The 57,671-nt window shown below is 55.1% G+C and carries 52 protein-coding genes, 1 tRNA gene, 1 rRNA gene and 1 pseudogene (1 of these 55 running past the window's edge); 25 read left to right on the forward strand and 30 right to left on the reverse strand.

The window, feature by feature from the left end; genetic code table 11:
• Positions 1-58: 58 nt before the first annotated feature.
• Together RTU33_RS03380 and rrf are read left to right on the forward strand one after the other, a co-directional pair.
• Positions 59-134 (forward strand) — tRNA-Thr (locus RTU33_RS03380).
• A 36-nt stretch (positions 135-170) separates the two neighbouring features.
• Positions 171-286 (forward strand): 5S ribosomal RNA (gene rrf, locus RTU33_RS03385).
• A 125-nt stretch (positions 287-411) separates the two neighbouring features.
• Here rrf and RTU33_RS03390 read toward each other — a convergent pair.
• From RTU33_RS03390 to RTU33_RS03480, 19 genes and pseudogenes are all read right to left on the reverse strand, one after another.
• Positions 412-1,170: an amino acid ABC transporter ATP-binding protein gene (locus tag RTU33_RS03390; RefSeq protein ID WP_312625294.1), complete on the reverse strand. Its 759-nt coding sequence runs from the start codon at positions 1,168-1,170 to the stop codon at positions 412-414.
• A gap of 7 nt (positions 1,171-1,177) precedes the next feature.
• Positions 1,178-2,281, reverse strand: coding sequence for an amino acid ABC transporter permease (locus tag RTU33_RS03395; protein WP_312625688.1), 1,104 nt, complete (start codon positions 2,279-2,281; stop codon positions 1,178-1,180).
• A 9-nt stretch (positions 2,282-2,290) separates the two neighbouring features.
• Positions 2,291-3,472, reverse strand: a complete 1,182-nt coding sequence (locus RTU33_RS03400; RefSeq protein ID WP_312625295.1) for an amino acid ABC transporter permease — start codon at positions 3,470-3,472, stop codon at positions 2,291-2,293.
• A 69-nt stretch (positions 3,473-3,541) separates the two neighbouring features.
• Positions 3,542-4,567, reverse strand: a complete 1,026-nt coding sequence (locus tag RTU33_RS03405) for an amino acid ABC transporter substrate-binding protein (protein WP_312625296.1) — start codon at positions 4,565-4,567, stop codon at positions 3,542-3,544.
• A 471-nt stretch (positions 4,568-5,038) separates the two neighbouring features.
• Positions 5,039-5,260, reverse strand: coding sequence for a lipoprotein (locus RTU33_RS03410; RefSeq protein WP_038256116.1), 222 nt, complete (start codon positions 5,258-5,260; stop codon positions 5,039-5,041).
• A gap of 321 nt (positions 5,261-5,581) precedes the next feature.
• Positions 5,582-6,214, reverse strand: a pseudogene (locus tag RTU33_RS03415) (MHYT domain-containing protein); the annotation flags it as partial.
• A gap of 131 nt (positions 6,215-6,345) precedes the next feature.
• Complete coding sequence (locus RTU33_RS03420) at positions 6,346-6,510, reverse strand: DUF2556 family protein (RefSeq protein WP_312625300.1); 165 nt, start codon at positions 6,508-6,510, stop codon at positions 6,346-6,348.
• Between the two features lie 154 nt (positions 6,511-6,664).
• A complete protein-coding gene (gene fis / locus RTU33_RS03425) occupies positions 6,665-6,961 on the reverse strand; it encodes a DNA-binding transcriptional regulator Fis (protein ID WP_000462905.1) in 297 nt (98 codons plus the stop codon).
• A 23-nt stretch (positions 6,962-6,984) separates the two neighbouring features.
• Positions 6,985-7,950: a tRNA dihydrouridine synthase DusB gene (gene dusB, locus RTU33_RS03430; protein WP_312625302.1), complete on the reverse strand. Its 966-nt coding sequence runs from the start codon at positions 7,948-7,950 to the stop codon at positions 6,985-6,987.
• A 329-nt stretch (positions 7,951-8,279) separates the two neighbouring features.
• Positions 8,280-9,020, reverse strand: a complete 741-nt coding sequence (locus RTU33_RS03435; RefSeq protein WP_312625304.1) for a carbonic anhydrase family protein — start codon at positions 9,018-9,020, stop codon at positions 8,280-8,282.
• A gap of 131 nt (positions 9,021-9,151) precedes the next feature.
• A complete protein-coding gene (gene prmA, locus RTU33_RS03440; RefSeq protein ID WP_312625306.1) occupies positions 9,152-10,033 on the reverse strand; it encodes a 50S ribosomal protein L11 methyltransferase in 882 nt (293 codons plus the stop codon).
• 11 nt (positions 10,034-10,044) lie between these two features.
• Positions 10,045-11,496, reverse strand: coding sequence for a sodium/pantothenate symporter (gene panF, locus RTU33_RS03445; protein ID WP_312625308.1), 1,452 nt, complete (start codon positions 11,494-11,496; stop codon positions 10,045-10,047).
• Complete coding sequence (locus RTU33_RS03450; protein ID WP_312625310.1) at positions 11,486-11,728, reverse strand: YhdT family protein; 243 nt, start codon at positions 11,726-11,728, stop codon at positions 11,486-11,488. Before RTU33_RS03450 ends, panF begins: the two co-directional genes overlap by 11 nt.
• Before the next feature lie 107 nt (positions 11,729-11,835).
• Positions 11,836-13,185, reverse strand: a complete 1,350-nt coding sequence (accC, locus tag RTU33_RS03455) for an acetyl-CoA carboxylase biotin carboxylase subunit (RefSeq protein WP_312625312.1) — start codon at positions 13,183-13,185, stop codon at positions 11,836-11,838.
• 10 nt (positions 13,186-13,195) lie between these two features.
• Positions 13,196-13,663, reverse strand: a complete 468-nt coding sequence (gene accB, locus RTU33_RS03460; protein ID WP_312625314.1) for an acetyl-CoA carboxylase biotin carboxyl carrier protein — start codon at positions 13,661-13,663, stop codon at positions 13,196-13,198.
• 22 nt (positions 13,664-13,685) lie between these two features.
• Positions 13,686-14,138 carry a type II 3-dehydroquinate dehydratase gene (gene aroQ, locus RTU33_RS03465; protein ID WP_312625315.1) on the reverse strand — a complete coding sequence of 151 codons (453 nt, stop codon included), beginning with the start codon at positions 14,136-14,138 and terminating at the stop codon, positions 13,686-13,688.
• 235 nt (positions 14,139-14,373) lie between these two features.
• Positions 14,374-14,973 (reverse strand): protein-methionine-sulfoxide reductase heme-binding subunit MsrQ, encoded by a 600-nt coding sequence (msrQ, locus tag RTU33_RS03470; protein ID WP_312625317.1) that lies wholly within the window; start codon positions 14,971-14,973, stop codon positions 14,374-14,376.
• Positions 14,974-15,975 (reverse strand): protein-methionine-sulfoxide reductase catalytic subunit MsrP, encoded by a 1,002-nt coding sequence (gene msrP / locus RTU33_RS03475; RefSeq protein WP_312625318.1) that lies wholly within the window; start codon positions 15,973-15,975, stop codon positions 14,974-14,976. It lies immediately after the preceding gene.
• A 77-nt stretch (positions 15,976-16,052) separates the two neighbouring features.
• Positions 16,053-17,027, reverse strand: a complete 975-nt coding sequence (locus RTU33_RS03480; protein ID WP_312625320.1) for an MDR family oxidoreductase — start codon at positions 17,025-17,027, stop codon at positions 16,053-16,055.
• A gap of 221 nt (positions 17,028-17,248) precedes the next feature.
• On the opposite strand from RTU33_RS03480, the gene csrD reads away from it, so the two are divergent.
• The 9 genes from csrD (at position 17,249) to fucR (ending at position 30,333) form a co-directional block, all read left to right on the forward strand.
• Positions 17,249-19,189 carry an RNase E specificity factor CsrD gene (gene csrD, locus RTU33_RS03485; RefSeq protein ID WP_312625322.1) on the forward strand — a complete coding sequence of 647 codons (1,941 nt, stop codon included), beginning with the start codon at positions 17,249-17,251 and terminating at the stop codon, positions 19,187-19,189.
• 294 nt (positions 19,190-19,483) lie between these two features.
• On the forward strand, positions 19,484-20,527 hold the full coding sequence (mreB, locus tag RTU33_RS03490) for a rod shape-determining protein MreB (protein WP_006818047.1): 1,044 nt from the start codon (positions 19,484-19,486) through the stop codon (positions 20,525-20,527).
• 68 nt (positions 20,528-20,595) lie between these two features.
• Positions 20,596-21,609 (forward strand): rod shape-determining protein MreC, encoded by a 1,014-nt coding sequence (mreC, locus tag RTU33_RS03495; RefSeq protein WP_312625323.1) that lies wholly within the window; start codon positions 20,596-20,598, stop codon positions 21,607-21,609.
• Positions 21,609-22,097, forward strand: a complete 489-nt coding sequence (mreD, locus tag RTU33_RS03500) for a rod shape-determining protein MreD (protein WP_312625324.1) — start codon at positions 21,609-21,611, stop codon at positions 22,095-22,097. Before mreC ends, mreD begins: the two co-directional genes overlap by 1 nt.
• Before the next feature lie 8 nt (positions 22,098-22,105).
• Positions 22,106-22,699, forward strand: coding sequence for a nucleoside triphosphate pyrophosphatase (locus tag RTU33_RS03505; protein WP_312625326.1), 594 nt, complete (start codon positions 22,106-22,108; stop codon positions 22,697-22,699).
• Positions 22,689-24,158, forward strand: coding sequence for a ribonuclease G (gene rng, locus RTU33_RS03510; protein ID WP_312625328.1), 1,470 nt, complete (start codon positions 22,689-22,691; stop codon positions 24,156-24,158). The genes RTU33_RS03505 and rng overlap by 11 nt, the downstream gene beginning before the upstream one ends.
• Positions 24,159-24,186: 28 nt before the next feature.
• Complete coding sequence (yhdP, locus tag RTU33_RS03515; protein ID WP_312625329.1) at positions 24,187-27,984, forward strand: AsmA2 domain-containing protein YhdP; 3,798 nt, start codon at positions 24,187-24,189, stop codon at positions 27,982-27,984.
• An 86-nt stretch (positions 27,985-28,070) separates the two neighbouring features.
• Positions 28,071-29,516 carry a metalloprotease TldD gene (tldD, locus tag RTU33_RS03520; protein ID WP_312625330.1) on the forward strand — a complete coding sequence of 482 codons (1,446 nt, stop codon included), beginning with the start codon at positions 28,071-28,073 and terminating at the stop codon, positions 29,514-29,516.
• 97 nt (positions 29,517-29,613) lie between these two features.
• On the forward strand, positions 29,614-30,333 hold the full coding sequence (gene fucR / locus RTU33_RS03525) for an L-fucose operon activator (protein ID WP_312625332.1): 720 nt from the start codon (positions 29,614-29,616) through the stop codon (positions 30,331-30,333).
• Here fucR and aaeR read toward each other — a convergent pair.
• Positions 30,330-31,256, reverse strand: coding sequence for an HTH-type transcriptional activator AaeR (aaeR, locus tag RTU33_RS03530; RefSeq protein ID WP_312625334.1), 927 nt, complete (start codon positions 31,254-31,256; stop codon positions 30,330-30,332). The two genes, fucR and aaeR, sit on opposite strands and share 4 nt — an antisense overlap.
• A 131-nt stretch (positions 31,257-31,387) precedes the next feature.
• On the opposite strand from aaeR, the gene aaeX reads away from it, so the two are divergent.
• The 5 genes from aaeX to RTU33_RS03555 all read left to right on the forward strand — a co-directional run bounded on the left by aaeX (position 31,388) and on the right by RTU33_RS03555 (position 36,368).
• Positions 31,388-31,591, forward strand: coding sequence for a p-hydroxybenzoic acid efflux pump operon protein AaeX (aaeX, locus tag RTU33_RS03535; protein WP_097164153.1), 204 nt, complete (start codon positions 31,388-31,390; stop codon positions 31,589-31,591).
• 7 nt (positions 31,592-31,598) lie between these two features.
• Complete coding sequence (gene aaeA, locus RTU33_RS03540) at positions 31,599-32,531, forward strand: p-hydroxybenzoic acid efflux pump subunit AaeA (RefSeq protein ID WP_312625343.1); 933 nt, start codon at positions 31,599-31,601, stop codon at positions 32,529-32,531.
• Positions 32,532-32,536: 5 nt separating this feature from the next.
• A complete protein-coding gene (gene aaeB / locus RTU33_RS03545; RefSeq protein WP_312625344.1) occupies positions 32,537-34,504 on the forward strand; it encodes a p-hydroxybenzoic acid efflux pump subunit AaeB in 1,968 nt (655 codons plus the stop codon).
• An 82-nt stretch (positions 34,505-34,586) separates the two neighbouring features.
• Complete coding sequence (locus RTU33_RS03550) at positions 34,587-36,041, forward strand: NAD-dependent succinate-semialdehyde dehydrogenase (RefSeq protein ID WP_312625346.1); 1,455 nt, start codon at positions 34,587-34,589, stop codon at positions 36,039-36,041.
• Between the two features lie 51 nt (positions 36,042-36,092).
• Positions 36,093-36,368: a hypothetical protein gene (locus tag RTU33_RS03555; RefSeq protein WP_312625348.1), complete on the forward strand. Its 276-nt coding sequence runs from the start codon at positions 36,093-36,095 to the stop codon at positions 36,366-36,368.
• Between the two features lie 49 nt (positions 36,369-36,417).
• Here RTU33_RS03555 and yhcN-B read toward each other — a convergent pair whose 3' ends face one another.
• The 3 genes from yhcN-B to argR form a co-directional block, all read right to left on the reverse strand.
• On the reverse strand, positions 36,418-36,684 hold the full coding sequence (yhcN-B, locus tag RTU33_RS03560; RefSeq protein WP_312625349.1) for a DUF1471 family stress response protein YhcN-B: 267 nt from the start codon (positions 36,682-36,684) through the stop codon (positions 36,418-36,420).
• A gap of 107 nt (positions 36,685-36,791) precedes the next feature.
• Positions 36,792-37,055 carry a peroxide/acid stress response protein YhcN gene (yhcN, locus tag RTU33_RS03565; protein WP_312625350.1) on the reverse strand — a complete coding sequence of 88 codons (264 nt, stop codon included), beginning with the start codon at positions 37,053-37,055 and terminating at the stop codon, positions 36,792-36,794.
• Between the two features lie 379 nt (positions 37,056-37,434).
• The gene (argR, locus tag RTU33_RS03570; protein WP_312625351.1) at positions 37,435-37,905 is read right to left on the reverse strand and encodes a transcriptional regulator ArgR; all 471 of its coding nucleotides are present in this window, start codon (positions 37,903-37,905) and stop codon (positions 37,435-37,437) included.
• Positions 37,906-38,319: 414 nt separating this feature from the next.
• Between argR and mdh the strand changes: the two genes are divergently transcribed.
• Positions 38,320-39,258 carry a malate dehydrogenase gene (mdh, locus tag RTU33_RS03575; protein WP_312625352.1) on the forward strand — a complete coding sequence of 313 codons (939 nt, stop codon included), beginning with the start codon at positions 38,320-38,322 and terminating at the stop codon, positions 39,256-39,258.
• A gap of 55 nt (positions 39,259-39,313) precedes the next feature.
• On the opposite strand, the gene degS is transcribed toward mdh, so the two are convergent.
• From degS to zapG, 3 genes are all read right to left on the reverse strand, one after another.
• A complete protein-coding gene (degS, locus tag RTU33_RS03580) occupies positions 39,314-40,372 on the reverse strand; it encodes an outer membrane-stress sensor serine endopeptidase DegS (protein WP_312625354.1) in 1,059 nt (352 codons plus the stop codon).
• Positions 40,373-40,460: 88 nt separating this feature from the next.
• Entirely contained in the window at positions 40,461-41,834 is a 1,374-nt protein-coding gene (degQ, locus tag RTU33_RS03585) for a serine endoprotease DegQ (RefSeq protein WP_312625355.1), read from the reverse strand.
• A 164-nt stretch (positions 41,835-41,998) separates the two neighbouring features.
• Positions 41,999-42,397 carry a Z-ring associated protein ZapG gene (gene zapG / locus RTU33_RS03590; protein ID WP_312625356.1) on the reverse strand — a complete coding sequence of 133 codons (399 nt, stop codon included), beginning with the start codon at positions 42,395-42,397 and terminating at the stop codon, positions 41,999-42,001.
• A 189-nt stretch (positions 42,398-42,586) separates the two neighbouring features.
• On the opposite strand from zapG, the gene zapE reads away from it, so the two are divergent.
• From zapE to sspB, 5 genes are all read left to right on the forward strand, one after another.
• Positions 42,587-43,714, forward strand: coding sequence for a cell division protein ZapE (gene zapE / locus RTU33_RS03595; protein WP_312625357.1), 1,128 nt, complete (start codon positions 42,587-42,589; stop codon positions 43,712-43,714).
• A gap of 220 nt (positions 43,715-43,934) precedes the next feature.
• On the forward strand, positions 43,935-44,363 hold the full coding sequence (gene rplM / locus RTU33_RS03600; RefSeq protein WP_312625358.1) for a 50S ribosomal protein L13: 429 nt from the start codon (positions 43,935-43,937) through the stop codon (positions 44,361-44,363).
• Positions 44,364-44,378: 15 nt separating this feature from the next.
• Positions 44,379-44,771, forward strand: a complete 393-nt coding sequence (gene rpsI, locus RTU33_RS03605; RefSeq protein ID WP_000829815.1) for a 30S ribosomal protein S9 — start codon at positions 44,379-44,381, stop codon at positions 44,769-44,771.
• Between the two features lie 309 nt (positions 44,772-45,080).
• Complete coding sequence (sspA, locus tag RTU33_RS03610; RefSeq protein ID WP_312625359.1) at positions 45,081-45,719, forward strand: stringent starvation protein SspA; 639 nt, start codon at positions 45,081-45,083, stop codon at positions 45,717-45,719.
• A 4-nt stretch (positions 45,720-45,723) separates the two neighbouring features.
• Positions 45,724-46,218, forward strand: a complete 495-nt coding sequence (gene sspB / locus RTU33_RS03615; protein ID WP_312625360.1) for a ClpXP protease specificity-enhancing factor — start codon at positions 45,724-45,726, stop codon at positions 46,216-46,218.
• A 114-nt stretch (positions 46,219-46,332) separates the two neighbouring features.
• Here sspB and gltD read toward each other — a convergent pair whose 3' ends face one another.
• Complete coding sequence (gene gltD, locus RTU33_RS03620; RefSeq protein WP_312625362.1) at positions 46,333-47,751, reverse strand: glutamate synthase subunit GltD; 1,419 nt, start codon at positions 47,749-47,751, stop codon at positions 46,333-46,335.
• Between the two features lie 9 nt (positions 47,752-47,760).
• A complete protein-coding gene (gltB, locus tag RTU33_RS03625) occupies positions 47,761-52,221 on the reverse strand; it encodes a glutamate synthase large subunit (RefSeq protein ID WP_312625364.1) in 4,461 nt (1,486 codons plus the stop codon).
• A gap of 672 nt (positions 52,222-52,893) precedes the next feature.
• On the opposite strand from gltB, the gene RTU33_RS03630 reads away from it, so the two are divergent.
• Both RTU33_RS03630 and RTU33_RS03635 read left to right on the forward strand, forming a co-directional pair.
• Positions 52,894-53,823 (forward strand): TIGR01212 family radical SAM protein, encoded by a 930-nt coding sequence (locus RTU33_RS03630; RefSeq protein ID WP_312625365.1) that lies wholly within the window; start codon positions 52,894-52,896, stop codon positions 53,821-53,823.
• 177 nt (positions 53,824-54,000) lie between these two features.
• Positions 54,001-56,394, forward strand: coding sequence for a family 20 glycosylhydrolase (locus RTU33_RS03635; protein WP_312625366.1), 2,394 nt, complete (start codon positions 54,001-54,003; stop codon positions 56,392-56,394).
• 46 nt (positions 56,395-56,440) lie between these two features.
• On the opposite strand, the gene argF is transcribed toward RTU33_RS03635, so the two are convergent.
• Both argF and argL read right to left on the reverse strand, forming a co-directional pair.
• Positions 56,441-57,445: an ornithine carbamoyltransferase gene (gene argF / locus RTU33_RS03640; protein ID WP_312625367.1), complete on the reverse strand. Its 1,005-nt coding sequence runs from the start codon at positions 57,443-57,445 to the stop codon at positions 56,441-56,443.
• Entirely contained in the window at positions 57,415-57,510 is a 96-nt protein-coding gene (gene argL, locus RTU33_RS21840) for a putative translational regulatory protein ArgL (RefSeq protein WP_409438221.1), read from the reverse strand. Before argL ends, argF begins: the two co-directional genes overlap by 31 nt.
• A 97-nt stretch (positions 57,511-57,607) precedes the next feature.
• Here argL and rraB point away from each other — a divergent pair, with 97 nt between their 5' ends.
• A protein-coding gene (rraB, locus tag RTU33_RS03645; RefSeq protein ID WP_312625369.1) for a ribonuclease E inhibitor RraB crosses the window boundary here: on the forward strand, positions 57,608-57,671 show its start. It continues 362 nt past the right edge of the window; the window shows 64 of its 426 coding nt (coding positions 1-64); it begins with the start codon at positions 57,608-57,610; its stop codon lies beyond the right edge, outside the window.

The following is a 57,671-nucleotide window of genomic DNA, read 5'->3' on the forward strand; positions in this document are numbered from 1 at the left end:
GGTAGTGTGGGGTCTCCCCATGCGAGAGTAGGGAACTGCCAGGCATCAAATTAAGTGTGCTGATATGGCTCAGTTGGTAGAGCGCACCCTTGGTAAGGGTGAGGTCCCCAGTTCGACTCTGGGTATCAGCACCAGTTTTAACGGTGAAGTTCGGCAGATAACAGAATTTGTCTGGCGGCAGTAGCGCGGTGGTCCCACCTGACCCCATGCCGAACTCAGAAGTGAAACGCCGTAGCGCCGATGGTAGTGTGGGGTCTCCCCATGCGAGAGTAGGGAACTGCCAGACATCAATTAAGCAAAAAGCCCAGTCTTATGACTGGGCTTTTTGCTTTTCTGCATTCTGGAATCCAGATGTGAAGCCGGGCGTAGGCCCGGTAAGCAAAGTCGCCACCGGGCAAAAGCACGGAAGGATTAGTGTATGACCTGTGAAAGAAATGCTCTCGTGCGCTCAGATTCAGGATTCGCGAAGAACTGATCCGGCGGGGCCTGCTCAACGATCTCACCGCGATCCATAAAGATAACCCTGTCAGCAACGGTTCTGGCAAAGCCCATTTCATGGGTTACGCAGAGCATGGTCATACCCGACTGCGCCAGGCCAATCATAGTGTCGAGCACTTCTTTAACCATTTCCGGGTCGAGTGCCGATGTCGGCTCGTCAAACAGCATAATTTTGGGTTTCATGCACAGCGAACGGGCAATTGCGACGCGCTGTTGCTGCCCACCAGAAATCTGCCCGGGGAATTTATGTGCGTGTTCGGCGATACGTACGCGTTCCAGATAGTGCATTGCCAGCGCTTCGGCTTCCTTCTTCGGCATCTTGCGAACCCAAATTGGCGCCAGGGTGCAGTTTTGCAGTACGGTCAGGTGCGGGAACAAATTGAAGTGCTGGAATACCATCCCGACTTCCTGACGAACGCGTTCGATATTGCGAATATCTTCGTTCAGTTCAATGCCATCAACCACAATTCGTCCCTGCTGATGCTCTTCCAGGTGGTTGATACAGCGAATCGTTGTTGATTTTCCCGAACCGGATGGGCCGCATAATACGATGCGCTCCCCTTGTTTCACGTTCAGATTGATATCCTTCAAAACATGAAACTGCCCGTACCATTTATTGACGTTTTCCAGCGTAATCATCGCATCCGCCGGTTGTAATAATGTTTGGCTCATAGTTTCCTCAGTGCGGCGTACGCCCGGTGTTGAAGCGCTTTTCCAGGTGCTGGCTGTAGCGCGACATGCTAAAACAGAAGATCCAGTAGATCAGTGCAGCGAAAACGTAGCCCTCGGTCGACATCCCGAGCCAGGCCGGATCAACGGTGGCTTGCTGAACGCTGCTGAAGAGATCAAACAGACCGATGATGATCACCAGACTGGTGTCTTTAAAGAGCGCGATAATGGTATTGACTAACCCCGGGATCACCAGCTTCAGCGCCTGAGGCAGAATGACCAGAACCTGGGTTTTCCAGTATCCCAGCGCCAGCGAGCTGGCTGCTTCGTACTGCCCTTTCGGCAGAGCCTGCAAACCTCCACGAACCACTTCCGCAACATAGGCAGACTGGAACAGCACCACCCCGACCAGCGCGCGGATCAGTTTGTCGATACTTGTGCCTTCAGACATAAACAGTGGCAGCATGACCGACGACATAAACAGCACGGTAATGAGCGGCACGCCGCGCCAGAATTCAATAAAGATCACCGACAGGATCCGCACGATGGGCATAGTTGAGCGTCGGCCAAGCGCCAGCAGAATGCCAAGCGGTAACGCGCCAGCGATGCCCACGGAAGCGATAATCAGCGTCAGCGTCAGGCCACCCCACTGGCGAGTTTCCACACGCTCAAGGCCGAAAAAGCCGCCATACAGCAGGAACCAGACGACGATGGGATAGATGACGACCCAGCCGGCGATGTAACGGCCACGGCGCGGCATGGCGCTCCAGAACATAGGCACAATGGATATCAGACCGATAATCAATGCGGTATTGATCCGCCAACGCTGATCGTGCGGGTACAGGCCATACATAAACTGCCCGAAGCGTTGATGGATGAACACCCAGCACGCACCGGCTTTGGTGCAGTCCGCACGCGTCGTTCCCACCCAGTTTGCCTGAAGAAACGCCCAGTTCATCAGCGGTGGGATCAGCTCCCACATCAGCCATAGCGCAAAAATTGTCAGCAGGCTGTTTGACCAGCTGGAGAATAAATTCTTGCGTATCCACGTCAGCGGCTGATTGCGCTTCGCTCCCGCCGGGCGCGGGGAGTGAGACAGAAGTGCTTTTGTCATCATCGTTCCTTAGCGCTCAATTAATGCCATACGGCGGTTATAGATGTTCATCAGCAGCGAAATACTCAGGCTGATAATGAGATAAACGGACATGGTGATCGCGATGGTTTCGATGGCCTGACCGGTCTGATTCAGCACCGTACCGGCAAACAGCGACACCATATCGGGATAGCCAATGGCCGCCGCCAGGGAGGAGTTTTTGACAATATTCAGATACTGGCTGGTCAGCGGTGGGATCACCACGCGCAGCGCCTGCGGAATGATGACCTGGCGAAGCGTGACCGGATTAGGTAACCCCAGCGAGCGAGCGGCTTCATGCTGGCCGTGCGGTACCGCCTGGATACCAGAGCGAATGATCTCGGCGATAAACGCGGAGGTGTAGACAGAAAGCGCCAGCGTTAAGGCTGCCAGTTCCGGAATCAACGCCATGCCGCCGCGGAAGTTAAACCCGCGCAGAACCGGAACGTCCCAGTGCAGCGCCGCGCCAAAACACCAGTGAGCCAGAAGCGGCAAGGCAATGATGAGCCCAAGCGCAGTTGGCCATGTGCGGCGCAGCTGTCCGGTCTTTATCTGATGGGTTCTGTTGTAGCGATACAAGCCAATGGATATTAACAGCGCAATCGCCACCGCCCCGACAAACGCAAAAAGACCCTCTCCCCATTGCGGGGCTGGAACATAAAGCCCACGGTTGCTGAGAAAAGCCAGATCGAAGGCGCTAACTGCCTGACGAGGCCCGGGCAAATTGCGCAATACGGCGAAGTACCAGAAGAAGATTTGCAGCAGCGGCGGGATATTACGAAACGTCTCAATATAGACCGTCGACAGCTTGCGCAGCAGCCAGTTATCTGACAGCCTCGCCAGCCCAAGGAAGAACCCAAGGAACGAGGCGAAAACGATACATAAAGCCGATACCAGCAGCGTATTGAGCAAACCGACCAGGAACACCCGGCCATAGGTATCGCCCTGCTGATAATCGATTAAGTGTTGAACGATGCCAAAACCTGCGCTTCGGTCGAGAAAAGCGAAGCCGGAGGTAATGCCACGGTTATCCAGGTTAGTGATGGTGTTGTGTATCAAATAGATAGCAATAGCGGCAACGGCCACTACCGCAAGGATTTGAAACAGCCAGGCGCGAACCGTGGGGTTGGAAAAGGAGAGTGATCCTTTTACGGTCAGGCGGCGTTGCGACATAGGAAAACCTCAATGACCAGAACGTCAGGTTGGGCACCGCAGGCCGCGGTGCCCGTCACAGCATAAAACTTAGCGAACCGGTGGAGCGTACTGGATCCCGCCGTTATTCCAGAGGTTGTTCTGTCCACGCTTGATCTTCAGCGCGCTGTCAGCCCCGACGTTACGGTCAAATATTTCAGCGTAGTTTCCTACCTGCTTGACGATGTTGTACGCCCACTTGTTGTCCAGCTTCAGGTCTTTACCGAAGTCGCCTTCTTTACCCAGCAGATGTGACATATCCGGTGTGGAAGGATTGGCAAACTTCTCGTCGACGTTCTTCGAGTTGATGCCCATCTCTTCGGCGTTCAGCATGGCAAACAGCGTCCAGCGTACGATAGAGAACCACTCATCATCGCCACGACGTACCACCGGGCCCAGCGGTTCTTTCGAAATCACTTCCGGCAGAACGATCCAGTCCGTTGGTTTACTCAATTTGATGCGCAGCGCGTACAGCTGAGACTGATCGGATGCCAGGGTATCGCAGCGTCCGGATTCCAGCGCTTTAGCGGATTCGTCAGAGCGGTCGAAGGTGACCGGCGTGTATTTCATGTTATTGGCTTTGAAGTAATCGGCGACGTTCAGCTCGGTATCGGTCCCGGCCTGAATACATACCGTTGCCCCGTCGAGCTCTTTCGCGCTTTTCAGCCCGGCTTTGTCATGAGTCAGGAAGCCGATGCCGTCGTAATAGGTGACGCCGGTGAATGAGAGGCCCATACCCGCGTCACGGGAAGAGGTCCATGTGGTATTGCGGGATAACACATCCACTTCGCCAGACTGTAATGCGGTGAAACGTTCTTTTGCGGTCAGCGGGGTATATTTTACCTTGCTGGCATCGCCAAATACCGCTGCGGCCACGCCACGGCAGACGTCCACATCAATACCGGTAAATTTGCCGTCGGCGTCCGCATAGGAGAAGCCCGGTAATCCGTCACTGATCCCACACTGCACAAAGCCTTTCTTTTTAACGGCTTCGAAAGTGGTACCGGCATGTGCCTGATTTGAGAGTGCAAACAGTACGCCCGCCGCTGTGAGGCTGGCGATCATCATCTTTTTCATAAAGCATCCTGTGTGGCGAAAATTTATCGTTATAGAGACGTCCGGGAGAACGTCGAAACCTGTCTGTGGCCATGGCCATTTCCTGTAAAGCAAAGGGAATGCCAGAATTGCAACCGCCTGATTTTGGGTGTCGGGGAAGCAATAAAGTGAGTGTAGACAGGAAAGAAAAAAATAAGCGCCCCGCAATGGTGCAAAATTACAACCTGCGCCACAAAACAGAGCGAAAAAGTTTCCGAATTGAGAGAAAAAAAGGAAATGATTTCGTGAGTTAATATTGGTGTGAGAAGGAATAATAATAAGATGTGAAATTGCTCACGGGATAATGCGCAAATCATCACGTTTAATTATGAATCTGTGCGTTAAAACACGAAACAGAGTTAATGAAGATCGGAAATGAGGCGGATTTTTTACTTATTGAAAAAGGTCTGCACCAGCATGAAGCAAAAGCGCGGGAGGCCCCGCGCTTTAGTATTATTTCGTCAGAGCGACAATGCCCAGCGTCAGGCCCGCAAGTGCGGCTGCGCCGCCGGCGATAGCGCCAGCTGTTTCCCAGTTATCCTGCGTGGTGCCTTTCATGCAGGTGTTGGTATGAACCAGCCGCCCCTGATCGTCATAAACCGGCACACAAGGTGAGTCGTGTGCGCAGCCTGCCAGAAGCGCGGTCAGCAATGCAACTGAAATCAATCTTTTCATGATATTACCTCTGTTTAACCGCAATGGTAATGAAACGAATACCTTGCGGAATAGCGCTAATTTTACCACTGCGAATGATTACGTCGGGAGGCGCAAATAATCTCAAATTATGAGTTATGTAAACATCATGGAGGATTTGGCGAAGATATCGCTAATTATGCAGAAAATATGCAGGATAAAATCTGGAAATTAAGCGAAATGAGTAGGCACTTTATCCAGAGAAAATAAAAAGGCGCAGTTAGCACCTTTTTATCTTATCAATCATTTCGTTCCACTGAATGACGTTGGAGGGCAGCGAAGAACAGCGCTGCCATGCGCCTTGACGTCGTGGCCAAATGCATCGTTAACGGCCTTAAAGCCATCGAGATCCATAAACATCAGCGCAAAAGGGCTGGTCTCCCTGTCGGCTTTACTGATGGCCTGACTCAGGCGATCTTCAAACAGCACCCGGTTTGGCTGGCGGGTTAATGTGTCCTGTAACGCCAGCTCTTTATTGGCTCCAGCAAGCGACGAGGCCAGCTGCGCTATTACCACGGAGAGGGAGACCCAGCGATAATCCCAGGTGATGGGTGCGGAGACTGCCATTGATGCTATGCCCGTGTAGTGCATTAAAACCACGCCGGAGCCCATCACCAGGGCACCCGGTAGCAGACGGCGCAAACGAAGGCGAGCGACGCTGGCCAGCCAGAGAGCAAAAAAGGGAAGAGGCAATCGCGATGATCATCGACAGCGTGGTCAAGCCAGGGCTGTAGCGAATGATTATCGCACTGTCCATTGCCAGCATACCAATGAAGTGCTTCGCCCAGACGCCAATACCCATGGCGACACCGCCACCGCTTAGCCAGGCCTGCTTTCCCTGACTTGTCCTGCCACGTTGAGTGCGGTCCAGGCAGCGAGAATAGCAATGACAAAGGAGATCGCGACCAGAGTCGGGTCGTAATGGCCAGTCTGCATGGTGTCGTCAGTTCGTTCAGGGGAGGAGGAGAGCTGTGACATTACCATCGCCACGAAGGGACTCAAAGTGATTTAAATCCCTTGTTTTCACGCGGCATACCGGCGCGTTTACCGATGTTAGCGACAGACAATTAATCCAGGTCGGAACAGTTAACCAGCTTCAGGGGATTGACGGAATTCATATTGCGGCATTTCTCGCTTTCGGTGGAGATAAGCTCAATCCACTGCATGAGTAGCCCCTCAAACAGGAACATGAACAACGCGAAAAGGACCAGCCATCCGCACTTACGAAGCATAACCGCACCTGGAAAAAGAAGGAGAGAATGGCAGGCAATATACACGAAAAGTACGGAGGGGGAAGAGGAGGAAACTCGTGAATTTAAGGTAATAAAAAAGGCGCTTCCCCATGCCGAAGAGCGCCTTTTAAAACAGCAAGTTAACTGATTAGTATCAGTTCATGCCGTATTTTTTCAGTTTCTTACGCAGAGTTCCGCGGTTGATACCCATCATCAGGGCAGCGCGGGTCTGGTTACCACGGGTGTATTGCATCACCATGTCCAACAGGGGCTGTTCTACTTCAGCCAGTACCAGCTCATACAGGTCATTCACATCCTGACCGTTCAGTTGAGCAAAATAGTTCTTCAGTGCCTGTTTAACCGAGTCACGCAGGGGCTTTTGAGTTACCTGGTCCTGAGAGTTAACGGTGGAAACGGTCAGTACGTCAGAATTTACGCGTTGTTCGAACATAGTTCTGTCAGCTCTTTATTTCATTACGCAAGATTTTCGAAGTATGCCTCCAACGCCTCCAGCTGTTCGCTGGCATCCTCTATGGCGTTGAATGTGCGCCGAAACTGGTCATTTGGAGCGTGCTCCTGGAGATACCAGGATACGTGTTTACGCGCAATTCGGTACCCTTTTGCCTGACCGTAAAAGTCATGCAATTCCCGAACATGCGAACAAAGCAAGCGCTTAACCTCTGCCAGTGGCAGCGGGGCAAGCAGCTCCCCAGTGTCCAGATAATGCTGGATTTCCCGAAAGATCCAAGGTCTTCCCTGAGCGGCACGTCCTATCATCAGAGCATCAGCTCCCGTATAGTCGAGCACAGCTCTGGCTTTAAGCGGGTCAGTAATGTCACCATTCGCGATAACCGGAATGGAAACTTTCTGCTTAACTGCCCGAATACTGTCGTATTCAGCGTCGCCGTTGAACAAACAGGCGCGAGTGCGTCCATGAATGGTCAGGGCCTGAATGCCACAATCTTCGGCCAGTTGGGCAATTTCTACACAGTTACGGTGTTCCGGCGACCAACCCGTGCGAATCTTCAACGTAACGGGAACGTCCACTGCGCTGACAACCGCCGTCAGGATTGACTTCACCTGGTCGGGGTATTGCAGAAGGGCTGAACCCGCAAGCTTGCGATTCACCTTTTTGGCCGGACAACCCATATTAATATCAATAATTTGGGCGCCACTTTCCACGTTGATACGCGCGGCGTCTGCCATCTCTTCAGGCACGCTTCCGGCAATTTGCACGGTGCGAATACCGGGTTCATCAATGTGCACCATCCGTAAACGAGACTTGTCGCTCTCCCACACCTGCGGGTTGGAGGACATCATCTCGGAAACGGTTAACCCTGCTCCCATCTCGTAGCACAGCGTCCTGAATGGCCTGTCGGTAATACCTGCCATAGGGGCTGCGATCAGGCGATTTCTGAGCTGGTGGTGTCCGATGCGCATGAGTTAAGAAATGACCATACTGTGACTGCAAGGCGGCGTATATTACGCATTTTTTGCATGAGATGAAAGGCCAAACTTTGAGCAATCCTCTGTTGTAGATCAAGGAATCGCCACTCATGAGGATGCGGTAGATTTTAACGGCAATTAAATCATTGTGTTAGATGTTTCCGATTTCTTTTTAAACAGTCGAAAAATTGCATAACTTATCGTTTTTTCCTGCCAGAAACGGAGCAGAAAAGAGATAACCTGCCGTTTTTATCAGCAGATTATCCCGAATATTGCGGGCTGGATCTCATTTCAGCAGAAGATGAGAAACGCCTTTTTGGCACTTATTCAATCACAACGCGACCGTGCACAGGCTGAACCGGACGATTATTATCGTGATGCATTGTATGGGTAAATTTCGCCAGCTGCGCGGCTGACAGCGTCAGAGGATGCTTAAATACCAGCCAGGTGACGCCTTCAGAGCACGGTGGCGTGGTTAACGATCCGCTAAAGCGCCAGTAAGTTCTGTCTTCCGGAATCAGCTTGTTGATATTCAGCGACGATTTTACCGGTGAACTGTTTTCTGCCTGCTGCGGCATCACGCTCCAGAGCTTATCCAGCTCGGCGTTAGCAGCACCGACATCAAACATCACGGCGACCACTGCAATCTCACCTGCAGCATTCTTATGCACTAAATGCATCTCCATGGCGGCGTGTTTACCGTGAATCGTATTCTCAGAAGGGGCGTGGAAGTGGAATTGCTGCAGCAGGTAGCTGTGACCATCCAGAGTGATGCTGTCGGTGGCTTTCGGATCAACCGTTGCCTGAATGGTGTGTCCGTTGTTTAGCACCACATCCGGGCCTTTGCCGTAGTGAATATCCAGAGGTTGCAGATGCGCGTTGAGGGTTTTGTCGATATCGATTGGCGACTGATTCATGCCTTTCTGGCAGGTTTTGAATTCGTCGCTCAGTTGGCTCCAGTGCTCCGGTGATTCGTTGCCTTCGTAACTCCAGTGAGAAGCGAATGCAGCGAGCGGCATGATGGATAAGGCCAGCAGAGCGGCCTTGCCTGTAAAGTCTTTCATGGTATTCGTCCGGTGAATTATTTGTTAATTAGCCCGTAGCTCTGTGAGCTACGCGGCGATTTAACACCCGGATTTTGGTAAGGGTAAAGCGGAAAATGCGTAGCTGCCTCAGCTACGCATATATTTCGGAACTATCGCCGGGCCCCGGTGATACGGCACCACTCTTCCTTCTCGACCACCGGGTCGAGTGCGAACAGCGAGGTATAGGCTTCACAGACGCTGTCGGCCTGGCTGGCAAGGATGCCGGAAAGGCCCAGCAGGCCGCCCTCAACGGGCAGGACGCTGATTAACGGTGCCAGCTCACGTAATGGGCCTGCGAGGATATTCGCAACCACCACGTCGGCTTTCATGGCTTCTGGCTGATCCTGTGGCAGGTACAGCTCCAGGCGATCGGAGACGCCGTTGCGCTCTGCGTTATCGCGGCTGGCCTGAATGGCCTGCGGATCGATATCGATCCCAATGGCTTTCGCTGCACCAAGCTTCAGCGCCGCGATGGCGAGGATCCCGGATCCGCAGCCGAAGTCGATCACGGTTTTACCGTCAAGATCGAGTCCATCCAGCCATTGCAGGCACAGTGATGTCGTCGGATGGGTGCCGGTGCCGAACGCCAGGCCCGGATCGAGCATCACGTTGACCGCATTTTCATCCGGCACTTCGCGCCAGCTTGGGCAGATCCACAGACGCTTACCGAACTGCATCGGATGGAAGTTATCCATCCATTCACGCTCCCAGTCTTTGTCTTCCAGCTGTTCGATTTTATGAACAAAGCCTGCGCCAAGCAGCGGATGATGTTCGAGGATGGCGACCACTTCCTTCATATCGGTTTCGGCATCGAAGAGGCCAATAACATCCGTATCGCCCCACAGGCGGGTTTCGCCCGGCAGAGGTTCAAACACGGGCGTATCATGCGTGTCCTGGAAAGTGATGGACACGGAGCCCGCTTCCATCAGCGCATCGCTCAGTTCCTCAGCGTTCGCGCCGGTGGTGTTCAGTTTCAGTTGGATCCAAGGCATGGCAAAACTCTTTATTTATCAGTAGAAATTACGGTCGCTTGTGGCGAGGACTGACCGAAACGGTTCCCCACGACAAACGCCAGCAGGCTTAGCAGTAACGAAGGCACAATCGGATGGAAGCCCAGGTACTGAATTTTCAGAGTAGCGAGCACGGCGTACAGCACGCCGCCGACAATCATCGCGCTCAGCGCGCCTGCCGCGTTGGCCCGCTCCCAATAGAGGCCCAGCACCAGCGGCCACAGGAAGACCGCTTCAAGTCCGCCGAATGCCAGCAGGTTCAGCCAGATGATCATCTCCGGCGGTCGCCAGGCGGCCAGCAGCAGCAGCGCCCCAAGTACCAGCGTAATCACCGCGGACATCCGCTTCAGGCGCTTTTCGTTAGCCACCTGTTCCGGATGCAGGTTCAGATACAGATCTTTGATGATCGTAGCGGAACTCTGCAACAGCTGCGCGTTGATCGTCGACATAATGGCGGCCATCGGCGCGGCAAGGAAGATCCCGGCGGCAAACGGCGGCAGTACTTTCACCATCAGGGTCGGGATCACTAAATCGGGTACGCTCAGGTCCGGGATCACGGCGCGTCCCAGTGCACCTGCCAGATGCATCCCCAGCATCAGAATGGCAACCACGATCGTGCCGAGAATAATGCCGCGATGCACCGCTTTACTGTCTTTGTAGGAAATGCAGCGCACCGCAGTGTGCGGCAGGCCGATAACGCCAAAACAGACCAGCACCCAGAAAGAGGTCATAAAGGTCGGGGACAGGATGTCGTCTGCGCCCTGCGGCGTCACGAGCTTCGGATCTATCTGCTCCAGCGTTTGCACGGCGTGGCTGAGCCCGCCTGCGGCATGCACAATACCGACGAGCAGTACGATCGTACCGATCAGCATCACCAACCCCTGCATGGCGTCATTCAGGACGCTGGCGCGGAAGCCACCAAAGGCGGTGTAGAGCGCGATACTAATGCCGAAAATCAGCAAACCGGTTTCGTAGGGAATGCCTGCGGCGGTTTCCAGCAGTCGCGCGCCGCCGATGAACTGCACGGTCATGGCGCCGATAAATGCGACCAGCAGGCTGAGGCTCGCCAGCCACACCAGCAGGCGGCTCCGATAGCGGGCAAACAGCATATCGTTCAGCGTCACCGCGTTGTAGCGACGGGCAAGAATGGCGAATTTTTTCCCCAGTACGCCAAGCGACAGCCATACGGCAGGGAGCTGAATCATCGCCAGCAATACCCAGCCCAGCCCGTATTTGTAGGCGGCACCCGGTCCGCCGATAAACGAACTGGCGCTGATATAGGTTGCGGTCAACGTCATCGCCAGGACAAACCCGCCCATCGAGCGGCTGCCGAGAAAATATTCGTTGAGGAAGGTACCGGTAGTGCGTTTGCGCATTGCATAGACCGACAGGCCAAATACCACAAACAGGTAGGCAATAAGCGGCAGGATCACCTCAGCTTGCATCGTTATCCTCCAGCGGAATATCGCGATAGATAAACTTCACCATCGCCCAGCACAGCAGAATAAAGACCAGCGGGATCAGCAGACAGGCCATTTCAAACCAGTGCGGCAAACCGGTAAAGCCCTGCATTGAATTTGGTATGTAAGCACTCGCCAACCATGCAGCGAGATAGAGGAGAGTAAGCCACAATGCCCAGCGGGCTTCTTTGTGGGCCTGAACAAAACGCGCGTCCATAAGGCTCCCGGGGTCAATGGAAAGCGGGGATTGTACCTTAAGGGGCTGGCAAGGGGAGAGAAAAAGAAAAAGGCCGGAAGATCCGGCCCTTTGCGCTGTACGGAAAATTACTTCTCGTACATACCGAGTTTTTTCTCCAGATAGTGGATGTTGGTGCCACCATGCTGGAAGTTCTCGTCGCTCATAATACGCATCTGCAGATCAACGTTGGTTTTGATGCCGTCGATGATCAGCTCCTGCAGGGCGTTCTTCATGCGGGAGATCGCCACGTCACGGGTTTCCCCGTAGCAAATGAGCTTGCCAATCATTGAGTCATAGTACGGCGGCACGGTATAGCCAGCGTAGATATGAGATTCCCAACGCACGCCGAAACCGCCTGGTGCGTGGAAGCGCGTGATTTTACCCGGGCTTGGCAGGAAGGTGTTCGGGTCTTCGGCGTTGATACGGCATTCCACCGCATGGCCGCGAACCTGCACTTCCTCTTGCTTGATAGACAGCGGCTGACCGGCAGCGATACGCAGCTGCTCTTTGATCAGATCCACGCCGGTGATCATCTCGGTAACCGGATGTTCAACCTGGATACGGGTGTTCATCTCGATGAAATAGAACTCGCCGTTTTCGAACAGGAACTCGAAGGTACCTGCCCCGCGGTAGCCGATATCCACACAGGCTTTGGCGCAACGTTCGCCGATGTAGCGACGCAGTTCCGGGGTAATGCCCGGCGCTGGTGCCTCTTCGACAACTTTCTGGTGACGACGCTGCATGGAGCAGTCACGTTCAGCCAGATAGATTGCGTTGCCCTGGCCGTCGGCCAATACCTGGATCTCGATGTGACGAGGATTTTCCAGGTATTTTTCCATGTACACCATGTCGTTGCTGAAAGCCGCTTTCGCTTCCGCTTTAGTCATGGAGATGGACTGAGCCAGCTCAGCGTCGCTGCGCACAACGCGCATACCGCGACCGCCGCCGCCGCCTGAGGCTTTGATGATAACCGGGTAGCCGATGCGTTTGGCGTGGGCGCGGTTAGCGTCCATGTCATCGCCCAGCGGGCCATCGGAGCCAGGCACGGTCGGAACGCCTGCTTTTTTCATCGCGGTGATGGCAGACACTTTGTCACCCATCAGGCGAATGGTGTCAGCTTTCGGGCCGATGAAGATAAAGCCGGAACGTTCAACCTGCTCAGCAAAGTTGGCGTTTTCGGACAGGAAGCCGTAACCCGGATGGATAGCCACCGCACCGGTGATTTCAGCGGCGCTGATGATAGCCGGGATATTCAGGTAGCTTTTTACGGACGGAGCCGGGCCGATACAGACCGTCTCATCCGCCAGCAGTACGTGTTTTAAATCGCGATCCGCGGTGGAGTGTACGGCGACGGTCTTGATGCCCAGTTCTTTACAGGCACGAAGAATACGCAGTGCAATTTCGCCACGGTTAGCAATGACAATTTTATCCAGCATGTTCGCCTCGTTACTCGATGACGACCAGCGGCTCGTCAAATTCTACCGGTTGACCACTTTCGATCAGAATAGCCTTAACGGTACCCGCTTTGTCGGCTTCGATCTGGTTCATCATTTTCATTGCTTCAACGATGCAAAGGGTGTCACCCACGTTGACCTTCTGGCCCACTTCGATGAACGCTTTTGCGTCCGGGCTTGGGGTGCGGTAGAAGGTACCAACCATTGGGGAGCGTACGATGTGACCACTGATTTCGGCTTTAGCTGCTGGCACCTCAGCCGCGGCGGCTGCCGGTGCTGCCGCTGGTGCAACCTGTGGCTGCATCATTGGTGCTGCGTAGGCCTGCTGCATGACCGGGAAGCCCGCGTTTGGCGCGGAACGGCTGATGCGTACAGACTCTTCGCCTTCAGAAATTTCCAGTTCGGAGATGCCTGATTCTTCAACCAGCTCGATCAGTTTTTTAATCTTACGAATATCCATGAGTGGGTTCCGTACTCTTTGTTTAGTGTGATTGTGACAGGCGTTTGACCGCCGTCTGTAAAGCGTATGAATAGCCGTCAGCGCCTAATCCGCAGATGACGCCGGCAGCGATATCAGAGAGATATGAGTGATGGCGGAACGGCTCGCGGGCGTGCACGTTGCTCAGATGAATCTCGATAAACGGGATACTGACCGCCAATAGCGCATCGCGAATCGCCACGCTGGTGTGCGTGAATGCGGCCGGATTGATCAGGATATAGTCAATCTTGTCTTTAGCCTGATGAATACGGTCGATAATCGCGTACTCCGCGTTAGATTGCAGATGGTCTAAAGCTACATTCAGAGCGTCGGCCTCTGCGGTTAAACGGTTAACAATTTCCGCTAACGTCAGGGTGCCGTACTTCTCTGGCTCACGGGTGCCGAGCATATTCAGGTTCGGTCCGTTTAAAAGCAAAATGCGTAACTTGTCGGCCATTGTGCTGCTATCTCCTGCAATTCTCCGGTAAAAAACAAAATATACCTTCGATGCGCGCTTGTCACCTTTTCAGAAGCCAAAAACCCCCGTCAGGCAAACCAAAGTCGCACATTATAACGATTTCGTAGCATTTGGCAGCTAAATACTGGTCTTATCAGGGAAGATTATCAACCTCAATTGCGAAAAAGCCTGCTGTAGCGCGGACGTTCTGCGGGAAACTGCACATTATCGGGAATTAACGCCACCACTGGCGGAACTTCTTATATCGCCATGCTAAAAGCGCTAAAGCCGCCAGAGCGTACAGGATCGGCTGCGGGGAGAGGATCTTCACCGACCACAGATAGTGAATCGGGGCGAGGATAGCCACCAGATAAACGAAGTTGTGTAATTTTTGCCAGCGCGGCCCCAGTTTTCGCTGTGCTTTCTGGAAAGAGGTTGCCGCCAGCGCCAGTAAAATCAGCCAGCTCACCAGCCCAAGCGTCAAATAGGGACGGCTCACCACTTCCTGGCCTAACAGACCCAGGTTGTTAATGCCAAGCTCCAGCAGCGCATAGCTGGTGAGATGCAGCGTTGCCCAGGCAAAGCACCATAACCCCAGCAGGCGGCGGGTGCGTATCAATAAAGGCTGTTTAGCGTAGCGCGCAAGCGGGGAAACCAGCAAGGTTGCCAGCAGTAATTTCAGAGCCATCCGACCGGTAAAGTGCTGAATATCCTTAGCAGGATCGGCGCTGAAATAGCCCTGAGAACCTGCCCAGAACAGCCAGACAAACGGCAAAAACGCCGCCAGATGTAAAATGACCTTAAGCCAGGTGACCTGTTTTGCCGTTAATCGCACTCAGAAATTCTCCCGTAAATTAAGCCCGCGATAGAGCGAGGCGACCTGATCCGCATAGCCGTTGAACAGCAGCGTCGGCTGGCGCTTAACGTCCAGTACGCCACCGGAGCCGATAAAACGTTCAGTAGCCTGCGACCAGCGTGGGTGATCGACATGAGGGTTCACGTTGGCGAAAAATCCGTATTCATCCGGCGCCGCCAGATTCCAGGTGCAGGGCGGACGTTCACGGGTCAGCTTAATGCTGACAATCGATTTGATCCCTTTGAAGCCATATTTCCACGGTACGGTCAGGCGAATCGGTGCGCCGTTTTGCGGCGGCAGAGCTTTACCGTAAACGCCGGTGGTAAGCAGCGTCAGAGGGTGCATTGCTTCGTCTAAGCGCAGGCCTTCTACATAAGGGTAGGCAAGACCGCCACCGATAAAGCGGTCTTTCTGGCCGGGCATCTGCTCCGGCGCATAGATAGTTTTAAAGGCAACGTATTTTGCGTTGCTGGTGGGTTCAACCAGCGCCAACAGCTTATGCAGCGGAAAGCCAATCCACGGCACTACCATTGACCAGGCCTCCACGCAGCGCATGCGATAAATGCGCTGTTCAAGCGGGAAACGTTTGGTGAGATCGTCGTGATCGAGCGTCAGCGGTTTTGCCACTTCACCATCGATGGTCAGCGTCCAGGGATCGGTTTTCAGGCTTCCGGCGTTTGCCGCCGGGTCGGCTTTATCCAGCCCGAACTCATAATAGTTGTTGTAACGGGTGACTTTATCTTCCGGGGTGAGCGTCAGTGTGTTTTGCCACTCAGCGGGTTTTGAGAAATCCAGCGCTTTACCGGACGGCGCGGGCGGTCTGTCGTTCCCCTTAAACCAGCTAAGCAAATCAGCCTGCGCGCTGGGTGCGAGCGTCAGTGCAGCCGTGCTGATGCCTAACATTTTCAGCACCTGGCGGCGCTGGAGCATAAAAACGGATTCTGCCGTGACGTCCGCTTCCGTGAGTTTTTTTGCCTTCATTATTGCCTCCATCATGCCTTTTCCTAAGCATGACGGAGGCGGTGAATTAACGCGAATATGTCACGAAAATTTGAAGATTAAGCCACTTTCACCAGCGTGCGGCCCTGAACCTGATTGTTCATGATCTTCTGCGCATACTCTGGCGCCTGGTCGAGAGTTATCTCGGTGGCGCTCTGACTATAGAAGGAAGAAGGCAGGTCCTGAACCAGACGTCGCCAGGCTTCTGCGCGGCGCTCCGCCGGCGTCATTACGGAGTCGACGCCCTGCAAGCGAACGTTACGCAGAATAAATGGCATCACGGTGGTAGGCAGTGCAAAGCCGCCCGCCAGACCGCAGGCCGCCACGCAGCCGCCGTAGTTCATCTGGGCCAGCACCTTCGCCAGCACTTTATCGCCAACGGTATCGACCGCACCGGCCCAAAGCTGTTTTTCCAGCGGACGGGTTTCTGCAAACTTGTCGCGTCCCAGAATACGGCTGGCACCCAGGCTGCGCAGATAGTCATGTGTGCTTTCACGTCCGGACACGGCGACGACCTGATAACCCAGCTTGTGCAGCAGCGCGATGGCGGCACTGCCCACGCCGCCGCTGGCGCCGGTGACGATAATTTCACCGTCCTGTGGACGAATGCCTGCATCTTCAAGCGCCATCACGCACAGCATGGCGGTGAAGCCCGCAGTACCGACGATCATCGCCTGACGTGCATCCATTCCTTCAGGCTGAGCAACCAGCCAGTCGCCTTTCACGCGGGCACGCTGTGCGAGTCCGCCCCAATGGTTTTCGCCCACGCCCCAGCCGGTCAGCAGCACCTGCTGGCCCGCGTGAAAGCGCGGGTCTTCGCTGTTGCGCACCGTGCCGGCGAAATCAATCCCTGGCACCATTGGGAAATTACGAATAATTTTGCCTGTGCCCGTGATGGCGAGCGCGTCTTTATAGTTGAGGCTCGACCACTGGATGTCGACCGTAACATCGCCCTGCGGCAGCTGGTTTTCCTCGATATTCTGTACCGAGGCGAGTGTTTTACCGTCGTGCTGTTCTAAGATTAACGCCTGCATACTCGTTCCTCATTGGCTCAATGATTGGAAAAAATTTTTCGATGACTATACTCGCTAGCTGAAACATGTATCCGATTTACCGCAATAAATTGCCAGATTCACTAACTCTGGTAGTATGCATGCTCCTTTCGGCGTGCTAGTTAGTGCTTACTAATTTTGCGTGTCACCGTGGGTGTCCGGTCAACGCCGGGCTGATTTTCATCAACGGAGTTAATACAGGGATGCGATTAACGACGAAATTTTCAGCTTTTGTGACGTTGCTGACGGGCCTGACTATCCTCGTCACCCTCATTGGTTGCTCGCTGAGCTTCTACAACGGTTTTCATGAGAAAGTGGACTACCGTGCCAGTGCGGTAGCAACGGTTATTGATTCTCGCCTCGTCAACACTTCTTTTAATCAACTCGACAGCCAGTTAGATGAAATTCTGGTGCCGGTTGATATCGTGCGTATTGACTTTATCGTGAACGATAAAGTGATTTTCAGCCATTCCCGTAATGACAGCTATCGCCCGGTCGGGAGCAGCTATCAGTACCGAGTACTGAACGTGGATTCCGTAAAGCATCCGGGGATGACGATTCACCTCGTCTATCAGGATCCGATGGTGAACTATTTCCACTCCCTGGTGACCACCGCGCCGTTGACTATCGCCATTGCCTTTATGATCCTCATTATATTCTTTTCCGTCCGCTGGCTGCGTAATCAGCTGGCGGGCCAGGAGCTGCTCGAGCTGCGCTCCACGAGGATCCTGAACGGCGAGCGCGGCCATCAGGTTCGCGGTTCTGTGCATGAGTGGCCAGCCAGAACCAGTAGCGCACTTGATACGCTCTTGTCCGAAATTCAGTTTGCCAGCGAACAGCGCAGCCGTCTGGATACGCTGATCCGGTCTTATGCCGCCCAGGACACCAAAACCGGGCTTAGCAACCGCATGTTTTTCGATAACCAGCTTGCAACGCTGCTGGACGATCAGGAAAAAGTGGGCTCGCACGGTATCGTGATGCTGATTCGCCTGCCGGAATTCGATCTGGTGCGGGATCAGTGGGGACGCGCCGCGGCAGAAGAGCATTTCTTCATGATAATCAATATGCTGTCGACATTTATGCTGCGCTATCCTGGCGCGCTGCTTGCGCGTTATCACCGCAGCGATTTTGCCGTGCTGTTGCCACACCGGACCCTGAAAGAAGCCGACAGCATCGCCGGGCTGCTGCTGAAAGCTCTGGACGCTTTGCCCTCGACCAAAATCCTCGATCAGGAAGATATGATGCATATCGGCATCTGCACCTGGCGAAGCGGTCAGTCGACGGAGCAGGTGATGGAACACGCCGATGCGGCGGTGCGTAATGCGGTCCTTCAGGGTAGCAACAGCTGGGCGGTGTATGACGATTCGCTGCCGGAGAAAGGACGCGGCAACGTGCGTTGGCGGACGCTGATCGAACAGATGCTCAGCCGCGGTGGCCCGCGTTTCTACCAAAAGCCGGCCGTTCATTACGATGGGCGCGTGCATCACCGCGAACTCATGTGCCGCATCTATGACGGCAAAGAAGAGGTGATTGCCGCTGAATATATGCCGATGGTGCTGGAATTCGGCCTGGCGGAAGAGTATGACCGGCTACAAATTACCCGTTTATTGCCTTTCCTGTCATTCTGGCCTGAGGAAAATCTGGCTTTGCAGGTGACGGTTGAGTCGCTCATTCGCCCCCGATTCCAGCGCTGGCTGCGCGATACGTTGATGCAGTGCGAAAAATCGCAGCGAAAACGGATTATTTTTGAACTTGCAGAGGCGGATGTCTGTCAACATATCAGCCGTTTACAGCCCGTAATGCGTTTAATCAACGCGTTGGGGGTCAGAGTTGTGGTGATTCAGGCAGGGCTGACGCTGGTCAGTACCAGCTGGATCAAAGAACTGTCGGTGGAGCTCGTCAAGCTGCATCCGGGTCTGGTCCGTAACATTGAGAAACGCAGCGAAAACCAGCTGCTGGTGCAAAGTCTCGTCGAAGCCTGCAAAGGTACCCCGACGCAGGTCTTCGCAACCGGGCTGCGCAGCCGCAGCGAGTGGCAAGTATTGAGAGAGTGTGGCGTGTTGGGTGGACAGGGTGATTTTTTTGCTTCATCACAACCACTTGACACTAGCGTAAAAAAATATTCGCAAAGATACTCTGTTTGATCTGCCGTTTGCCGTGTTTTCACGTAGAATAACGCGCGCTGTTTCTTCGCGGGCAAAGTTTGGTGCCCGCCGACAGGCGAGACAGAACAAGCCAGTGATCGTCCTTTGACAGGTTGCAATGCAGGCGAGGAGTGCTGCGGTCCTGACGGTGTCAGGTCGAAATTGTAACAAAGGAAACGAACTGCACTAATTTTCACCGTTGCAGATGATTTTTGCGCCTTGTCGCTGCTGCGTGTGGTTGGTAAAGTAAGCGGATTTTGTTTTCCGCCCCAGCTTTCAGGATTATCCCTTAGTATGTTGAAAAAATTTCGTGGCATGTTTTCCAATGACCTGTCCATTGACCTGGGTACCGCGAATACCCTGATTTACGTAAAAGGACAAGGCATCGTACTGAATGAGCCTTCCGTTGTCGCCATTCGCCAGGATCGTGCCGGTTCACCGAAAAGTGTGGCGGCCGTCGGTCATGAAGCTAAGCAGATGCTCGGCCGTACGCCGGGCAATATCGCCGCTATCCGTCCAATGAAAGACGGCGTCATCGCCGACTTCTTCGTGACTGAAAAAATGCTGCAGCACTTCATCAAACAGGTTCACAGCAACAGCTTTATGCGCCCGAGCCCGCGCGTTCTGGTGTGTGTGCCGGTTGGCGCAACTCAGGTTGAGCGTCGTGCAATTCGTGAATCCGCACAGGGCGCTGGCGCTCGTGAAGTGTTCCTGATTGAAGAGCCAATGGCGGCGGCAATCGGTGCAGGCCTGCCTGTTTCTGAAGCGACCGGTTCTATGGTTGTGGATATCGGTGGTGGTACTACCGAAGTTGCGGTTATCTCCCTGAACGGCGTGGTTTACTCCTCTTCCGTGCGTATTGGCGGCGACCGTTTCGACGAAGCTATCATTAACTACGTGCGCCGTAATTACGGTTCACTGATCGGTGAAGCAACCGCAGAACGCATCAAACACGAAATCGGCTCCGCTTATCCGGGCGATGAAGTACGTGAAATCGAAGTGCGCGGCCGTAACCTCGCAGAAGGTGTTCCACGTGGTTTCACCCTGAATTCCAACGAAATCCTCGAAGCGCTGCAGGAACCGCTGACTGGCATCGTGAGCGCGGTGATGGTTGCCCTGGAGCAGTGCCCGCCGGAGCTGGCATCCGATATTTCCGAGCGCGGTATGGTTCTGACCGGTGGTGGTGCGCTGCTGCGTAACCTCGACCGCCTGTTAATGGAAGAGACAGGAATTCCTGTCGTAGTTGCAGAAGATCCACTGACCTGTGTTGCTCGTGGCGGCGGCAAGGCGCTGGAAATGATCGACATGCACGGCGGCGACTTGTTCAGCGAAGAGTAATCAGCCAGAAGTCTGGGGTGGCAGCTTGCCACCCCTTGATTTCACTGACGCGAGAATACGCATAGCCTATGAAGCCCATTTTTAGCCGTGGCCCGTCGCTACAGATTCGCCTTATCCTGGCGGTGCTGGTGGCGCTTGGCGTCATTATTGCCGACAGCCGCCTCGGTACGTTCAGCCAGATTCGAACGTACATGGATACCGCCGTCAGTCCTTTCTATTTTGTTTCTAACGGTCCTCGTGAACTACTCGACAGTATTTCGCAAACCCTGGCTTCCCGCGATCAGCTTGAGCTGGAAAACCGTGCCCTGCGTCAGGAGCTGCTGTTAAAAAACAGCGACTTGCTGATGATGGGGCAATACAAGCAGGAAAACGCCCGTCTGCGCGAGCTGCTCGGTTCGCCGCTGCGTCAGGATGAGCAGAAGATGGTGACCCAGGTTATCTCCACGGTAAACGATCCTTACAGCGATCAGGTGGTTATCGACAAGGGTAGCGTTAACGGCGTTTATGAAGGCCAGCCGGTTATCAGCGACAAAGGCGTTGTCGGTCAGGTCGTTGCCGTGGCGAAACTGACCAGCCGCGTGCTGCTGATTTGCGATGCTACTCATGCGCTCCCCATTCAGGTATTGCGTAACGACATTCGCGTGATCGCCGCCGGTAATGGCTGTACGGACGACTTGCAGCTGGAGCATCTGCCTGCGAATACCGATATTCGCGTGGGTGATGTGCTGGTGACGTCCGGTTTGGGTGGCCGTTTCCCTGAAGGTTACCCGGTTGCCGTTGTCTCTTCCGTTAAGCTGGATACGCAGCGTGCGTATACGGTAATTCAGGCTCGTCCTACCGCCGGGCTTCAGCGTCTGCGCTATCTGCTGCTGTTATGGGGTGCCGATCGTAACGGCGCGAACCCGATGACGCCGGAAGAAGTGCATCGCGTTGCCAATGAACGTCTGATGCAGATGATGCCGCAGGTATTGCCTGCCGCCGATTCTATGGGGCCACCGGCACCTGTGCCGCCTCCGGCTACCGGGATCGCTCAGCCTGCTCCGGCCGCGACGCCTCCAGCGCCAGCGTCGGGAGGACAGTAGTGGCAAGTTATCGAAGTCAGGGACGCTGGGTTATCTGGCTCTCGTTTCTGATAGCCCTTCTCTTACAGGTCATGCCCTGGCCGGATAATCTGTTGGTTTACCGGCCAAACTGGGTTCTGTTGATCCTGCTTTACTGGATCCTTGCTCTGCCGCATCGTGTGAATGTGGGCACAGGTTTCATTATGGGTGCCATACTGGATCTGATTAGCGGTTCCACGCTCGGCGTTCGCGCGCTGTCTCTCAGTATTATCGCTTACCTGGTGGCGCTGAAATATCAGCTGTTCCGCAATCTGGCGCTCTGGCAACAGGCGCTGGTGGTGATGCTGCTGTCGCTGGCGGTGGATATCGTTGTTTTCTGGGCGGAGTTTTTAGTGATCAACGTCTCTTTCCGACCGGAAGTGTTCTGGAGTAGCGTGGTTAACGGTGTACTCTGGCCCTGGCTGTTCCTGCTGATGCGCAAAGTGCGCCAGCAATTCGCTGTACAATAAAGGTTTCTATGACAATGCTTTATCTTGCTTCCGGCTCCCCGCGTCGTCAGGAGTTGTTAACTCAGTTAGGTGTCAGCTTTGACCGGCTGGTGCCGGGCATTGAGGAGCAGCGTCAGCCGCATGAAGGCGCGCAGCAGTACGTGGCGCGCCTGGCGCGGGAAAAAGCTCAGGCAGGCGTTTTACTTGCTGCACAGGACTTACCGGTGCTCGGTGCCGATACCATCGTGGTGCTGAACGGTGAAGTGCTGGAGAAACCTCGCGATGCGGAACATGCGGCAGCGATGCTGCGACAGCTCTCAGGGCAAACGCATCAGGTGATGACCGCGGTCGCATTGGCCGATCGCCATCAGACGATCGACTGTCTGGTGACCACCGAAGTGACGTTCAGAATGTTATCAGACGACGATATCCAGGGGTATGTCGCCAGCGGCGAGCCCATGGATAAAGCAGGTGCATACGGTATTCAGGGGCTGGGTGGCTGTTTTGTCAGGAAGATTCATGGCAGCTATCACGCCGTAGTCGGCTTACCGCTGGTGGAAACGTATGAGTTGCTGAGCAATTTTAACTCACTGCGTGAGAAAAGGGATAAACATGACGGCTGAATTATTAGTGAACGTAACGCCTTCCGAAACCCGGGTGGCGTACATTGATGGCGGCATTCTTCAGGAAATTCATATAGAGCGTGAAGCGCGACGCGGAATCGTAGGCAATATCTACAAAGGTCGTGTCAGTCGTGTACTCCCCGGGATGCAGGCGGCATTTGTAGATATTGGCCTGGATAAAGCCGCGTTTCTTCATGCTTCAGACATCATGCCCCACACCGAATGCGTGGCCGGCGAAGAGCAGAAGCAGTTCACCGTCCGTGACATCTCTGAGCTGGTGCGTCAGGGCCAGGATCTGATGGTGCAGGTGGTGAAAGACCCGCTTGGCACCAAAGGCGCGCGCCTGACCACAGACATCACCCTGCCTTCACGCTATCTCGTGTTTATGCCCGGCGCTTCCCATGTGGGTGTTTCTCAGCGTATCGAAAGCGAAGCCGAACGCGAGCGCCTGAAAAACGTGGTGACCGAATACTGCGATGAGCAGGGCGGCTTTATCATCCGTACCGCCGCTGAGGGCGTTTGTGAAGAAGATTTAGCGTCAGATGCGGCCTACCTGAAGCGCGTCTGGACCAAAGTCATGGAGCGTAAGAAACGCCCACAGACTCGCTATCAGATGTACGGCGAACTCGCGCTGGCACAGCGCGTACTGCGTGACTTTGCCGATGCGCATCTCGATAAAATTCGCGTCGACTCCCGTCTCACCTTCGAAGCGCTGATGGAGTTTACCGCCGAGTATATGCCAGAGATGACCAGCAAGCTCGAGCACTACAGCGGCCGCCAGCCCATTTTCGATCTTTTTGACGTCGAAAATGAAATCCAGCGCGCCCTGGAGCGTAAGGTCGAGCTGAAATCCGGCGGCTATCTGGTTATCGATCAGACCGAAGCGATGACCACCGTTGATATCAACACCGGCGCTTTTGTTGGCCACCGCAACCTCGACGACACCATTTTCAACACCAACATCGAAGCGACTCAGGCGATTGCGCGCCAGCTGCGCCTGCGTAATCTCGGCGGCATTATTATTATCGATTTCATCGACATGAGTAATGAAGACCATCGCCGTCGCGTGCTGCACTCCCTGGAGCAGGCATTGAGCAAAGATCGGGTGAAAACCAGCATCAACGGCTTCTCGCAGCTGGGCCTGGTGGAAATGACCCGCAAGCGCACGCGAGAAAGCGTCGAGCACGTACTCTGCCACGAATGCCCTACCTGCCACGGCCGCGGCACGGTGAAAACGGTCGAAACGGTGTGCTATGAAATCATGCGAGAAATTGTACGCGTGCATCACGCATATGACTCCGACCGTTTCCTGGTCTATGCTTCAGCCGCCGTCGCCGAAACCCTGAAAGGGGAAGAGTCCCACGCGCTGGCCGAGGTCGAAATCTTTGTCGGCAAACAGGTCAAAGTCCAGATTGAACCGCTCTACAATCAGGAGCAATTCGACGTGGTAATGATGTAGTTTTGCTGGCTGCAACAAGGAGAGATGCGTGAGGCGTTTGCCTGGAATCCTGCTGATCACGGTGGCAACAGTTGTTGTTATCCTCGCGCTACTGGTCAGTGGCCTGCGTCTCGTTTTGCCGCATCTGGACAAATGGCGCCCGCAGCTGCTGGAAAAAATCGCCGAGTCGACGGGGCATCCTGTTGACGCGTCACAGATCAAAGCCAGCTGGGAAAACTTCGGCCCGACGCTTGAGGTTCGCGACATTAACGCCGGGCTGAATCATGATGGGCATCTCTCCGTGAAACGAGTGACGCTCGCCCTCGACGTCTGGCAAAGTCTTCTCCATTTCCGCTGGCAGTTTCGCGAGCTGACCTTCTGGCAGCTGCAAATTCGCACTAACGTTCCTCTGCAGCAGAACGACAACAGCGATCCGCTGAAAACCGATCGTATTGGCGATCTGTTCCTGCGTCAGTTCGATCAGTTCACGCTTCGCGACAGTCATCTCAGCTTCCTGACGCTCTCCGGCCAGCGCGCCGAACTCGCTGTTCCGCAGTTGACCTGGCTGAACGGTAAAAATCGTCATCGTGCGGAAGGGGAACTTAGCCTCTCCAGCCTCACCGGGCAGCACGGCGTCATGAAAGTGCGCATGGATCTGCGCGACGAGAACGGTTTACTCAATGAAGGCCGGCTCTGGGTGCAGGCAGATGACATCGACGTTAAGCCGTGGCTTGGACGCTGGATGGAAGACAATATCGCGCTGACGTCTGCCCGTTTCAGCCTTGAAGGCTGGATAGATCTCGACAAAGGCGACGTCGCCAGCGGTGACGTCTGGCTGAAAAAAGGCGGTGCCAGCTGGAAAGGCGACACGCAACCTCACGATCTGTCTGTAGATAATCTGACGGCGCATATCTCGCGTGCCAATGAGGGCTGGGCGTTCCATATTCCGGATACTCGCATTGCCATTGACGGTAAGCGCTGGCCGCAGGGCGCGCTGGCGTTGGCCTGGATCCCAGGTCAGGACGTTGGCGGTAAAGATAACGTGCGCAGCGATGAGCTACGGGTCCGTGCCAGCAACCTTGAACTCAGTGGGCTTTCCGGCCTGTTGCCGATCGCGGAGAAGCTCTCGCCGTCCCTCGGCGAAATCTGGGAAACGACCCAGCCTGCCGGTCAAATTGACGCGCTGGCGCTGGATATCCCTTTGCAGGCTACCGAGAAAACCCGTTTTCAGGCGGCCTGGAGCAACCTTGCCTGGAAACAGTGGAAGTTATTACCCGGTGCTGAACATTTTTCTGGCCGGGCAGAAGGGAGCATTGAAAATGGCGCGCTGAACGTCAACATGGAAAACGCCAAAATGCCTTATGAGACGGTGTTCCGTGCGCCGCTTGAGATAGCGAAAGGCACGGCAAATCTCTCATGGGTGAAAAACGAAAAAGGATTCATGCTGGACGGCCGCGATATCGACGTACAGGCCACCGGCGTGCATGCCAACGGCGGCTTCCGCTGGCTGCAGCCTGAGGGCGACGTTCCCTGGCTTGGCATTCTGGCGGGTATCAGCACCGACGATGGCGGCCAGGCCTGGCGCTACTTCCCGGAAAATCTGATGGGCAAAGAGCTGGTTGACTATCTCAGTTCTGCTATCAAAGGCGGCCAGGCGGATAACGCTACGCTGGTGTACGGCGGTAACCCGCATCTTTTCCCGTATAAGCACAACGAAGGGCAGTTTCAGGTCTGGGTACCGCTGCACAACGCCACCTTTGCCTTCCAGCCGGACTGGCCTGCGCTCACCAACCTCAATATCGATCTCAACTTCCTGAATGACGGGCTGTTTATGCAGGCCGATAAGGTCGCGCTGGGCGGAGTGACGGCGCACAACCTCAATGCTGCGATCCCGGACTACTCGAAAGAGAAGCTGATTATTGATTCACAGATTGCCGGGCCGGGCAAGGCAGTCGGGCCGTACTTTGACGAATCGCCGTTGAAAGATTCGCTGGGAGCGACGCTTGAAGAGCTACAGCTCGATGGCGATGTGAATGCTCGCTTACATCTCGACATTCCGCTCAACGGCAAGCAGGTGCTGGCGAAGGGTGACGTACGCCTGAATAACAACAGCCTGTTTATCAAGCCGCTCGACAGCACCCTGAAGAATCTGAGCGGCGGCTTTAGCTTTGAGAATGGCGGCCTGAAAAGCGGGCCGCTGACCGCGAACTGGTTTAATCAGCCGCTGAACGTCAACTTCTCCACCACCGAAGGGCCAAAAGCCTATCAGGTAGCGGTGAACATGGACGCGAACTGGCAGCCAACCCGTACGGGAATGCTGCCGAAACAGCTCAACGATGCCATCAGCGGCAGCGTGCCGTGGCAGGGTAAAGTCGGCATTGAGCTGCCCTACAAAGGTGGGACTAGCTACAAGGTCGATATCACGGGTGACCTGAAGAATGTAAGCAGTCGCTTACCTGCACCGGCCGATAAAAAACCGGGCGAGCCGCTTCCGGTGAAGCTAACGGCGGCAGGCGACCTGAATCATTTCGATCTGACGGGCAACGTGGGTGCGAAAGATCACCTTAACAGCCGCTGGTTGCTGAACAAAAAGCTGACGCTCGATCGAGCCATTTGGGCCTCTGACAGCCGCAGCGTGCCGCCTTTGCCGGATGCGTCGGGGGTGGAACTCAACTTACCGCCAATGGACGGTGCGCAATGGCTGGCCCTGTTCCGCCAGGGTGCCGCTGACAGCGTGGGCGGAGCCGCAGCCTTCCCGGAACGCATAACGCTGCGCACGCCGGCGTTAACCATGGCAGGCCAGCGCTGGAACAATCTCAGTATTATTTCGCAGCCTACTCTGAACGGCACCAGCGTGGAAGCGCAGGGGCGTGAAATAAACGCGACGCTTGCGCTGCGCGATAATGCGCCGTGGCTGGCGAATATTCGCTATCTCTATTACAACCCGTCCTCAACGACAACCACCGGTGAAGCCGTTGGCAGCAACCTCTATACAAAAGATCGGGTCGATTTCCAGAACTGGCCGGACGTGCAGCTGCGCTGCGCCGAATGCTGGCTTTGGGGGCAAAAATACGGGCGTATCGACGGTGATTTTGCCGTGAAGGGCAACACGCTGTCGCTCTCCAACGGCCTGCTGGACACCGGCTTTGGCCGCCTGACGATGGACGGTGAGTGGGTAAATGCCCCGGGTCGCGAACGCACGTCGCTGAAAGGCAAACTGCGCGGCAGCAAAGTAGACGCCGCGCTCGGCTATTTTGGTATTGCCACGCCGGTTCGCGACTCCTCGTTCGACATAGATTACGATCTTCACTGGCGAGACGAACCATGGACGCCGGATGTGGCCTCGCTGAACGGCATTTTGAAAGCACGTCTGGGCAAGGGAGAATTTACCGACCTCAGCACCGGTCATGCGGGCCAGCTATTGCGCCTGCTGAGCGTGGATTCGCTGCTGCGTAAGCTGCGCTTTGACTTCAGCGACACCTTCAGCGAAGGCTTCTGGTTCGACTCTATTCGCAGCACCTCGTGGATCAAAGATGGTACGCTGCACACCGATGACACGCTGGTGGATGGCCTGGAAGCCGATATCGCGATGAAAGGTTCCGTTAACCTGGTGCGACGTGAGCTGGATATGGAAGCGGTAGTGGCACCGGAGATTTCTGCCACCGTCGGTGTTGCAACGGCATTTGCCGTTAACCCAATCATTGGGGCCGCCGTGTTTGCGGCCAGCAAGGTGCTGGGGCCGCTGTGGAGCAAAGTGTCGATTCTGCGTTACCGCATCACCGGGCCAATCGATCAACCTCAAATCAATGAAGTGCTGCGCCAGGCGCGCGGCGATAAAAAGCAATGATTTGACGGACGTTACAATTTACCTCACTCTCAATAGAGAAAACTGATTTTCCGCGATCTTCGCGGCCACCAACGAGTAGCAAAACGATGAGTCTGAACCTGGTAAGTGAACATCTGCTGTCGGCAAACGGCCTGAATCATCAGGATCTGTTTGCCATACTTGGCCAACTTGCCGAGCGCCGCCTCGACTACGGCGACCTCTATTTCCAGTCGAGCTATCACGAATCCTGGGTGTTAGAAGACAGCATCATCAAAGACGGTTCGTACAATATCGATCAGGGCGTCGGCGTGCGTGCCGTCAGCGGCGAAAAGACCGGCTTTGCCTATGCCGATCAGATTAGCCTGCTGGCGCTGGAGCAAAGCGCACAGGCTGCCCGCACCATCGTGCGTGAAAGCGGCGATGGCAAAGTGCATACGCTTGGCGAAAAAGCCCATTCCCCGCTCTACACCAGTCTTGACCCGCTGCAGAGCATGAGCCGTGAAGAGAAGCTCGATATTCTTCGCCGCGTAGATAAAGCCGCGCGCGCTGCCGACAAGCGCGTGCAGGAAGTGTCCGCCAGCCTGACGGGCGTGTATGAGCTGATTCTGGTCGCGGCGACGGACGGCACATTAGCGGCGGACGTTCGCCCGCTGGTGCGTCTTTCCGTCAGCGTGCTGGTGGAGGACGATGGCAAACGCGAACGCGGATCCAGCGGCGGCGGCGGTCGTTTCGGCTATGACTACTTCCTTGAGAACGTAGACGGCGAAGTGCGTGCCGACGCCTGGGCGAAAGAAGCGGTGCGCATGGCAATGGTTAACCTCAACGCCGTGGCGGCCCCGGCTGGCACAATGCCAGTGGTATTAGGTGCGGGCTGGCCTGGCGTACTGCTCCACGAAGCGGTAGGTCACGGTCTGGAAGGTGACTTCAACCGCCGCGGCACGTCGGTATTCAGCGGCCAGATGGGGCAGCTTGTCGCCTCTGAACTGTGTACCGTTGTGGATGATGGCACCATGGTCGATCGCCGCGGTTCCGTCTCTATCGACGACGAAGGCACACCGGGCCAGTACAATGTGCTGATCGAAAATGGCGTGCTGAAGGGCTACATGCAGGACAAGCTCAACGCGCGCCTGATGGGCGTGAAGCCAACGGGCAACGGCCGTCGCGAATCTTACGCGCATCTGCCTATGCCGCGCATGACCAACACTTATATGCTCGACGGAAAATCCACGCCGCAGGAAATCATCGAGTCAGTTGACTACGGTATTTACGCGCCAAACTTTGGCGGCGGCCAGGTGGATATCACCTCCGGTAAATTTGTCTTCTCAACTTCAGAGGCTTATCTGATTGAGAAAGGCAAAGTCACCAAAGCGGTAAAAGGCGCCACGCTGATTGGCTCAGGTATTGAAGCTATGCAGCAGATCTCGATGGTCGGTAACGATCTGAAGCTGGATAACGGCGTCGGCGTGTGCGGTAAGGAAGGTCAAAGCCTGCCGGTTGGCGTTGGCCAGCCGACGCTGAAGGTCGACAATCTGACCGTGGGTGGCACCGCATAACATCCCGTGCCCGGCGGCGCTATGTTTGCCGGGCCAACAACTCCCTGCAGGCCCGCGCAAACGAAGTGCCGCCGGGCATTTTTGACGGAGACCGTAAATGAAGGTCGCTCGCCATCAGCAGATCCTCACGCTTCTTTCGCAAACCCTCAGCCTCACTACGGACGAACTGTCTGATGCACTCCGCGTCAGCAAAGAAACGGTGCGTCGCGATCTCAGCGAGCTCCAGCAGCAGGGCAAAATTCAGCGCAGCCACGGGCGTGCCCGGGCCATTCATCGCCATGCGCAGGGCAACGAAGCCCCTTTCCATACGCGGCTGAAAAGCCATTATGCCCACAAGTCAGATATTGCCCGCCATGCGCTGGCCTGGATTGAGGGCGGGATGACGATCGCGCTGGATGCCAGTTCCACCTGCTGGTTTTTGGCCCGCCAGCTGCCCGACATGCCGCTGACGGTGTTCACCAACAGCCATCCGGTATGCATGGAGCTCGGCAAGCGCGAGTACGTTCGGCTTATCAGCTCCGGCGGTGAGCTGCAGCGTCAGTTCGGCTATTACATCAATCCGTCGCTGGTCTCTCAGCTCAAAACGCTGGAAATCGATCTGTTTATCTTTTCCTGCGAAGGCGTCGATCGCCATGGCGTGATGTGGGATCCGGGCGGACATAACGCGAGTTACAAGTCGCTGTTACTGAAGCGGGCGTCGCAGTCATTACTGTTGATGGATAAGAGCAAGTTTAACCGTTCGAGTGAAGTGCGCATCGGGCCGCTCAGTGACGTCACCCATTTGATATCCGATGCGCAACCCGAACAGATGCCTTAGTTTTTCGCACGTCCGTTAATGCCCTGGAACTGCCTTGAAACATCAACGAAATAGTCGGTCAGATAGTTGATACACACCTGCACCTTAAGCGGCAGTTTGTCTTTTTCGGTATATACCGCATACACCGGGCGCGGATCGGACTGGTAGCGCGGCAGCAGGATCTCCAGCTCGCCCTGGTTGATCTCGTTGATCACCCACATCAGTGGCACAAAGGCGATCCCGGCTCCGGCTGTGAGCCAGCGGTTGAGCGTCATCGGATCGTTGGTGACGAATCGCCCTTGTGGAATGAGCTTTGTTGACAGCCCTTCCGGGGCGATCAGCTCAAATTCATTGTGGGGGCGGATGCTGTACTCCAGCCACGAATGGCTCGCCAGATCGGCGGGTTTTTCCGGTGTGCCTGCCTGCTGCAGGTAGCTTTTGGCGGCACAAAGCACCATCGGCATTGAACCCAGACGGCGTGAGAACAGCCCGGAATCCTGCAGTGCGCCAACGCGGATCACCAGATCCAGACCATCGGCAATGAGATCGGGTGCCGGGATACCCGTAACCAAATTAACCGACAAATCCGGGTACTCTTTAAGCATTCTGGAGGTGATCCCGGCGAGGACATTTTGTGCCATAGTTGAAGAACAGCCTACTCGCAGCGTACCGATGGGCGTGTTGTTAAAGGCATAAAGCTGCTCGTGAACGTCCTGGGCTTCAAACAGCATTCGCCGACAGCCCTGATAGTAAATTTTGCCAGCTTCCGTCAGGCCAATGCTGCGGGTGCTGCGGTTCAGCAGCTTAACCTGCAGTTCGTCTTCCAGCTTTGAGACGGTCTGGCTGATCGATGAGACGCTCATTTCGAGCTGTCTTGCCGCTGCCGTAAAGGAACCCAGCTCCACGACTTTGGCGAACACCGACATGCGTTTTAATCGTTCCATTGTTCACTCTGAGTTAAAAGTGATTTAGATCACATAATATAGATCACGCGATAACAGTTACGTTAATATACTGTTAGCTGAATAATTAAAGCATCGCTGCTCTCACCTGCATTCTCTTATTCAAGGTCAACATGAGTCTGTTTCCCGTCATCGTGATTTTCGGTCTTTCATTCCCGCCGATCTTCGTCGAGCTACTATTGTCGCTGGCCATTTTCTGGCTGCTGCGCCGGGTGCTGGTCCCTACCGGGATCTATGACTTCGTCTGGCATCCCGCGCTGTTTAACACGGCGCTTTATTGCTGTTTGTTCTATCTGATATCGCGCTTGTTCGTTTGAGGTCGTTGTGAAAACACTAACAAGAAAAATATCCCGAACCGCCATTACCCTCATTCTGGTCGTGCTGGCCTTTATCGCTATCTTCCGCGCGTGGGTGTATTACACCGAATCACCGTGGACGCGAGATGCTCGTTTCAGCGCCGACGTCGTGGCAATTGCACCCGATGTGGCCGGGCTTATCACCGATGTGAAGGTCAAGGATAACCAACTGGTCAGCAAAAACCAGGTGTTGTTCACCATCGACCAGCCGCGTTATCAGAAAGCCCTCGAAGAAGCCGATGCTGACGTTGCCTATTATCAGGCGCTAGCCTCTGAGAAACGCCGTGAAGCAGGGCGACGTAATCAACTGGGCGTTCAGGCGATGTCCCGCGAAGAGATTGACCAGGCCAACAACCTTTTACAGACCGTCGAGCATCAGCTAGCCAAGGCGCAAGCGACACGCGACCTGGCGCGCCTTGATCTCGATCGTACCGTCATTCGCGCTCCGGCGGACGGCTGGGTGACAAACCTCAACGTCTACAGCGGGGAATTTATCACTCGTGGGTCGACAGCCGTCGCGCTGGTGAAAAAAGAGAGTTTCTATGTGGTGGCCTACATGGAAGAAACCAAGCTCGAAGGCGTACGCCCGGGCTACCGTGCGGAAATCACCCCGCTTGGCAGCACCAAAGTGATCAAAGGCACCGTCGACAGCGTCGCCGCGGGCGTGACTAACGCCAGCAGCAGCAGCGATGCTAAAGGTATGGCGACCATTGATTCCAACCTCGAGTGGGTTCGCCTGGCGCAGCGCGTGCCGGTCCGCATTCGTCTCGACCAGCAGCAGGGCAACCTGTGGCCTGCGGGCACGACGGCAACGGTGATCATCACGGGTGCGAAAGACAGGGACACGCAGAAGGCCTCCTTCTTCCAGAAGCTGGGTATGCGCCTGCGTGAGTTCGGTTAATCGCGATGGGCATTTTCTCTATCGCCGATCGGCACCTGCGCTTTGCCATCAAGCTGGTTTGCGCGATTGTGCTGGCGCTGTTTGTCGGCTTTCACTTCCAACTTGAGACTCCGCGCTGGGCGGTATTAACCGCCGCTATCGTCGCCGCGGGCCCGGCGTTTGCTGCCGGTGGTGAGCCGTACTCCGGCGCTATTCGCTATCGCGGCATGCTGCGTATTTGCGGGACGTTCATCGGCTGTATCGCGGCGCTGGCAATCATCATCGGCATGATCCGCGCGCCGCTTCTGATGGTGCTGGTCTGCTGCCTGTGGGCCGGTTTTTGTACCTGGGTCTCCTCGCTGGTTAAGGTTGAAAACTCCTACGCCTGGGGCCTGGCGGGCTACACGGCGCTGATCATCGTGATCACCATTCAGAACGAACCGCTGCTGTCGCCGCAGTTTGCGGTGGAGCGCTGCAGCGAAATTGTGATTGGTATCGTCAGCGCGATTGTTGCCGATTTGCTCTTCTCCCCACGTTCCATCAAGCAGGAAATTGACCGGGAACTCGACGCGCTGCTGGTTGCTCAATATGAGCTGATGCAGCTCTGTATTCGCCATGGCGACAGCGAAGTGGTGGACAACGCCTGGAGCGCGCTGGTTCGCCGCACGCAGGCGCTGGAAGGGATGCGCAGCAATCTGAATATGGAATCGTCGCGCTGGGCTCGTGCGAATCGCCGCCTGAAGGCGCTGAATACGCTCTCCTTAACGCTTATCACCCAGGCTTGTGAAACCTACCTGATTCAGAATACCCGCCCGGACCTCATTACCACCGAATGGCGTGAGATGTTCGACGAGCCTGTCGAAACCGTGCAGGATGTTCATAAGCAGCTCAAACGCATGCGCCGAATTCTGGCGTGGACCGGCCAGCACGACACACCGATTACGCTGTACAGCTGGGTCGGCGCGGCGACCCGTTATCAGCTGCTCAAACGCGGCGTGGTGGGGAACGCGAAAGCCAGCGCCCGCGAAGAGGAGATTTTGCAGGGTGAAGTGGTGGTGAAGGTGGAATCTGCCGAACGCCATCATGCGATGATTAACTTCTGGCGCACCACTTTGTCCTGCGCGCTGGGTACGCTGTTCTGGTTATGGACGGGCTGGACGTCCGGCAGCGGTGCGATGGTGATGATCGCTGTCGTGACGTCGCTGGCGATGCGTTTGCCCAATCCGAAAATGGCGGCCATCGACTTTTTATACGGCACCATTGCTGCGCTGCCGCTCGGGGCGTTTTATTTCCTGGTGGTGCTGCCCTCCACGCAGCAAAGCATGCTGTTGCTGTGTATCAGCCTTGCGATAATGGCGTTCTTTATCGGCATTGAAGTGCAGAAACGGCGGCTGGGATCGCTGGGTACGCTGGCGTCCACGATTAACATTCTGGTGCTGGATAACCCGATGACGTTCCACTTCAGCCAGTTTCTCGACAGCGCGCTTGGCCAACTGGTGGGCTGTTTCCTCGCGCTGATGGTCATTCTGCTGGTGCGCGATAACTCGCAGGCCCGCACCGGACGCGTTTTGTTGAACCAGTTCGTGTCGGCGGCGGTCTCTTCGCTGACGACCAACACCGCCCGGCGTAACGAAAACCATCTGCCCGCACTCTATCAGCAGCTGTTTTTGCTGCTGAATAAATTCCCCGGCGATATTGCCAAGTTCCGCCTGGCGCTGACGCTGATTATTGCGCACCAGCGCCTGCGGGATGCGCCCGTCCCGGTGAACGACGACCTCTCGGCTTTCCACCGCCAGATGCGACGCACGGCAGACAAGCTGATCTCCGCCAGCAGCGATGACAAGCGCCGTCGCTACTTTGGACGCCTGCTGGAAGAGCTGGGTGTCTATCAGGAAAAACTGGCGATCTGGCAGGCACCCGCACAGGTGACCGAGCCGGTGAAAAGGCTGACGGACATGCTGAGGAAATATCAGCATGCGCTGACGGTGAACTGACCTCTAAAACCGACGCCAAAAGCGTCGGTTTTTTTATGGCTATACTTAACTGTTATCACAGGACAATACTGTCGGAGGAAACATGACAATGCAGGCGCTCCAGGATAACGAACTCTTTCAGACCGGCTTTCTGGTCAATGGCGAATGGAAAATGCTCGATACCACGTTCGATGTGGTAAACCCGGCGACAGGCGAGACGATTGCCAAAGTGGCGAAAGCCGGGAAACGCGAAACCGAAGCGGCCATTGCTGCCGCAAGCAAAGCCTTCCCGCTCTGGCGAGCGAAAACCGCGAAAGAGCGCTCCGAAATTCTCTACCGCTGGTATCAACTCATCATTGAGAACAAAGCCTGGCTTGGCAGGCTGATGACCACCGAGCAGGGCAAGCCGCTGAAAGAGGCTGAGGGCGAAGTGGAGTATGCAGCCAGTTTCATTCAGTGGTTTGCCGAACAGGGCAAGCGCGCTAATGGTGAAATCATCCCACCCGCTAAGCCCGGCTCGCGTATTCTCGCAACCCGTGAACCCGTCGGCGTTGTCGCCGCTATCACGCCGTGGAATTTCCCGATGGCGATGCTGACGCGCAAGCTTGGCCCGGCGCTGGCGGCAGGCTGTACCGGCATCATTAAACCTGCAAATAACACCCCGCTGAGCGCCTTTGCGCTGCTGCATCTGGCGAAGAAAGCGGGTGTGCCGGATGGCGTACTGAACGCTGTGGCAGGGAATACCCAGGAAATCAGTGATGCAATTATGGCGAGCCATGAAGTGCGCAAAATATCCTTCACCGGTTCGACCGCAGTCGGTAAAACGCTGGTCCGTAATGCTGCGGAAACCATGAAAAAAGTGTCGATGGAGCTGGGCGGGAATGCGCCTTATATCGTGTTTGAGGATGCGGATATCGATGCGGCCGTCAAAGGCGCGATCGCCAATAAGTTCCGCAACGCCGGACAGGTGTGCGTCAGCGTAAACCGCTTCTATATTCATGAGAAGGTTTATGACGACTTTACCCAAAAGCTGACGGAGGCGGTTAACGCGCTGAAAGTCGGGAACGGGATGGAAGAGGGCGTGGTTGTCGGACCGCTGATTGAACCTGCTGCGGTGAAGAAGGTGCGTGAACACGTTGAAGATGCGGTAACAAAAGGGGCGAAAGTGCTGACAGGCGGTAAACCGCACGCGCTCGGTGGCAACTTCTGGATGCCGACGGTGCTCGGCGAATGCCGCGACGAGATGCAGCTTGCGCAGGAGGAAACCTTCGGCCCGGTGGCTGCCTGTTTCCGCTTCAGTAACGAGGATGAAGTGGTTCAGCGTGCCAACAACACGCCGTTTGGGCTGGCCGCCTATTTCTATACCCAAAACCTGCAGCGGGTCTTCCGGGTTTCACAAGCGCTTGAGAGCGGCATGATTGGGATTAACGAATGTGCCGTGTCGACAGAGCTCGGGCCGTTCGGTGGCGTAAAAGAGTCCGGTCTGGGAAGGGAAGGGTCGGTGCTGGGGCTGGAGGAGTTTCTGGAAGTGAAAACCCTGCACCTTGGGGGATTGTAAGCTGCATGTCGGGCGGTTATGCCGCCCGCTCTGGCAAAAGGCGGAGCACAAATGAAAACCTATACCTTTGATTTTGATGAAATAGGTACTCAAAACGATTTCTATCGTGAGTTTACCCGCACTTTTGCGCTCAGCGGCTCGCCCATTCGCGATCTCGATTCGCTCTGGGATGTGGTAACCGCAAGCCAGCTGCCGCTGCCCCTGGAGATTGAGTTTGTACATCTGGAAGAGAAACAGCGCCGTCGCTACGGAGCGCTCATTTTGCTGTTTGATGAAGCGGAAGAAGAGCTGGAAGGGATGCTGCGTTTCAATATTCGTCAGGCATAAAAAAGCCCCCGACAGGCGGGGGCAAGTCGTCAGATAAGACGACGAGGGTTTATTTGTACAGCTCAGCCGTGGCGTGCCAGCTGTCGCCGGTACGCGCTTCGATGATGCGATAAGAAGAAGCACCTTCTTTTTCAGCTTTTGCCGCCAGTTCGTGACGCATATCCATTGGTGCGCTACCGACCTGAGAAACAGACACGGTACCCATGGATTGCAAGCCCTGTGCCTGTTCTGCGTTCACCTGATGAACAGCTGCACCTGCGCTGAAGGACAGAACGGATGCCAGACCCAGTGTTGCGATAATCATTGCGCTTTTCATAATTTTTACCTCAATTCGTTTACTGTGCGGCGAGAAGGTTTGAACTGCTTTTTTTATGCCTGGTGCCGCAGGATTAAATGCATTTTACTTCTGACTAAAATTCAAACTTATTTGTACAGCTCAGCCGTTGCGTGCCAGTGGTCACCGGTACGTGCTTCGATCACGCGATAGGATGAAGCGCCTTGTTCCTGGGCTTTCTGGTTCAGCATTTCGTGCATGTCCATTGGCGAAGAACTTACCGCGCCGACAGAAACGGTACCGATGGCTTCACGATTAGCGGCTTGATCCGCATTGATAGAGTCCGCAGCGAAAGCGCCAAAAGAGAGAGCAGAGAGAATGGTCAATGCGCTTACAGTGGTTTTGATTTTCATAATTTTTACCTCGTCGAATTTTTTATCAGGGTCTTTGTTTCGTGACCCTCATCACAAAATCAAGTATACACTAATCACCCAAAAAATTAATACCACGCTAATGGTTTCTCTCGTAATTAAGTGTCAAGAAGCGTCGTTTTTATAACGGAAAAGCATTAAAAACGTCAGTTGGCGGCGGGTTTTGTGATTTATTTATAATTAAATCATATAGATATATGAATTTGATGATTTGTGCTATTTTGCTAACAGCATTGACTGGATGATGACATTAAGGCAGTGAAACGCACTTAATGTTAAAGTAAAGGGGGTTTTATGTAGCACTTCGGTTGTTATCCGGAAGATAAGACGCTCTCCGACAGGGCGCCGGAGAGATGCAGAATTACAGCTCTTGTTCGAACAGCACCAGAATGGCTTCGTACAGATCTTTCACGGTAAACCCGCGAGCAGGGGTGGTGAAGATGGTGTCATCCCCGGCGATGCTGCCAAGAATGCCCTCCGCTTTCCCCAGAGAATCCAGCAGGCGAGCGATAAGCTGTGCAGCACCAGGGCTGGTGTGGATAACCACCACCGCGTCGTTATAGTCGATATCCAGTACCAGATTCTTTAATGGGCTGGAGGTGGTTGGTACGCCGAGTTCCGCAGGAAGGCAGTACACCATCTCCATTTTGGCGTTACGCGTACGCACTGCGCCAAACTTCGTCAGCATCCGGGAGACTTTGGACTGATTGATGTTTTCGAAGCCCTCCTCCTGTAATGCCTGGACGATCTCTCCCTGAGAACTGAACTTTTCTTCTTTTAACAGCGCTTTAAACGCTTTGACCAATTCTTCTTGCTTAGCCGAGCTTCGCATAAGTCACCCGTATCATGGCGGTAAAAACAACATTATTATGCATATGGATGAATTTTTATGCAAATTATCTGCCGTGAATTAGGCTGAAATAATGTTATGAAAGGGAAGGATTTTATCAAAAATTGTTATCAGGGAACATGCTTTCGTCACGAGTCGAAAATAACGGCAAAAGTAAATCAAATGTTATGAAAATGGTGTTGTTTTGCCCATCTGGCTGGGTGTATTGTAGCCAACAGTCGACCGGTTACGCCGTCGCGGCGGTCTGTCACAGATGGTAAAGTGAGCGATAGCGCCGTTTTGCTGCGGGCAGCGCCGCATTCTTCACCCTCGCTTGTTGTTATTGTTTACCTTGTGAATTAAGGTTGCCGCCACGGAGTTACGGTAGATGAAACTAACCATAATAAGGAGTTTAGGATGAAAGTCGCAGTCCTCGGCGCAGCTGGCGGTATCGGCCAGGCGCTTGCCCTACTACTTAAGACCCAACTGCCTTCAGGCTCAGAACTCTCCCTGTATGATATTGCGCCGGTTACCCCGGGCGTGGCAGTCGATCTCAGCCATATTCCAACCGCAGTGAAGATCAAAGGTTTCTCCGGTGAAGATGCAACCCCGGCGCTGGAAGGCGCTGATGTGGTGCTGATCTCCGCAGGCGTCGCGCGTAAACCGGGAATGGATCGCTCCGATCTGTTCAACGTTAACGCGGGCATCGTGAAGAATCTGGTGCAGCAGGTCGCAAAAACCTGTCCAAAAGCCTGTATCGGTATCATCACCAACCCGGTCAACACCACGGTGGCCATTGCCGCTGAAGTATTGAAAAAAGCCGGCGTGTATGACAAAAACAAACTGTTCGGCGTCACCACGCTGGACATCATTCGCTCAAATACCTTCGTGGCGGAGTTGAAAGGCAAGCAGCCAACGGAGATTGAAGTGCCGGTTATCGGCGGTCACTCCGGTGTGACTATTCTGCCTCTGCTGTCGCAGATCCCAGGTGTCAGCTTCTCCGAACAGGAAGTGGCCGATCTGACCAAACGCATTCAGAATGCGGGTACCGAAGTGGTGGAAGCCAAAGCCGGTGGCGGTTCCGCAACCCTGTCTATGGGCCAGGCGGCGGCACGTTTCGGCCTGTCGCTGGTGCGTGCGTTGCAGGGCGAGAAAGGCGTGGTGGAATGTGCCTACGTTGAAGGTGACGGCGAGCATGCACGTTTCTTCTCGCAGCCGCTGCTGCTGGGTAAAAACGGCGTCGAAGAGCGTCAGTCCATCGGCAAGCTGAGCGAGTTTGAACAACACGCGATGGAAGGCATGCTGGATACGCTGAAGAAAGATATCGCGCTGGGCGAAGAGTTCGTTAACAAATAAGCCTGGCAGCCAGAAAGTAAAAACCGGAGCCTGTGCTCCGGTTTTTTTACGCCTGTTAGTTGGTGGCGGGGTATTCCTGAATGGTGACGTTCAGGGTCAGCTTTTTATCGTCACGCATGACGATAACCGGGATGACAGAACCCGGACGAATTTCGGCGACCTGATCCATTGTTTCCAGCGCAGAGACTGCCGGTTTGTCGTTCACGGAAACAATCACGTCGTTGACCTGAATGCCTGCCTCAGCAGCCGGGCCACCAGGTGCCACTTCATTTACCACGATGCCCTGAATCTGATCTATCGCGCCGCCCTGAGTGTGAAGAGGCGCAATTTCACGGCCGCTGATGCCGATATAACCGCGGATCACCCGACCATCACGGATAAGCTTATCCATAATTTTCGTCGCCAGCTGGAATGGAATGGCGAAACCGATTCCTTCAGGTGTCTCACCGTCGTTACTCTTGTCAAAGGAGAGGGTATTAATCCCCATCAGCTCGCCCAGCGAATTCACCAGCGCACCGCCGGAGTTACCGTGGTTAATGGAGGCATCCGTTTGCAGGAAGTTCTGGCGGCCGGATGGGTTCAGGCCAATACGCCCGGTGGCGCTGATAATGCCCTGGGTGATGGTTTGCCCGAGGTTGTACGGGTTGCCGATGGCCAGCACCACATCGCCAATGTGCGGGATGCGTTTCGGGTTAATCGGAATGACCGGCAGCCCGCCGCTGGCGTTGATTTTGAGCACCGCAAGATCAGTCAGGCTGTCGGATCCGACAATGAGCGCCTCGAAAACGCGCCCGTCCTGCAAAGCGACGATGATCTGATCGGCATCGTTAATCACATGCTTGTTGGTAATAATGTACCCGCGCTCGTCCATAATCACGCCGGAGCCGAGCGTTAATACGTTATGGCTGGTATTGTTCAGCGCGCGGTTATAGATGTTAACGACGGCAGGCGCCGCCCGCTTCACTGCGGGATTGTAGCTGACCGGCGATTCATCCGCGCTGTCATACGTCGTGGATGAAAGGGGGTTAAGCTGGCGCAACGAAGGCATGGCGGCTAACAAAATGCCACTGACGATGCATCCAATTGCGACTGAGCGTAAAAGCTTTGCAAGCATGTGCGATTATCACAGGTAAGGGAACCGGGGCAGCATAGCACGAGTTATGCGGACATCACACGCAGGCAATGTCCGCCCTTAACAGATCCTAACGCAGCAGCAGATAGATGCTTTCATTCCCGCGCATCACATTCAGCGCAATGATGGCAGGTTTGGCTTCCAGCACCTTGCGCATTTCAGCGATCGACTGCACGCGCTGGCGGTTAATGCCGATGATCACATCATCTTTATGTAAGCCAACCTGAGCTGCGGCGCTGCCTTTTTCAACGTCGTTGAGAACAACACCTTTAGTACCGTCTTTCATTTGACCGTCGCTCAGGGATGCTCCCCGCAACGCCGGAGTAATCAGCTCTGCGCTGGCCGTGGAAGAGGTACTCTTATCCAGCGTGACCTCAACGGTCATCGGCTTGCCATCGCGCAGCAGCCCAAGTTTTACTTTGGTGCCCGGCTCCGTCGTGGCGATACGCGAACGCAGTTCAGCAAAGCTGCTGAGCGGCTTATCATTGAGGCTCACGATAATATCGCCCGCTTTAACCCCCGCTTTTGCCGAACCAGAGCCTGGCAACACTTCGCTGACGAACGCCCCGCGCTGGATATTGAGATTGAACGCTTTGGCGATATCTGCGCTCATCTCCATGCCTTTAACACCTAAAAGGCCGCGCTTGATCTCGCCAAACTGAATCAGCTGTTTGGCGAGGGTAATCGCCATGTTGCTTGGGATCGCAAAGCCGATGCCAATGCTGCCGCCGCTCGGCGCGAGAATGGCGGTGTTGATCCCAACCAGTTCTCCGTTGAGGTTCAGCAGCGCGCCGCCGGAGTTGCCCCGGTTAATGGAGGCATCGGTCTGGATAAAGTTTTCCAGGCCTTCAAGATTCAGGCCGCTGCGCCCCAGTGCGGAGATTATCCCCGACGTGGCGGTCTGGCCCAGACCAAACGGATTGCCTACCGCCACGGCAAAATCCCCGACGCGCAGCTTGTCGGAATCGGCGATGGCGATTTGCGTCAGGTGATCGGCTTTCTGGAGCTGAAGCAGCGCGATGTCACTTTGATCGTCGCTGCCGACCAGTTTGGCGTCAAACTCACGGCCATCGTTCAGCTGGACGCTGATTTTTTGTGCCTGGTTAACGACGTGATTGTTGGTGAGCACGTACCCTTTGGCAGCATCAATAATGACGCCAGAGCCCAGCCCTTCGAACGGCTGGGGCTGATCGACTGGCGCATCGTCACCAAAATATTTCTTAAGTTCGTCAGGGACTTGTCCCTGGCTTGCCGGTGTGGCCGTCCCCTCCACCTGAACGCTTACCACCGCAGGCAGCACTTTCTCCAGCATCGGCGCGAGGCTTGGCACCTGCCCCTGGCCTGGCAGAACTGCAGGCAGAGAAGCTGACACCGGCATCGCCACGCCAAGAGATAACCCGACGCTTAACGCTAACGCACTCAGTAATAAAGTTTTTTTCTTCATTGATGCTGGCTCTCATGACCTGAGGAATGTGAGAAAAAATACGCCCATAAACAGCCCGATGTTATTGAATTTTCGGACGTCTAACAATGAGGTTGATGATTAATAATAGCCGGGGCGGGAAGGAAGTGGCGGGCGCAAGGGCTGCGCCCGTAAATAAAGAGGGGTTAGTCGCGTTTGGCGGCGCTGCGCAGCAGACCGGATGCACCATCAGAATAGTCGCGTGGCATCTGAACCGGCGCCTGATCGTTACTGGCCTCGGACTCTGCCAGGCGGTTACGGAACGGGTTTTCTTCCGCGCTCATTTCCGGCAGCAGGCTGCTGGAGCTTTTCGCCATATGCTGATACAGCTGGCGGTAGTCGTGAGCCATATTGTCGAGCAGCTCGGCGCTGCGGGCAAAGTGGCTGACCAGTTCTTCACGATACTCGTCCAGCTCTGCTTTATTCTTTTCCAGTTCGTACTGCAGGGCCTGCTGTTGACGTAACTTGCGGTTACCAAATCGCATAGCGACGGCGCCAATGATGAGACCGACAACCAGACCAATTAGCGCATATTCCCAGGTCATGAACTTCTCCCGTTGTTTTGTGGTTCCGTAGGGTGGCAATAAGGCTCCTCGCCTGCGCCCGATAGTGCCACTATAACCGCTAATCCCTTAGAAGTGGAATCCTGGCGTGTCATCGCGTACTGTAGAACGGCCTTTTTTTCGACAACCGTGAACTGCTGCACATTGCTTTTCAGGAAATAACAACAACTTATGCAAAGCATGACCCCCACATCGCGATATGAACAGGCCCTGAAAGAGGGGTGCTACCAACCCGATGACGTTCAGCGTGAGGCCGTTTCCCGGCTGGATATTATCTACCAGCAACTGACCTCTCTTCCGGCGCAAAGCCCGACAAAAGGCGGTCTGCGGGCCAAATTAGGTAAACTGTTGGGTAAGCACGAGTCAGCTTCCCGGGTTCCGGTACGCGGCTTATATATGTGGGGCGGCGTAGGGCGTGGGAAAACCTGGCTGATGGATATGTTTTATCAAAGCCTGCCTGGAGAGCGTAAGCAGCGTCTCCACTTTCACCGTTTTATGCTCCGCGTGCATGAAGAACTCACCGCGCTGCAGGGGCACAGCGATCCGCTGGAAATCGTGGCCGACCGCTTTAAGTCCGAAACCGACGTGCTGTGCTTTGATGAATTTTTTGTCTCAGACATTACGGACGCGATGCTGTTAGGCGGCCTGATGAAGGCCCTTTTTGCACGTGGGATCACGCTGGTGGCGACCTCCAACATTCCTCCTGATGACCTGTACCGCAACGGTTTGCAGCGCGCACGTTTCCTGCCTGCGATCGATGCTATTAAAGCAAACTGCGACATCATGAATGTGGATGCCGGGATTGACTATCGTCTGCGGACGCTGACCCAGGCGCATTTGTGGCTATCGCCGCTGAACGATGAGACGCACCAGCAGATGGACAAACTCTGGCTGGCGCTCTCCGGTACCCGACGCGAGAAGCCGACTGTGCTTGAAATCAACCACCGTTCACTGCCAACGCTGGGGGCAGAAAATCAAACTCTGGCAGTCTCGTTCACCACGCTGTGCGTGGATGCCCGTAGTCAGCATGATTACATTGCTCTTTCGCGTCTGTTTCATACCGTGATGCTGTTTGATGTACCGGTGATGACGACATTAATGGAAAGTGAGGCGCGGCGTTTTATTGCGCTGGTGGATGAATTCTATGAACGTCATGTCAAACTGGTGGTGAGCGCGACCGTGCCACTCCACGATATTTATCAGGGCGAGCGTCTGAAATTTGAGTTCCAGCGCTGCCTTTCGCGCCTGCAGGAGATGCAAAGCGAAGAGTATTTGAAGCGTGAACATCTGGTCGGTTAAAAACCCCCTGGCAAATCACATTTAGGGGTCGATCTTTGACCGTGACTTCTCTATAATCTTGCGACCCCACGTTACGAGAAGGTTTTTTTCCCAAAACTTTCTATGTGCTGGCATAGGCTATTCGAAGGGGTAGGTTTGCCGGACTTTGTCGTGTGAGCCTCAACTTTTAAACGTTTGGGTGTTCACCAACGTGTAACTTATTTATTTGGGTAAGCTTTTAATGAAAACTTTTACAGCTAAACCAGAAACCGTAAAACGCGACTGGTATGTTGTTGACGCGACCGGTAAAACTCTGGGCCGTCTGGCTTCCGAACTGGCTCGTCGCCTGCGCGGTAAGCATAAAGCGGAATACACTCCGCACGTAGATACGGGTGATTACATCATCGTTCTGAACGCAGAAAAAGTTGCTGTAACCGGTAACAAGCGTGAAGACAAAGTGTATTACCATCACACCGGCCACATCGGTGGTATCAAACAAGCGACCTTTGAAGAGATGATTGCCCGCCGTCCTGAGCGTGTGATTGAAATCGCGGTTAAAGGCATGCTGCCAAAAGGCCCGCTGGGTCGTGCAATGTTCCGTAAACTGAAAGTTTACGCGGGTAACGAGCACAACCACGCGGCACAGCAACCGCAAGTTCTTGACATCTAATCGGGATTATAGGCAATGGCTGAAAATCAATACTACGGCACTGGTCGCCGCAAAAGTTCCGCAGCTCGCGTGTTTATCAAACCGGGCAACGGCAAAATCGTTATCAACCAACGTTCTCTGGAACAGTACTTCGGTCGTGAAACTGCCCGCATGGTAGTTCGTCAGCCGCTGGAACTGGTCGACATGGTTGAGAAACTGGATCTGTACATCACCGTTAAAGGTGGTGGTATCTCTGGTCAGGCTGGTGCGATCCGTCACGGTATCACCCGCGCTCTGATGGAGTACGATGAGTCCCTGCGTGGCGAACTGCGTAAAGCTGGCTTCGTTACTCGTGATGCTCGTCAGGTTGAACGTAAGAAAGTCGGTCTGCGTAAAGCACGTCGTCGTCCTCAGTTCTCCAAACGTTAATTGGTTTCTGCTTATGCAGAACAATTGGCGAAAAAACCCGCTTCGGCGGGTTTTTTTATGAATAAAACCGGCGTTATCCACAATCCTCCACTCTCTTTTCATCCTTTTTCAGCATTTCCAGAATCGCCTCAACACAAATCCATCAAAATCTGGTAAACTATCATCCAATTTTGTGCCCAAATGCAGGCGGTTGTTCATTTTTTGTTTTTTGAACAGGAATGTCGTTCGACGCTTACGGGGCTTTACCACTGGCCGGTCACATGTTGTGGCGGGTAGCAGTAAAAATTCTGAATATACCTGGAGGTTTTCATGGCTGTCGCTGCCAACAAACGTTCGGTAATGACGCTGTTTTCTGGTCCTACTGACATCTATAGCCATCAGGTCCGCATTGTGCTGGCCGAAAAGGGTGTCAGCTTTGAGATTGAGCATGTGGAGAAGGACAATCCACCTCAGGATCTGATTGACCTCAACCCGAATCAAAGCGTACCGACACTGGTGGATCGCGAGCTGACCCTGTGGGAATCTCGCATCATTATGGAATATCTGGACGAGCGTTTTCCGCACCCGCCGCTGATGCCGGTTTACCCGGTGGCGCGTGGTGAAAGCCGTCTGTATATGCACCGCATCGAAAAAGACTGGTACTCGCTGATGAATACCGTCATGAACGGTACGGCTGCTCAGGCAGAAACTGCCCGCAAACAGCTGCGCGAAGAGCTGCTGGCGATTGCGCCGGTCTTCACGCAGAAGCCGTATTTCCTGAGCGATGAGTTCAGCCTGGTCGACTGCTACCTTGCACCGCTGCTGTGGCGCCTGCCGGTCATGGGCATTGAGCTGATCGGTACCGGTTCTAAAGAGATGAAAGCGTATATGACTCGCGTTTTCGAACGTGATTCCTTCCTCGCTTCCTTAACTGAAGCCGAGCGTGAAATGCGCCTCGGTCGGGGCTAACTGAATGGATGTGTCACAGCTGACGCCACGTCGCCCTTATCTGCTGCGGGCATTCTATGAATGGCTGCTGGATAACCAGCTGACGCCTCATCTGGTGGTAGACGTGACGTTACCGGGCGTACGTGTTCCGATGGAATACGCGCGTGACGGGCAAATCGTACTGAACATTGCGCCGCGTGCGGTAGGCAACCTTGAGCTGGCTAACGACGAAGTGCGCTTTAATGCGCGTTTTGGCGGCGTACCGCGCCAGGTTGAAGTACCTATGGCGGCCGTGCTGGCAATCTATGCCCGTGAAAACGGCGCAGGCACCATGTTCGAGCCGGAAGCGGCGTACGATGAAGACGGTATTCACGTCAATGACGACGCGGAAACCGGCGCAGAAAACGAAACCGTGATGTCAGTCATCGATGGCGATAAGCCAGACGGCGATGATGATAACGATCCTGACGACACGCCGCCGCCACGCGGTGGTCGTCCGGCGCTACGCGTAGTGAAGTAATCCTCAACAGGCCCATTCGGGCCTGTTTTCATTTGTACCTTGAAAACGTAAAAAAGCCCGGCTGCATCAGCAAGCCGGGCTTTTATTCTTTCAGACAGGGTATCCTTAGGCGGATTACACTTCCAGGTAGTTCATAATGCCGTCGGCAGCTTTACGGCCTTCGGCAATCGCCGTGACGACCAGATCGGAACCGCGCACGATATCGCCACCGGCGAAGATTTTCGGGTTGCTGGTCTGGAAGGCGTTATCGCTGCCTTCCGGTGCGATGATACGGCCCTGGGAATCGAGCTCAACGCTGTGTTTCGCCAGCCATTCCATGCTGTGAGGACGGAAACCGAACGCCATCACCACCGCATCGGCAGGAACCACGTGCTCGGAACCCGCAACGATTTCAGCACGACGGCGGCCTTTGGCATCCGGCGCGCCCATTTCCGTGCGCGCCATTTTCACACCGCTCACTTTACCGTTGGCGTTCACTTCGACACCCAGCGGCTGCACGTTGAACTGGAACTCCACGCCTTCTTCACGCGCGTTTTTGACTTCGCGACGTGAGCCTGGCATGTTCTCTTCATCACGACGATAAGCACAGGTAACATGCGCTGCACCCTGACGAACGGAAGTACGTACGCAGTCCATTGCGGTATCGCCACCGCCCAGAACCACTACGCGTTTGCCTTGCATGTTCACATACGGCTCGTCGGCAGATTCGCCGTAGCCCATGATCTGCTTGGTGTTGGCAATCAGGAACGGCAGCGCGTCAAACACGCCCTCCGCTTCTTCATTTTCAAGACCACCGCGCATGGACTGATAGGTACCGACGCCGAGGAATACGGCATCATAATCTTTTAGCAGGTCGTCGAGCTGCACATCGCGGCCCACTTCGGTATTCAGTTTGAACTCAATGCCCATGCCGGTGAAAATTTCACGGCGACGGGTCATGACCTCTTTTTCCAGCTTAAAGGCCGGAATACCAAAAGTGAGCAGACCGCCGATTTCAGGATGGCGATCGAAGACCACCGCCTTCACGCCGTTGCGGGTCAGCACGTCGGCACAGGCAAGGCCCGCCGGGCCAGCGCCGATAATGGCGACCGTTTTACCGGTCTGCTTCACGCCAGTGAGATCGGGACGCCAGCCCATCTCGAAGGCTTTATCGTTGATGTAGCGCTCGATATTGCCGATGGTCACCGCGCCGAACTCGTCGTTCAGCGTACAGGAGCCTTCGCACAGGCGATCCTGTGGGCAGACGCGGCCGCACACTTCCGGCAGGGTGTTGGTCTGATGCGACAGTTCAGCCGCCTCAAAAATACGCCCCTCGTTGGCGAGCTTCAGCCAGTTCGGGATGTAGTTATGCACCGGGCACTTCCACTCGCAGTATGGGTTGCCGCAGGACAGGCAGCGGTCTGCCTGCGCCTTAGCCTGGCCTTCGGAGAAGGTTTCGTAGATCTCAACAAATTCGATCTTACGGATCTTCAGCGGCTTCTTCGGTGGGTCCACACGCTGTAAGTCGATAAACTGGTAAACATTCTGACTCATCTGTATTCCTTACTGCGCCTGCACGCGCAGCTCAGCTGCGCTACGACTACGGTGACCCAACAGTGCTTTGACATCGCTGGACTTCGGTTTAACCAGAGCAAATTTCGCGGAGAACGCTGGCCAGTTCGCCAGAATCTCTTCGCCGCGCGAGGAGCCCGTCAGCTGAACGTGTTCAGTGATAAGCCCGCGCAGGTGCTCTTCATGGATAGCCAGGGAGTCAACGTCCAGCACTTCCACCAGTTCCGGGTTCACGCGTTTGCGGAAATCACCATCTTCATCCAGGACATAAGCAAAACCACCGGTCATGCCTGCGCCAAAGTTGACGCCGGTTCTGCCGAGCACACAGACGATACCGCCCGTCATGTACTCACAGCCGTTGTCGCCAATGCCTTCGACCACGGTAATTGCACCGGAGTTACGCACGCCGAAACGTTCGCCCGCGCGGCCTGCTGCGTACAGACGACCGCCGGTTGCGCCATACAGGCAGGTGTTACCGATGATGCTCGCTTCGTGGCTGCGGAAGGCAGAGCCGACCGGAGGACGAATTGCCAGCAGGCCGCCCGCCATGCCTTTCCCGACGTAGTCGTTGGCATCGCCGGTCAGGTACAGCTCCACGCCGCCTGCGTTCCACACGCCGAAGCTCTGGCCTGCGGTGCCGCTGAAGTGAGCCTTGATCGGGTCTGAAGCCAGACCCTGATCGCCATGTGTCTGGGCGATATAGCCTGACAGTGACGCGCCCACTGAACGGTCGGTGTTGCGGATATCAAACCAGAACGTTTTGCTCTGCTTGTCATCCACGTACGACTTCGCCTGCTGCAAGAGCTGCGCGTTCAGCACGCCGTTGTCGAACGGTGGGTTGTTCTCGGTGCAGTAAAGCGCCTTACCCGGATGCGGCTCGGCGGTTTCCAGCAGTTTCGCCAGATCCAGCTTCTGCTGTTTGGCGGTGAAACCGTCCAGCTCTTTAAGCAGGTCGGTACGGCCAATCAGATCTACCAGACGCTTCACGCCAAGCTGCGCCATCAGCTCGCGAGTTTCGCGGGCGATAAATTCAAAGTAGTTGGTCACTTTGAACGGCAGGCCGTGGTAATGGTTCTTACGCAGTTTTTCATCCTGAGTTGCCACGCCGGTTGCGCAGTTGTTCAGGTGGCAAATACGCAGGTATTTACAGCCCAGCGCAACCATCGGGCCGGTGCCGAAGCCGAAGCTTTCTGCACCCAGAATTGCCGCCTTGATGATATCGACACCGGTTTTAAGACCGCCATCCACCTGGAGACGAATTTTGTGACGCAGGCCGTTGGCAACCAGCGCCTGCTGGGTTTCCACCAGGCCAAGTTCCCAAGGGCAGCCTGCGTATTTCACGGAAGAGAGCGGGCTTGCACCGGTGCCGCCGTCATAGCCGGCGATGGTGATCAAATCTGCGTAGGCTTTCGCGACGCCGGTAGCGATGGTGCCGACGCCCGGTTCGGAAACCAGCTTCACGGAGATCATCGCTTTCGGATTGACCTGTTTCAGATCGAAAATCAGCTGCGCCAGATCCTCGATAGAGTAGATATCGTGGTGCGGTGGCGGGGAAATCAGCGTTACGCCCGGCACGGAATAACGCAGTTTAGCGATGTACGGCGTGACTTTATCACCCGGAAGCTGACCGCCTTCGCCTGGTTTTGCCCCCTGAGCGACTTTAATCTGAATCACGTCGGCGTTGACCAGGTACGCTGGCGTCACGCCAAAGCGGCCGGAAGCGACCTGCTTGATGCGCGAGACTTTATTGGTGCCGTAACGCGCCGGATCTTCGCCGCCTTCACCGGAGTTGGAGTTACCGCCGATGCTGTTCATGGCTTCCGCCAGCGCTTCGTGGGCTTCCGGGCTCAGTGCACCGATGGACATTGCCGCAGTATCAAAGCGTTTGAACAGCTCAGTCGCAGGCTCAACTTCGCTAATGCTGACGGCTTCAGTGCCTGGAGTGATGACCAGCAGATCGCGCAGCGTTGCCGCCGGGCGCTCGTTGACCAGTTTTGCATACTGCTGATAGTCACTGTATTCACCGCTCTGAACGGCCTGCTGCAGCGTGCGTACCACGTCCGGATTGTAGGCGTGGTATTCACCACCGTGAACGTACTTCAGCAAACCACCCTGATCGAGCGGCTTACGCGCCAGCCAGGCACGCTTAGAGAGGTTCAGCAGATCCTGCTGGAAGTCTTCAAAGCCTGCGCCGCCAATACGGCTGACCACGCCCTGGAAACAGAGATTTGCGACGCTGTCATGCAGGCCCACCGCTTCAAACAGCTTCGAGCAGCGGTAAGAGGCAATGGTCGAGATGCCCATTTTGGACATGATTTTGTACAGGCCTTTGTTGATGCCGTTGCGGTAGTTCAGCATCACGTGGCGGTAATCTTTCTCGATGGCTTTGGTGTCGACGAGCTTCGCCAGCGTTTCGTAAGCAAGATACGGGTAAATCGCCGTTGCACCGAAGCCCAGCAGCACCGCAAAGTGATGCGGGTCGCGAGCGCTTGCGGTTTCAACGATGATGTTGGCGTCACAGCGCAGGCTCTTATCAACCAGGCGCGTCTGAATCGCACCCACCGCCATCGGCGCAGGTACCGGCAGACGGTTTTTGGCGATATTGCGGTCAGAGAGCACCAGCAGCACGGTGCCGTTACGCACCATTTGCTCTGCCTTGTCGCACAGCGCATTAACGGTCTCTTCGAGGCTCGCTTCGTTTACATCAAAAGTGATATCGAGGGTATCAGCTCGGTAGTGCTCTTCCTGAATCGTCGTCAGCTGTTTGAAATCGGAGTAGAGCAGGATCGGTGATTTGAAGCTCAGGCGGTGCGCCTGGCCTTCCGCTTCACAGAAGACGTTCATTTCGCGGCCAATGCTGGTGGCGAGCGACATTACGTGCGCTTCACGCAGCGGGTCGATTGGCGGGTTGGTTACCTGCGCAAACTGCTGACGGAAGTAGTCGTAAATGATACGAGGCTGGCTGGAGAGCACGGCAAATGGGGTGTCGTCACCCATTGAGCCGACGGCCTCCTGGCCGTTTTCGCCCAGCACGCGAATCACGGAATCCAGCTCTTCGGCGCTGTAGTTAAACTGCTTCTGGTAGCTGGCAAGCGCGTCGTCGTCCAGCTCGCGGCTGCCGACGTCTTCGTCTGGCAGATCTTCAAACGGCACCAGACGGCGAACGTTTTTCTCCATCCACTCTTTGTACGGGTGACGGATTTTCAGATCGTGGTCCGTTTCCGCGGAGTGCAGAATACGGCCCGCGCGGGTGTCGATTACCATCAGCTCACCTGGGCCAACGCGGCCTTTTTCGACCACTTCGTCCGGCTGGTAGTCCCAGATCCCGACTTCAGAGGCGCAGGTGATGAGCTTGTCTTTGGTGATGACGTAGCGCGCCGGGCGCAGGCCGTTACGATCGAGGTTACAGGCTGCGTAGCGTCCGTCGGACATGACGATGCCTGCCGGGCCGTCCCACGGCTCCATGTGCATGGAGTTGAAGTCGAAGAAGGCGCGCAGGTCAGTATCCATGTCCGGGTTGTTCTGCCAGGCTGGTGGAACGAGCAGACGCATGGCGCGCACGATATCCATCCCACCTGCCAGCAGCAGCTCGAGCATGTTATCCATGGAGCTTGAGTCAGAACCCGTTTCGTTAACGAACGGTGCGGCGTCGTGCAGATCCGGAATAAGCGGCGTCTGGAATTTGTAGGTACGTGCGCGCGCCCACTGGCGGTTACCGGTGATGGTGTTGATCTCACCGTTGTGAGCCAGATAGCGGAACGGCTGGGCCAGCGGCCAGCGCGGCACGGTGTTGGTGGAGAAGCGCTGGTGGAACAGGCAAATGGCCGATTCCAGACGCAGGTCCGCGAGGTCCAGGTAGAAACGCGGCAAATCCGCCGGCATACACAGACCTTTGTAGATGTTGATCAGGTTAGACAGACTGCATACGTAGAAGTCTTTGTCCTCCTGAAGACGCTTTTCAATGCGGCGGCGGGCGATGAACAGACGGCGTTCCATATCCCGGGGGCGCCAGCCTGCCGGGGCGTTAACGAAGATTTGTTCGATGCGCGGCAGCGAGGAGAGGGCGATTTCACCGAGCACCCCTTCATTGGTTGGTACGTCGCGCCAGCCAACAATCGACAGGGTTTCGCGCTGCAATTCTTCTTCGACTACGCGGCGAGAAGCAGCAGCCAGCTCAGCGTCTTTATTCAGGAACAGCATCCCGACGGCGTAGTTTTTGGCTAAACGCCAGCCGTGCTCTTCGGCCACCAGGCGGAAGAAGCGATCCGGTTTTTGCAGCAGCAGGCCGCAACCATCGCCGGTTTTACCATCGGCAAGGATCGCACCACGGTGCTGCATGCGGGCCAGTGCGTGAATGGCGGTACGCACTACCTTGTGGCTAGGTTCGCCTTCTATGTGGGCGATCAGGCCGAAACCACAGTTATCCCTCTCAAGGGATTTATCGTACAACATATCAGTGAACCTCCCCAGGCTCTACGGACACACTCCGACACCGATTGCGCGCAGGCGCAGAAAGAGTAAGGCGGTGGGGCCTATGGCCACACATTCGCCCTCTTACAATCCTTTCGCATCGGTAAACAAGTATTGAGGACTTGCTTCAGAGGGAATCTCAATTACTGCATAAATATGATGAGCAGACCGCTCATCGAGAAAGCTTCCAGCGGATCCTCAAGTTATCGGGAATCGGCACACAGGTCAAATGGCAATCTTATTTATACAAAAATGTGCTATAGGTAGGTTAGTGCTATGATAGTAAAAGGAATTTAAGGTTTTTTACATTGCATTTCCCTCCAACGAAACGGCTACCTAATGTGATCTCTCTCACTATCTGTGAGCCGCATTATCGCCGATCTGTGCTGAAAGGTTTTTTTATCGCAGAGTATTATTCTGCCATGCGCCGCTAATGCCCATGATGACACTGTTTTTTATCTGTGAGCGCAATCGCGAAAAACAGCGCTTCAGCATAAGGAAAAGTAATCACTCTCAGGGTGAATGAAATTGCAGTTATCTTGATTGGTTATGCAATAGATGTGACGTCTCCGTAGCGCTTGATCCAGGTCATCGCCGAAAGAGACTAAAAATGGCAGGCTTTGCACCTCTTTGAAAGGCGCGGTCTATCAGATTATGCAGTTACAGAAATTAGTCAATATGTTTGGTGGGGATCTTACGCGTCGCTATGGCGAAAAGGTCCATAAGCTTACGCTGCACGGTGGTTTTAGCTGCCCAAACCGCGACGGTACCATCGGACGCGGTGGCTGCACTTTCTGTAACGTTGCTTCATTTGCCGATGAGGCGCAGCAGCATAAATCCATCGCCGAACAGCTGGCGCATCAGGCTCATCTGGTCAATCGTGCCAAACGCTACCTCGCTTATTTCCAGGCTTATACCAGCACCTTTGCTGAAGTCCAGGTGCTGCGGTCTATGTATCAACAGGCGGTCAGCCAGGCGAATATTGTTGGCCTGTGTGTGGGTACGCGTCCGGATTGTGTGCCAGAGGCCGTACTGGATTTGCTTAGCGAATATAAAGATCAGGGTTACGAAGTGTGGCTGGAGCTCGGTCTGCAAAGCGCGCAGGACAAAACCCTGCATCGTATCAACCGCGGCCACGATTTTGCCTGCTATCAGGCAACGACGCGTCTGGCTCGTGAGCGTGGTCTGAAAGTGTGTACGCATCTGATCGTTGGATTGCCGGGAGAAGGGCAGGCAGAGTGTCTGCAGACGCTGGAAAAAGTGGTTGAGACTGGCGTGGACGGCATCAAACTTCATCCATTGCACATCGTCACCGGCAGCATTATGGCTAAAGCCTGGGAAGCGGGACGGCTTCAGGGTATTGAGCTTGATGATTACACCCATATTGCCGGAGAAATGATCCGCCATACGCCGCCAGATATTGTTTATCACCGGATTTCGGCCAGCGCCCGCCGTCCTACGCTGCTTGCGCCGCTGTGGTGTGAGAATCGCTGGACGGGGATGGTGGAGCTCGACAAATACCTCAACGAGCATGGCGTTCAGGGCTCAGCCCTGGGGCGGAGCTGGGTCTCTCCTTCCTCCTGAGCTGGCTTTCTCCTGGCTGAGCATGGGTCAGGAGAGGGAGCAGGACCTGCGCACACATAGCATTTCCCTTATTCTCAAGTAGTTGTGAAGCCGGTCGCCTCTCGCGCTTGACCCTCTGATTCTCCTTGTGTTAACTCATTGTTTTGCCTTTTTTTGGCCCGTCATAAGGAAAACCTGATGCTCAAAACTGTGCGCTACAGTTTGTTGATGACCGGACTGCTGTTCAGTGGTTTTACGCTGGCCGCGCCTGCCAGCGATCTCCCGTTAATGCCCTGGCCTGCGCAGGTCGCACGCCCGGCTGCGCAAGGCGCGTTGATCCTGAATAACCAGCTCACCATTAATCTTAGCGGTGATGACTTAGGCGACGCGGTAGCCCGCCTGCGCGATCGCATCTCCCGCCAGACTGGCTGGGAAATGGTGCCACAAACGGGGCCTGCAAAAACGCCGACCATTAACATCGTGATTGCGAATAAAGTTCCGGTAATTCCGAGACCGGACAGCGATGAAAGCTACAAGCTGGTGGTGGATGACACGGGCGCGAAGCTGACGGCGAATACGCGCTTTGGCGCGCTGCACGGTATCGAAACCCTGCTCCAGCTGATTCAGAACGGGCCGGATAACACGACCATTCCTTTTGTCACCATCGAAGATTCCCCGCGGTTCCCCTGGCGAGGCGTGCTGCTGGATTCCGCGCGCCACTTCCTGCCGGTTGAGGACATCAAACGGCAGCTTGACGGCATGGCCGCGGCGAAGCTGAACGTCTTCCATTGGCATTTGACGGACGATCAGGGCTGGCGCTTTACCTCGACGAAGTACCCCAAATTGCAGCAGCTTGCCAGCGACGGGAAGTTCTACACTCCGGCACAAATGAAAGAGATTGTGCGCTACGCGGCTGACCGCGGTATTCGCGTGGTGCCGGAAATTGATATGCCAGGCCATGCCTCGGCGATTGCGGTCGCATATCCGGAACTGATGAGCGCGCCGGGGCCGTATGCAATGGAACGCCACTGGGGCGTGCTGAAGCCGGTACTCGATCCGACCAAAGAGGCGACCTACGCCTTTGCTGACGCGATGGTCAGCGAACTGGCGGCGATCTTCCCGGATCCGTACCTGCACATTGGCGGCGACGAAGTCGATGACACGCAGTGGAAAAACAATCCGGCCATTCAGAAGTTTATGCAGGGCAACAAGCTTGCCGACAGCCACGCATTGCAGGCGTACTTCAACCGTAAGCTGGAGCAGATCCTTGAGAAGCATCATCGGCAGATGGTTGGCTGGGATGAGATCTATCATCCTGATCTGCCGAAAAGCATTCTGATCCAGTCCTGGCAAGGACAGGATGCACTCGGTGAGGTAGCGAAGAATGGCTATCGGGGCATTCTTTCCACCGGGTTCTACCTCGACCAGCCGCAAAGCGCCGCCTATCACTACCGCAATGAGGTCGTTCCGCAGGGACTGAACGGGATCGACAAAATCAGCGATGCCGACAGCGCCCAGAGCTGGTCGTTTACTATGCCCCGCCTGAAGGGTAGCCCGGTTGAAGGCACCTTTACGCTGGTAAAAGGCGCAGATGAATGGCGAGGATTTATTGATTTCAAAGGCAAATCCCGGCGAGCAGTGGACGATATTGAATGGCTGAGTCCGGATCAGGTGACGTTCACGGTGGATACGTGGATGGGTGAAACCCGTCCGGTAGTCAATATTCATGATGACCGCCTCGGCGGCTACTTCCTTGTGGGCAACGTGCGTTACCCGATCAGCGGCGAGCGACTGGATAACGTTCCGGCAGGCATTCAGCCAGTGGTGCCGGACGCAGAACAGCAGAAGAACCTGCTCGGTGGCGAAGCGGCGCTGTGGGCGGAAAACATTGTTGCGCCAGTGCTGGATATCCGCCTGTGGCCGCGTGGGTTTGTGGTGGCAGAACGGCTATGGTCGGCGAAGGATGTGAACGATACCGACAACATGTACCAGCGTTTGCAGGCAATCGACAGCTGGTCGACGGTGTCCGTCGGGCTGCAACAGCATACGCAGCAGCGGGTGCAGTTTACCCGTCTGGCAAACGGCGGCAGCACTTTGCCGCTGGAAATCCTCGCGCAGGCGACGGAACCAGCGCAGTACTACACCCGTCAGCACCTGAAATTCCAGGCCGGAAATTACCATCAGTTTGAGCCGCTGAACCGCTTTGCGGATGCCCTTCCTGCAGAAAGCGACACCGTGCGCCATCTTAACGAATGGGCGGAAAATCTCATCAGCGATGCTGAAGATAACGAAAGCGCTGACGCGCTGCGTCACGTCTTTACGCGCTGGCAGAACAATACCGCCGACGTGCTGTTGCTGACCGACGGCAATCATCAGCTGGCAAGCATGAAGCCGGTGGCGTTGCAGGTGGATAAACTGGCGGCGCTGGGGCTGCGGTTAACCGATCTGGTGGCGCGGCAGGGTACGCTTGATGACAAAGAGTATGCGTCTGTTCAGTCGCAGCTTGATGAAGCCGCAAAAACGCAGGATGAAGTGGTGATTGCGGCGGTCTATCCGCTGGAAACGCTGCTGCGGGCGACGCGGATCGAGTAAGGAGGATGTTCCCCTCTCCCTCGTGGAGAGGGGAATGCAGAGTGCGTTACTTGGCCAGCGTAGCGACCATCACAGCCTTGATGGTGTGCATCCGGTTTTCAGCCTGATCGAACACGATGCTGGCTTCGGATTCAAAGACTTCGTCCGTCACTTCCATACCGCCATGCAGGCCGTATTCTTCGGCCATCTGCTTGCCGAGCGTGGTTTGATCGTCATGAAAAGCCGGGAGGCAGTGGAGGAACTTCACCTGTGGGTTTCCGCTCAGTGCCAGCATCTTTTTATTCACTTGATAGTCACGCAGCAGCGCGATGCGCTCAGCCCATTTCTCTTTGGCTTCGCCCATGGATACCCAGACGTCAGTGTAGATAAAATCTGCGTCCTTGACGCCTGCGGCAATATCTTCGGTGAGCGTAATATCACCGCCATTTTTCTGCGCCAGCGCTTTGCATTCAGCCACCAGGCTCGCTTCCGGCCAGCAGCTTTTCGGCGCAACCAGACGTAAATCCAGCCCCGTCAGCGCCGCGGCTTCCAGCATCGAATTGCCCATGTTGTTACGCGCATCGCCGGCATACACCAGCGTCATTTCGTTGAAGGCTTTGCCCGGCAGATGTTCTTTCATCGTGAGCAGATCGGCCAGCAGCTGCGTTGGGTGGAATTCATCGGTCAACCCGTTCCACACCGGTACACCGGCGAACTGAGCCAGCGTTTCGACAATCTCCTGGCCGTAGCCGCGATACTGAATGCCGTCATACATCCGGCCCAGCACGCGGGCAGTATCCTTAATTGATTCTTTATGGCCAATCTGGCTACCGCTCGGGCCGAGGTATGTGATGCGAGCGCCCTGATCGTAGGCGGCAACTTCGAAAGAGCATCGGGTGCGGGTTGAGTCTTTTTCGAAGATGAGCGCGATGTTTTTACCGATCAGTTTTGGCACTTCATTGCCGCTTTTTTTATCGGCTTTCAGCTGGGCGGCCAGCGCCAGCAGGTGCGTGAGTTGGGCAGGGGTAAAATCCAGTAATTTCAGGCAGTGCTTCTGGTATAACGCAGACATTTTTCCCTCTCATGGCTTAAGCCACTTATTGAATTAAAATTCAATTTATATGTATTAATATTCATTTGCAACCCTGTTTCACAAATCTTTGTCGGAAAGGTGGAGGCAATGCCTGCGGTGTGTGAAAATAGAAGTCACTGCCGACATCATGAGGAACGAGCAATGGCAAACCCGGAACACCTGGAAGAGCAGCGCGAAGAGACGCGTCTGATTATTGAAGAGTTAC

This window comes from Scandinavium sp. (assembly GCF_032012665.1).
In the GTDB taxonomy this organism is placed as follows: Bacteria; Pseudomonadota; Gammaproteobacteria; order Enterobacterales; family Enterobacteriaceae; genus Scandinavium.

Bases quoted from the DNA above. Each gene is read 5' to 3' on its own strand.
- RTU33_RS03390 (WP_312625294.1), bottom strand. From the start codon at position 1,170: ATGAGCCAAACATTATTACAACCGGCGGATGCGATGATTACGCTGGAA.
- RTU33_RS03395 (WP_312625688.1), bottom strand. From the start codon at position 2,281: ATGACAAAAGCACTTCTGTCTCACTCCCCGCGCCCGGCGGGAGCGAAG.
- RTU33_RS03400 (WP_312625295.1), bottom strand. From the start codon at position 3,472: ATGTCGCAACGCCGCCTGACCGTAAAAGGATCACTCTCCTTTTCCAAC.
- RTU33_RS03405 (WP_312625296.1), bottom strand. From the start codon at position 4,567: ATGAAAAAGATGATGATCGCCAGCCTCACAGCGGCGGGCGTACTGTTT.
- RTU33_RS03410 (WP_038256116.1), bottom strand. From the start codon at position 5,260: ATGAAAAGATTGATTTCAGTTGCATTGCTGACCGCGCTTCTGGCAGGC.
- RTU33_RS03420 (WP_312625300.1), bottom strand. From the start codon at position 6,510: ATGCTTCGTAAGTGCGGATGGCTGGTCCTTTTCGCGTTGTTCATGTTC.
- fis (WP_000462905.1), bottom strand. From the start codon at position 6,961: ATGTTCGAACAACGCGTAAATTCTGACGTACTGACCGTTTCCACCGTT.
- dusB (WP_312625302.1), bottom strand. From the start codon at position 7,950: ATGCGCATCGGACACCACCAGCTCAGAAATCGCCTGATCGCAGCCCCT.
- RTU33_RS03435 (WP_312625304.1), bottom strand. From the start codon at position 9,020: ATGAAAGACTTTACAGGCAAGGCCGCTCTGCTGGCCTTATCCATCATG.
- prmA (WP_312625306.1), bottom strand. From the start codon at position 10,033: ATGCCTTGGATCCAACTGAAACTGAACACCACCGGCGCGAACGCTGAG.
- panF (WP_312625308.1), bottom strand. From the start codon at position 11,496: ATGCAAGCTGAGGTGATCCTGCCGCTTATTGCCTACCTGTTTGTGGTA.
- RTU33_RS03450 (WP_312625310.1), bottom strand. From the start codon at position 11,728: ATGGACGCGCGTTTTGTTCAGGCCCACAAAGAAGCCCGCTGGGCATTG.
- accC (WP_312625312.1), bottom strand. From the start codon at position 13,185: ATGCTGGATAAAATTGTCATTGCTAACCGTGGCGAAATTGCACTGCGT.
- accB (WP_312625314.1), bottom strand. From the start codon at position 13,663: ATGGATATTCGTAAGATTAAAAAACTGATCGAGCTGGTTGAAGAATCA.
- aroQ (WP_312625315.1), bottom strand. From the start codon at position 14,138: ATGGCCGACAAGTTACGCATTTTGCTTTTAAACGGACCGAACCTGAAT.
- msrP (WP_312625318.1), bottom strand. From the start codon at position 15,975: ATGAAGGCAAAAAAACTCACGGAAGCGGACGTCACGGCAGAATCCGTT.
- RTU33_RS03480 (WP_312625320.1), bottom strand. From the start codon at position 17,027: ATGCAGGCGTTAATCTTAGAACAGCACGACGGTAAAACACTCGCCTCG.
- csrD (WP_312625322.1), top strand. From the start codon at position 17,249: ATGCGATTAACGACGAAATTTTCAGCTTTTGTGACGTTGCTGACGGGC.
- mreB (WP_006818047.1), top strand. From the start codon at position 19,484: ATGTTGAAAAAATTTCGTGGCATGTTTTCCAATGACCTGTCCATTGAC.
- mreC (WP_312625323.1), top strand. From the start codon at position 20,596: ATGAAGCCCATTTTTAGCCGTGGCCCGTCGCTACAGATTCGCCTTATC.
- RTU33_RS03505 (WP_312625326.1), top strand. From the start codon at position 22,106: ATGACAATGCTTTATCTTGCTTCCGGCTCCCCGCGTCGTCAGGAGTTG.
- rng (WP_312625328.1), top strand. From the start codon at position 22,689: ATGACGGCTGAATTATTAGTGAACGTAACGCCTTCCGAAACCCGGGTG.
- tldD (WP_312625330.1), top strand. From the start codon at position 28,071: ATGAGTCTGAACCTGGTAAGTGAACATCTGCTGTCGGCAAACGGCCTG.
- fucR (WP_312625332.1), top strand. From the start codon at position 29,614: ATGAAGGTCGCTCGCCATCAGCAGATCCTCACGCTTCTTTCGCAAACC.
- aaeR (WP_312625334.1), bottom strand. From the start codon at position 31,256: ATGGAACGATTAAAACGCATGTCGGTGTTCGCCAAAGTCGTGGAGCTG.
- aaeX (WP_097164153.1), top strand. From the start codon at position 31,388: ATGAGTCTGTTTCCCGTCATCGTGATTTTCGGTCTTTCATTCCCGCCG.
- aaeB (WP_312625344.1), top strand. From the start codon at position 32,537: ATGGGCATTTTCTCTATCGCCGATCGGCACCTGCGCTTTGCCATCAAG.
- RTU33_RS03550 (WP_312625346.1), top strand. From the start codon at position 34,587: ATGACAATGCAGGCGCTCCAGGATAACGAACTCTTTCAGACCGGCTTT.
- RTU33_RS03555 (WP_312625348.1), top strand. From the start codon at position 36,093: ATGAAAACCTATACCTTTGATTTTGATGAAATAGGTACTCAAAACGAT.
- yhcN-B (WP_312625349.1), bottom strand. From the start codon at position 36,684: ATGAAAAGCGCAATGATTATCGCAACACTGGGTCTGGCATCCGTTCTG.
- yhcN (WP_312625350.1), bottom strand. From the start codon at position 37,055: ATGAAAATCAAAACCACTGTAAGCGCATTGACCATTCTCTCTGCTCTC.
- argR (WP_312625351.1), bottom strand. From the start codon at position 37,905: ATGCGAAGCTCGGCTAAGCAAGAAGAATTGGTCAAAGCGTTTAAAGCG.
- mdh (WP_312625352.1), top strand. From the start codon at position 38,320: ATGAAAGTCGCAGTCCTCGGCGCAGCTGGCGGTATCGGCCAGGCGCTT.
- degS (WP_312625354.1), bottom strand. From the start codon at position 40,372: ATGCTTGCAAAGCTTTTACGCTCAGTCGCAATTGGATGCATCGTCAGT.
- degQ (WP_312625355.1), bottom strand. From the start codon at position 41,834: ATGAAGAAAAAAACTTTATTACTGAGTGCGTTAGCGTTAAGCGTCGGG.
- zapG (WP_312625356.1), bottom strand. From the start codon at position 42,397: ATGACCTGGGAATATGCGCTAATTGGTCTGGTTGTCGGTCTCATCATT.
- zapE (WP_312625357.1), top strand. From the start codon at position 42,587: ATGCAAAGCATGACCCCCACATCGCGATATGAACAGGCCCTGAAAGAG.
- rplM (WP_312625358.1), top strand. From the start codon at position 43,935: ATGAAAACTTTTACAGCTAAACCAGAAACCGTAAAACGCGACTGGTAT.
- rpsI (WP_000829815.1), top strand. From the start codon at position 44,379: ATGGCTGAAAATCAATACTACGGCACTGGTCGCCGCAAAAGTTCCGCA.
- sspA (WP_312625359.1), top strand. From the start codon at position 45,081: ATGGCTGTCGCTGCCAACAAACGTTCGGTAATGACGCTGTTTTCTGGT.
- sspB (WP_312625360.1), top strand. From the start codon at position 45,724: ATGGATGTGTCACAGCTGACGCCACGTCGCCCTTATCTGCTGCGGGCA.
- gltD (WP_312625362.1), bottom strand. From the start codon at position 47,751: ATGAGTCAGAATGTTTACCAGTTTATCGACTTACAGCGTGTGGACCCA.
- gltB (WP_312625364.1), bottom strand. From the start codon at position 52,221: ATGTTGTACGATAAATCCCTTGAGAGGGATAACTGTGGTTTCGGCCTG.
- RTU33_RS03630 (WP_312625365.1), top strand. From the start codon at position 52,894: ATGCAGTTACAGAAATTAGTCAATATGTTTGGTGGGGATCTTACGCGT.
- RTU33_RS03635 (WP_312625366.1), top strand. From the start codon at position 54,001: ATGCTCAAAACTGTGCGCTACAGTTTGTTGATGACCGGACTGCTGTTC.
- argF (WP_312625367.1), bottom strand. From the start codon at position 57,445: ATGTCTGCGTTATACCAGAAGCACTGCCTGAAATTACTGGATTTTACC.
- argL (WP_409438221.1), bottom strand. From the start codon at position 57,510: ATGAATATTAATACATATAAATTGAATTTTAATTCAATAAGTGGCTTA.